The organism is Blastococcus sp. Marseille-P5729 (assembly GCF_900292035.1).
Classification (GTDB): domain Bacteria; phylum Actinomycetota; class Actinomycetes; order Mycobacteriales; family Antricoccaceae; genus Cumulibacter.
Genome location: NZ_OMPO01000003.1, coordinates 281,637 through 339,307, shown reverse-complemented (window position 1 = coordinate 339,307; position 57,671 = coordinate 281,637). Strand labels below are relative to the sequence as shown.

Genomic DNA, 57,671 nt, shown 5'->3' with positions numbered 1-57,671 from the left:
TGTTTACTAAGGTTCTGATCGCTAATCGCGGGGAGATTGCTTGTCGGGTCATCCGCACGCTGCGCGACATGGGGATCGCCAGTGTCGCGGTGTACTCCGACGCGGACGCCGGCGCCAAGCACGTGCAGGACGCCGACGAGTCGGTGCACCTGGGCCCCACGAACGCTCGCGAGTCCTACCTCAACATTCAAAAGGTCATCGACGCCGCCAGAAGCACTGGGGCGCAGGCGATCCACCCGGGCTATGGCTTCCTCGCCGAGAACGCCGAGTTCGCCAAGGCATGTCGGGACGCGGGAATCACCTTCATCGGCCCGTCGCCCGAGGCGATCGAGACGATGGGCGACAAGATCTCCGCGAAGCTCACCGTGCAGAAGGCCGGCGTCCCCGTCGTGCCCGGGCGCACCGAGCCGGGCATGAGCGACGATGCGCTGTACGAGGCTGCGCTCGAGGTCGGCTTCCCCGTGCTGATCAAGCCGTCGGCCGGCGGCGGTGGCAAGGGCATGTACCTGGTCGAGGAGGAGGGCACTCTGCGTTCCTCGGTCGCCTCCGCCCGAAGGGAAGCGGCCTCGTCGTTCGGCGATGACACCCTGTTCCTCGAGCGGTTCGTGAAGGACCCGCGGCACATCGAGGTCCAGGTGCTCGCCGACAGCCACGGCAACACGATTCACCTCGGCGAGCGCGAGTGCTCGCTGCAGCGCCGGCACCAGAAGATCATCGAGGAGGCGCCGTCCGCGCTGCTCGACGAGCAGACCCGCGACCGGATCGGGCAAGCGGCCGTCGACACCGCCGCGGCCGTCGCGTACTCAGGTGCCGGAACGGTCGAGTTCATCGTCAGCAGCGACAAGCCCGACGAGTTCTTCTTCATGGAGATGAACACCCGGCTGCAGGTCGAACACCCGGTGACCGAGATGGTGACCGGCGTCGACCTGGTCGAGCAGCAGATCCTCGTCGCAGCCGGCGAGCAGCTGCAGATCCGGCAGGACGACGTCACGCTCACCGGTCACTCGATCGAGGCCCGTGTCTACGCCGAGAACCCCGACCGGGAGTTCCTGCCCACCGGCGGCACGGTGCTGTTCCTCAAGGAGAGCGAGCAGCTGGATCTCGTCAACGCGGCCGCACTCGACGACGGAAGGTTCGCATTCTCGTCGTTTGCCGACGAGCATGGGTTCGAAGGGCCGGAGCAGACCGTGCGCATCGACTCGGCATTGATCACGGGCCTGCAGGTCGCCACCACGTACGACCCGATGATCGCCAAGGTGATCGTGCACGGCGCGGATCGCGCAGAGGCCCTGGATCGGCTCGATCTCGCCCTCTCCGGTTACACGCTGTTCGGCGTCGTGACGAACGTGAACTTCCTCCGCGCGCTGATGAGCCACCCCAAGGTGCAGACCGGCGATCTCGACACGGGTCTCGTGGGCCGCGAGCTGGACTCGCTGGTCGGCAAGCCGGTCCCGCGCGAGGTCTACCTGGCGATGGCCGCCGCTCTCTTCGCCCGTGAGGCCGAAGGCGCCCTCTTCGACGAGGACCCCTGGAGCTCGGTCAGCGGCTGGCGGTCCGGTCGCGCCCCGGTCCCGATGCACTGGGCCGCGAAGTCGCCGTCCGGTGCCAAGGTCGCCCTCCACGCGCTGCCGACCAACCTCGACGACGACGAGGAGGTGGTCCTCGAGGTCACCGTCGACGACAAGACCAGCACGGTGCGCGCAACCCGCTACCCCGAGTCGATCGAGATCGACGGACGTCGATACGACTATCTCGCCGAGCTCGGCGAGGACGAGGCGTGGGTCTGGGTCGCCGACCACGGGACCTACCTCATACCACGACTGTCCCCGGAGCAGGAGCTCGGCGGCCTCGGCGGCCCCGCCAGCGGCGAGGTTCGCTCGCCGATGCCTGGGACCGTGATCGCCGTCCACACCGAGCCCGGCGCGGAGGTGGCCGAGGGCGAGCCGCTGATCGTCGTCGAAGCCATGAAGATGGAGCACGTGCTCAACGCGCCCGTCGCAGGCACTGTCTCCGACTTCGCCTTCAGCGCCGGCAGCCAGGTCGTCGTCGACCAACTGCTGATGACCGTCGAACCCGCCGAGCAGTAGACCAGGAGCCCCGACTATGGACATGACCCTCACCCCGGAGCAGGAAGAGCTGCGCAGCACCGTACGGCGATTCACCCGCGAGGTGGTGCGCCCGGTCTCCCAGCATCACGACGAGACCAAGACCTTCCCATACGATGTAGTCAAGCAGATGGGCGAGCTGGGGTTGTTCGGGCTGCCCTTCCCTGAGGAGTACGGCGGAATGGGGGGCGACTACTTCACCCTCTGCATCGCGCTCGAGGAGCTCGCGAAGGTCGATCAGAGCGTCGCGATGACCCTCGAGGCGGGCTGCTCGCTGGGCACCATGCCGGTGCACCTGTTCGGCACCGAGGAGCAGAAGCAGGAGTGGCTGCCCCGGCTCACCAGTGGCGAGATCCTGGGCGCCTTCGGCCTCACAGAGCCCGAGGCCGGGTCGGACGCCGGCGGCACCAAGACCACCGCCGTCCTCGAGGACGGCATGTGGCGGATCAACGGCAGCAAGCAGTTCATCACCAACTCCGGCACCGACATCACCGGCCTGGTCACCGTGACAGCGGTCACCGGCGTCCGCGACGGCGGCAAGAAGGAGATCTCCGCGATCATGATCCCCACGCCGACCGAGGGTTTCACCGCCGAGCCGGCGTACAACAAGGTCGGCTGGAACGCCTCAGATACCCACCCGCTGTCGATGGATGACGTGATGGTGCCCGAGGAGAACCTCCTGGGCGAGCGCGGTCGCGGATACGCGCAGTTCCTGCGGATCCTCGACGAGGGGCGCATCGCGATCGCTGCCGTGGCCACCGGAGCCGCCCAGGGCTGCGTCGACGAGAGCGTGCAGTACGCCCGCGAGCGCAAGTCGATGGGGCAGCCGATCGGCAAGTACCAGGCGATCGAGTTCAAGCTCGCCCGCATGGAGGCCCGCGCGTGGACCGCCCGGCAGGCGTACTACGCCGCGGCGGCGAAGATGCTGTCGGGCAAGCCGTTTAAGAAGGAGGCCTCGATCGCGAAGATGATCGCCTCCGAGGCGGCGATGGACAATGCCCGCGACGCCACCCAGATCCACGGCGGCTACGGCTTCATGAACGAGTACGTCGTCGCGCGTCACTACCGCGACTCGAAGATCCTGGAGATCGGCGAGGGCACCACCGAGGTGCAGCTCATGCTGATCGCGCGGCAGCTCGGGCTGTAGTCCGGCTCACGCAACAGTGGGGTTCCTCCGGCTGGGCATCGCTGTCGGACGGTCGGCACGATGGGGTGCTTGATCTAGCCCTCGGCGAGCCGGATCATCGTTTCGCCGGCAACCCGCTGCGTCGTCCACTCGTCCATGCCGACGGCTCCGAGCGAGCGGTAGAAGCCGAGCGCGGGCTCGTTCCAGTCCAGCACCGTCCACTCCAGCCGGGGCAGGCCCTCCGCTACGCATCGCTTGGCCAGCCCCACCAGCAGCGCCCGGCCGAGGCCACTGCCGCGGTGTGCGGGCTGCACGAAGAGGTCCTCCAGCCAGATGCCGTGCCGACCGGTCCAGGTCGAGAAGGTGTAGAACCAGATCGCCATGCCGACGACCTCGCCGTCGATCTCGGCGACGTCGGCGTACACCTTGGGCTCGCCGGTCGGAGGGAAGAGCGCGAGGCGAAAGTCGTCCTCGGTGGCGACCGCCGACTCGGGCTCGCGCTCGTACTCGGCGAGCTCGCGGACCAGACCGATGAGGGCGGGGACGTCGTCGACAGTGGCGGGGCGGATCACCCGGCGGACACTACCGCACCCGCCCACTGGTACGGCAAAAGGCTCGACCCTCGCGGGATCGAGCCTTCTTGCTCATGACGCCGGTTTGACTGGTGCGTCGTGACCGGCAGGAATCGCGGCCTAGCGAGCCGACTGAGGACCGCGTACTAGCGGATCAGCTGATCGCCGCGACGGCTGGCGATCGCGAGAAGCTCCAGGCGGACCGTCTCCGCACTCGAGCCCTGGATCGCGCGGGCGATCTCGCGGCGGCCGCGAGCGGCGGCCCGGTGCTCGTTCCAACGGCGGGCGATGGTGCTCATCTGTACTGCTCCTTACTCACGATTGACTCTTCGATTTTATACCCTGTGCCGGTTTGCGGCTAGTAAATAACGGTGTGAGGCCTAATACTCCGAATATTCTTCGGTCCGGTGACGAGGTGTGTCTGACGTTCGCTGCCTGGGCTCCAGGCTCATCGATGCGCGCACGTAGTGCGCTCAGCTAAGCCGCGGGAGGCCAGTATTCGCATCGAGGGACGTCAATGATGCACCTCTCCCGCTCTCGACGGTCGATCCGCGAGTCGTACCCTGAACAGGCCGGCCGGACGACGACCGGCCCGTCGCCTCCGCGGTCGACGCCAACCACTGAGATCGCAAGTGAGGCGCAGGTGCTCACGTCGTACGCCGAGCTATTTCGCACGCCTGGGACACGCGCGTTCAGCGCAACCGGCTTCATCGCCCGGATGCCGATCAGCCAACTCGGGCTGGCCTCGCTGCTACTGGTGTCGGCCCAGACCGGCAGCTATGGGCTCGCGGGGAAAGTGTCGGCCACGGCCGCGCTGGCCGGAGCGATTGTCATGCCGCAGACCGCTCGCCTGGTGGACCGGTACGGGCAGGCGCGCGTGGCGCGGCCCATCATCCTCGCCGGGGCCGTCGGATGGCTGCTGCTCGCGCTGGCGGTCACCGAGGCCTGGCCCACCTGGACGTGGTTCGTGCTGGCGGCGATCGGCGGCGGGCTCGGGCCGTCGATCGGAGCGATGGTGCGCGCCCGCTGGGTGCACGTGCTGGGCAGCGGGCACCTGCAGCGGCGCGCCTTCAGCTGGGAGTCGGCCGTCGACGAGATCGTGTTCATCGTCGGGCCCCCGCTGGCGACCTTCCTGGCCACCGGCCTGGCGCCGTGGGCGGGAGTCGTCGTCGCCACCGCTCTGCTGATCATCGGCGGCTGGTTGTTCACCGGGCAGACGGGCACCGAGCCGCCCCCAGGTGGCAAGGACGCTCCGCGGTTTCCGTCCCGGCTGCTGCTGACACCGACGTTCGTCGCCGTCGCACTGGTGTTCACCTGTTGTGGCGTGGCCTTCGGCGCAATCGACGTCATCGTGGTCGCGTTCGCGGAAGAAGCCGGCAGCAAGGGGGTGGCAGGCCTGATCCTCGCGGCGTACGCCGCCGGCAGCCTGATCGCGGGGCTGGGCTTCGGGATCATCAGCTTCAAGCGGTCGGTCGGAGCCCAGTTCGTCGTCGCCGCATCAATGTTCGGCCTGCTCGCCCCGCTGCTGCTGCTGGCCAGCAATCTATGGCTCTGCACGATCCTGATCTTCATCGCCGGATTCGCGATCGCGCCGTTGCTGATCTCGGCCACGGTCCTGATCGAGCGGATCGTGCCGCCCGCCGCACTCACCGAGGCACTCACCTGGTCCACGACCTCGCTGATCGGCGGCGTCACGATCGGGGGCGCCGGCGGCGGCTCGCTGGTCGACCGGTACGGGGCACAGCTCAGCTTCTGGCTGCCCGCCGGTGTCGCGATACTCGCGGCGGCGATCGCGATCGTGTCGATCCCGCGACTTCGCTTCCGGTCCGTCCAGCGCACGGCCAGCCGCCTGGCGGCCAGCCTGGTCGACGCCCCCGCCCCCGGCGTCCCCCAAGCCGAACTCCCGTCCTGACCCGGTGCATAGACTGGGCGCGTTCCCACACGGAAGGCAGTCAGCGCATGGCGATGAAGCAGTACGACGATCCCCAGGCGCTGGCGGCTGCGCTGGATCAGACCGACTACATCGCCGATGAGGGTCTGGCGACGGCCGCCTTCCTCGCGCTGCGCATGGGGCGGCCGCTGTTCCTCGAGGGCGACGCCGGCGTGGGCAAGACGGCCCTCGCGCAGGCGCTCGCCGAAGTGCTCGACGCCACGCTCATCCGGCTGCAGTGCTACGAGGGGATCGATGCCTCGCAGGCGCTTTACGACTGGGACTTCGCCCGCCAGATGCTGCACCTGCGGGCCGCCGAGAGCGACCAGTCGGCCGGCCGCGAGCAGATCGAGCACGAGCTCTACGACCGCCGCTTCCTCATCGCCCGGCCTCTGCTGCAGGCGCTCGAGACCAGCCCGGCCGTGCTGCTGATCGACGAGCTCGATCGCGCGGACGACGAGTTCGAGGCCTTCCTGCTGGAGATCCTGGCCGAGTCCTCGGTTACCATCCCCGAGCTCGGCACCATCAAGGCCGAGACGCCGCCGCTGACGGTCATCACCTCCAACCGCACCCGTGAGGTGCACGATGCGCTCAAGCGCCGCTGCCTTTATCACTGGGTCGCGCACCCGGCCTTCGACCGCGAGGTCGAGATCATCCGTCGCCGACTCCCGGAGGTCAGCGAGTCGCTCAGCCGGCAGGTCGCCGGCGCGGTCGGCAAGCTGCGCCAGGCCGAGCTGCTCAAGCCTCCCGGCGTGGCGGAGGCGATCGACTGGGTGCAGGCGTTGCACCTGCTCGGCGTCCGCGAGCTCACCCCAGAGAACGCTGCGACGTCCCTCGGGGCCGTGCTGAAGTACCGCGAGGACTCCGAGCGCGTGATCGCAGGCGACCTCGACAAGCTGCTCGGCGGGTAGTAGTCATGACCGCGGGCTGGATGCTCCACTACGCCGACAAGGAGACGGCGGTCGACCCACGCGGCGTGGATGAGATCCTGCTCGGGTTCGCTCGGATGCTGAGGGTGGCAGGAGTCGACGTCACCCCCGACCGCACCCATTCGATGCTGCAGGCGGTGCACCAGCTCGACGTACTGCGGCAGGACGACGTGTACTGGGCCGGACGGCTCACCCTCTGCGTCAGCCCCGACGACCTGAAGAAGTACGACGCCGGTTTCGCCGCCTACTTCGAAGGCAAGGAAGCGATCAAGAACCGCGGCCTACCGGTCGAGCAGCCTCGCCCGGTCCATATGCCGATCGGCATCGATGCGTCGGAAAGCAGCGAGCGTGAGGACGCGGACGACGACCCGATCCCGGGCCAGGCCACCGACCAGGAAGTGTTGCGACACAAGGACTTCGCCGACCTGAGCGAGTCAGATCGTCAGGCGCTCAAGCAGATGTTCGAGCTGCTCGCCCCGATGACGTCGTCCCGTCGCTCGCGCCGGTTCCGGCACTCACACAGCGGCGTGAGCGACGCACACCGGTCGATTCGCGCTGCCATGCGCACCGGCGGAGAGCTGGCGCACCTCGAGTGGCGCGATCGGCGAGTGCGGCCCCGCAAGCTCGTGATCATCGGCGACATCAGCGGGTCCATGGCACCGTACTCCGACGCCATCCTCCGCTTCTGCCACGCCGCCGTACGACGCAACCCGGTCGCCACGGAGGTCTTTACGCTCGGCACGCGGCTGACCCGGGTGACCCGCGAGCTGCGTCAGCGTGATCCCGACAAGGCGCTGAAGGCAGCAGGGGCGGCGATCCCCGACTGGAGCGGCGGCACCCAGCTCGGCGAGATGCTGCGCGCGTTCCTGGATCGCTGGGGCCAGCGGGGCACGGCCCGTCGCGCTATTGTCGTGATCTTCAGTGATGGCTGGGAACGCGGAGACCCCGAGCTGCTCGGTGAGCAGATGCGTCGCCTGCATCGTCTGGCCCACAAGGTGATCTGGGCGAATCCGCACAAGGGCCACGAGGGCTACCAGCCGTTGACCGGCGGCATCCTGGCCGCTCTGCCGAGCATCGACGAGTTCGTGGCCGGCCATTCCTTCGACTCCTACGAACGACTAGCGAGGTTGATTGCCGATGCGTGAGATCTTGAGCGAGCTGCTCCCTTGGTGGCGCGACGGCAAGGCCGTCGGGATGGGGACGGTCGTCGCGACTTTCCGGTCGGCGCCCAGACCCGCGGGCGCGTCGATGATCGTGGGGCCGGACGACGAGGCCTTCGGCAGCGTCAGCGGCGGTTGCGTCGAGGGCGCGGTCTTCGAAGAAGCCAAGCTGGTCGTCAGCGGTGAGAGCGATCCCGCCTTGCACCGGTATGGCATCAGCGACGACGACGCCTTCTCGGTGGGGCTCACCTGCGGTGGGATCCTCGACGTCTTCGTCGAGGAGATCAGCAAGCGAACCTTCCCCGAACTGGAACAGGTCGCGACCTCGATCGAGGAGCACGAGCCGGTCGCAGTCGTCACCTGCGTCGCCGGCCCAGAGGATCGGCTCGGCAACCGGCTGATCATCTGGAACGACCGCACCGCAGGGAGCCTGGGGCTCACACGGCTCGACGAGGCGGTCACGGACGACGCACGGGGCATGCTCGCTGCAGGGCGCACCGCCACGGTGCACTACGGGCACGACGGCGAACGTCGCGGCGACGACCTGACGCTCTTCGTGTCGTCGTACGCGCCGCCGCGTCGGATGCTGGTCTTCGGCGCGATCGACTTCGCCGCCGCCGTCGCCAAGATCGGCACGTTCCTAGGCCACAAGGTCACCGTCTGCGACGCCCGTCCGGTCTTCGCCACGCCCAAGCGGTTCCCGGATGCACACGAGGTCGTGGTCGAGTGGCCGCACCGGTATCTGCAGTCCGAGGTCGAGGCGGGACGGCTGGACGAGCGCACCATCATCTGCGTGCTGACCCATGACCCGAAGTTCGACGTCCCGCTGCTGCAGGCGGCGCTGCCACTCGATGTCGCCTATATCGGCGCGATGGGGTCGCGTCGCACCCATGAGGACCGACTCGAACGACTCCGCGCGGCCGGCGTTCCGCAGGACCAGATCGACAAGCTCAGCTCTCCCGTCGGCCTGGACCTCGGCGCCCGCACACCCGAGGAGACCGCCGTCTCGATCGCGGCCGAGATCATCGCACTGCAGTGGGGCGGCGACGGCAGGCGGCTCAGCGAGCTCGACGGCCGCATCCACAAGGACGCCGAACGCTAGCCTGGTCGGCGTGCACGACTACACCGAGGTCGACGTCTTCACCGACGAGCTCCTGCTTGGCAACCCGGTCGCCGTCGTCCACGACGCAGAGGACCTCACCGACGAGCAGATGGCCGCCTTCGCCCGCTGGACCAACCTCTCCGAGACCGCCTTCCTGCTGCCGCCCACCACTGATGAGGCCGACTACCGGGTTCGGATCTTCACCCCCGGCGAAGAGCTACCGTTCGCGGGACATCCCACGCTGGGCAGCGCTCGGGCCTGGCTCGCCGCCGGCGGCCGCCCCGCCACCGACGGCCGCGTCGTTCAGGAGTGTGGCCTCGGGCTGATCACGCTGCGCCAGGACGACGATCGTCTCGCGTTCGCCGCCCCGCAGCTGCTGCGCAGCGGACCGGTCGACCCCGATGATCTCCAGCAGATCACCGCTGCGCTACGGATCCCCGTCGATGACGTCCTCGCCGCGTCCTGGTGCGACAACGGCCCAGGATGGGTCGGGCTGCTGTTGGGGGACGCCGACGCCGTCCTCGATCTGCGTCCGGACTGGTCGGCGTTCGCCGACTACAAGATCGGGGTGATCGGCCCGTGCCGCACCGGCGGCACCGCCGACTACGAGGTGCGCGCCTTCTGTCCCCAGTTCGGCATCCTCGAGGACCCGGTCACCGGCAGCCTGAACGCCAGCCTCGCGCAATGGCTGATCGGCGAGGGGCGGGCACCCGAGCGATACGTTGCGCAGCAGGGCACCGCGATGAAGCGGCGCGGCAGGATCCACGTCTCCCGAGACGGCGATGACATCTGGGTCGGCGGCGACTGTGTGATCGGCGTCCGCGGCGAGCTGGACCTGTAGACCCGGACCGGATGCAGGCCACATCGGCGGATTGGACTGAGCGCATACTGGCCCGATGAGCAACTCTGCACCCGCTATCGCGCTGACCATCGCCGGCTCCGAGGCCACCGGCGGCGCCGGCTGCCAGGCCGACCTGAAGACCTTCCAGGCCCGCGGCGTCTTCGGCATGGTCGCCCTCACCTGCATCGTCAGCTTCGATCCCAAGAACGACTGGGGCCACCGGTTCGTGCCGGTCGACCCCGAGGTCATCGCCGACCAGCTCGAAGCCGAGTTCTCCTGCTACACGCCGGATGCGGTGAAGATCGGGATGCTCGGTACGCCCGTCACGATCGAGACCGTGGCGAACGCGCTGCGTCAGTACGAGCCGAAGAACCTGGTGCTCGACCCTGTCCTCATCTGCAAGGGGCAGGAGCCCGGCGCCGCACTGGACACCGACAACGCGCTGAAGGCGCAGATCCTGCCGCTGGCGAAGCTAGTCACCCCCAACCACTTCGAGTCGATGGCGCTCTCGGGCATGAACTCGATCGAGTCCGTCGACGACCTCGTCGCCGCCGCCAAGGCGATCCACGAGAAGTCCGGCGCCGTCGTCCTCGCCAAGGGCGGGGTGCGGCTCGAGGGGCCGGACGCCGTCGACGTCTTCTACGACGGCGCGACCCTCGAGGTACTCAGTGTGCCCAAGGTCGGCGAGCACGCCGTCTCCGGCGCGGGCTGCTCGCTCGCCGCCGCGATCACCGCCGAGCTCGCCAAGGGAGCCAGCCCGCTGGATGCCTGCCGGTCCGCGAAGGACTTCGTGACCCAGGGCATCGAGGCTCGGGTCGGCTCGAACGCGCCCTTCGACGCACTGCGCCAGATCAACTCCTGACACACCAGGATCGCTTCCCGGCCCCCGGCTACTACTCGGGTGGCGGCCACGCGCGAGCGGGGCGCGGGGCGGGGTCGGGCGGCTAACCTGGAAGCATGCCCAACTTCGAGCCGTCCGAACGCGCGATCCGCGACTTCGGCGCGCTGCAGGCGAAGGATGGTCAACAGGCGGTAGTCCAAAGCCCGCGGGTGATGATCGACCCGCTGTCCTCTGTGCGCCGCCCTGGTGACCCGTTCGTGGACGTCTTCTGCGCGGGTCAGGTGTTCTTCGACATTGTCTTCACCGGGCTGGCGGAGATGCCGCGTCTCGGCACCGAGGAGTGGGCGCCGGGGATGGGTTCCAGCCCGGGTGGGATGGCGAACATGGCGGTCGCGATGCGCCGGCTCGGGCTGCGCACCTGGCTGGCTGCTGCCTTCGGGGACGACATGTACGGCGACTACTGCTGGGACACCCTGGGCGGACAGGAGGACATCGACCTGTCGGCATCGCGGCGCTTCGATGGATGGCACTCGCCGGTCACGGTGTCGATGGCGCTGGAGCGCGATCGCACGATGATCACCCACGGGCACCCAGCCCCGCAGGCCCTTGATCAGATGATCGGATCGCCGCCGGCTTCGCGAGCGTGTTTCGCCGCGCTCGAGCTCGAGGAGCAGCGGTGGGTGCGGCATGCCTACGACTCGGGCGCGCTGGTGTTCGCCGACCTCAGCTGGGACACCAGCCAGGCGTGGTCCCAGCAGATGATTGAGCGCCTGCGGGACTGTCACGTGTTCCTGCCCAACGCGGTCGAGGCGATGGTGCTCAGCCGCACGGACTCGCCCGAGCGGGCGGCCGCCGCGCTGGCCGAGCACGTTCCGGTCATCGTCGTCACCCGCGGCCGCAACGGCGCCTACGCGATCGACCAGCGCACGGGCGAGACCGCCGACATCCCCGGCATCCACGTCGACGCGATCGACCCCACCGGTGCCGGTGACGTCTTCGGCGCCGGCTTCATGGTCGGGACGTTGGCCGGCTGGCAGCTCGGCGACCGATTGCGGTTCGCCAATCTCTGCGCGGCGCTGTCAGTCCAGCACTTCGGCGGCTCGCTGGCCGCTCCCGGCTGGGGCGAGATCTCCAGCTGGTACCAGCACAACATCGAGGCCGGCAGCGGCGGTGAGCAGCTCGGCGAGTACGGCTTTCTCGCGGACATTCTGCCCAGCATTGCCCTCGGCCCGGTACGCCGCGCGGGTGCCACAATCGGCCTGCGACGCCGCACCTAACTCCCGCCACGTCGGAGCTCCGGCCGCGGACGTCGTCCGGAGTACTAGCCCAATCCTTCGATCGTCTCCACGCCGAGCAGGCCGGGCAAGGCGGCGACGATTCGGCCGATCAGCGCGTCGCGGTCGATCACCGGATTCTCCAGCCAGCGCGTCGCGAGCTCCTCGGTCATCGCGATCCACGCGTGCGCGCCCAGGCGGGCGGCCGGTTGGGCGAGGACTCCCGTGTCGTCGTCCGAGCGCAGGCTGGACAGCAGCAGATCGACGATCTGCTCACGGGTGCGATCCGCAAGCACCCGCACCCGCTCATGGCCGGACGCCGCGCCGCAGATCACCGACCGGTACATCTCCGGCCGCTCCGCGATGTAGTCGATGTAGACCGACAGCGATCCTCGAAGGCGCTCGGCAGGCGAACCGTCCTCGGCAGTCGGCTGGGCTAGTCGCTCGACGAGGTCGTCCATGACCGCCTCGGTCACCGCGACCTGGTACTCGTGCATCGAGTCGAAGTAGTGGAACAGCAGTCCTCGGGAGATGCCCGCCTGGTCGGCGATGTCGTCAATAGCGAGGTCTTCCAGCCGTCGGTTCGCGAGCATTGCCACACCGATGGCCAGCAGTTGTGCGCGGCGTTCGTGAGATGCCAGCCGGGTACGCCGTACCGTGCCGCTCACGCCGATCCCTCTCGCATAGCTGCCATCGTAGGCAGGCGCCGTCGTCGGCAGCCACCGCCGACCATCGTTATTGACCGGTGTTCAACAGCGAACTAGCCTGCGTCCATGCAGACGCTGCACGGCAAGACCGTCGTCATCACCGGGGCCGGCTCCGGTATCGGCCGCGCATTGGCCATCCAGGCATCCGGCGAAGGCGCCCGACTGGCCATCTCCGACATCGACGCGGACGGATTGGCAGCTACCGCGCGGATGTGCGGATCGGGCGCCGATCTGCACACTGCCCGCCTCGACGTCGCCAACCGTGCGGCGTGGACGCCGTACGCCGCTGAGGTTCTCGAGCGGTTCGGCCACGTCAACGTCATCGTCAACAACGCAGGAGTCGCGCTCTCCAGCAACGTCATCGACATGTCGTACGACGACCTCGAGTGGCTGATGAACATCAACTTCTGGGGCGCCGTCCACGGCACCAAGACCTTCCTGCCGCACCTGGTCGAGAGCGGTGACGGTCACGTGGTCAACATCTCCAGCCTGTTCGGGCTCCTTGCCGTGCCGAGCCAGTCGGCGTACAACGCAGCGAAGTTCGCAGTTCGCGGGTTCACCGAAGCGCTGCGGATGGAGATGCAGGACGCCGGCCACCCCGTCGGGGTCACGTGCGTGCATCCCGGAGGCATCAAGACCTCGATCGCCCGCAGCGGCCGCGGCGACGCGCTGCACGATCCGGCGGAGGTCGCCGCGCACTTCGACGAGAACCTGGCGCGCACGACACCGGAGCGAGCCGCCGAGGTGATCTGGCGGGCGGTGCGCCGCAACAAGGCGCGTGCCCTCGTCGGTACCGATGCGAAGGTGCTCGACCTCGTCGTCCGACTGCTCGGCTCGGGCTACCAGCCAGTCGTCGGCCGGGCCGTGGGGCGAGACAGCGACCAGCAGCCGAAAGTAACGGCACAGCACGACCTCGGCAAGGTGCGCGCGTGACCCGCAGGCTCAACCTGCCCTATCCCGTGGTCCGGCGCATCGTGAAGGTCGTCCAGCGACCAGGTCTCGGTGGGCCGCTGCCGTACCGGGCGCAGCGACGCTACCTGGAGATCGTCGGGGGGAGCTCGCCCGCCGCCCCGAGGGGCACCCGCACCGAGGCGGTCACGATGGGCGGGGTCTCCGGGCTGCGGGTCACGGTCGGCGAACCCGTCCGACAGGCGGCGGTGGTGCACCTGCACGGCGGGGCCTACACCGTCGGCTCACCGCGGGTCTACCGCAACCTTGGCGCGAACCTCGCCGAGATCACCGGCCGCGCCGTGTTCTTGCCGGACTACCGGCTGGCCCCTGAGCACCAGTACCCCGCGGCGCTGGACGACGCCCTCGCCTTCTGTCGCGCGGTCGCCGCCGACCACGGCAGCTACACGCTCAGCGGCGACTCCGCCGGCGGTGGGCTGGCAGCCGCAACCGCGCTGCAGCTGGCCGGCTCGGATGCCGCACCGACTCGGCTCGGGCTCGTCGCACCGTGGGTGGACCTGACCGTCGTACCGGCCGGCAACAGGGCCGACATCGTCGTACGCCCCAAGTGGGGACGCACCAGCGCCGAGAAGTACTGCGGAGACCAGGACCGCTTCGATCCGGGAATCAGTCCCATCTTCGGGGACCTCTCGACGCTTCCGCCTACGCTCGTGCAGGTGGGCCGCGACGAGGTGCTGCGCGAGCAGTGCGAACGGTTCGTCCGCAAGGCTGCGGCAGCTGGGGCCGACGTCACCTATGTCGAGATGCCGCGCCTGTGGCATGTGGCTCACCTGCACGCCGATCTGATCAGCGAGGCTTACGAGGTGCTGGTCGAGCTGAGTCAGTTCCTGGCCTAGTCAGCTCGCGGAGGCAGGCTCCACATCGCGCCGCATCGGGATGTGGGGGATGCCGTCCTCCAGGTACTCCGCGCCGTCCGGGGTGAACCCGAAGCCGCCGTACCATTCCGTCAGGTGGCTCTGGGCACTCAGGACGATCGGTCGGCCGGGGCAGTGCTCGATCGCGGCCGCCATCAGTGTTCCCGCGAGCCCGAGGCCGCGGCTCCCCCGGGCGGCGGCCACCCGCCCGATCCGCCAGACGTCGCCGTCGTCGAGGATGCGCGCGACGGCGACCACCGCGCCGTCGCGCTCGAGCCAGAGGTGCCGCGTCCCTGGTTCGACGTCCCGGCCGTCGAGCTCCGGGTAGGGGCACTCCTGCTCGACGACGAACACATCAACACGCAGCTGGATGATGTCGTGCAGCTGCCGCGGGCTGAGCTGGTCGAGGCTGCGGTCATGGATCTGCAGGGCCACCCGCAGAGTGTATCGCCAGGTGGAAGTACACCAAACCGTCATCTGGCTCCACGCCAACGCCTGGTCGAGCGACCTATGGTTGAAGGCATGACTTCGACTATCCGCCGCACCGTGGCGACCGCAGCCGCCTCCATAGTGCTGCTCGCCGCAGCCGCCTGCTCCAATGAGACCGAGGGCGAGGGCAGCCCCGCCTCCCAGACCAAGACCTCGGCCGCGGAGACCAGCGAGTCCGACGAGAGCGACACCAGCGAGAGCGAGTCGGACGAGAGCGACACCAGCGAGAGCGACGCGCCTGGCGGCTCCGAGGAGGCCACCGACGGCTCGTTCAGCTACGAGCTGCCCCCCGGCTTCGAGGACGCGCAGGGCGAGATCAACGTTCCCGGCGCCATCCTGACCGTTGCCGACCTCGACAGCGACCCCTCGTTCCCGACGAACATCGTGGTCACCTCGGGCACCTCCTCGGGTACCATCGAGCAGGCCGCCGAGGAGGTCCGCAAGGAGATCGAGAGCAAGTTCAGCACAACCACGTCCGCGGACGGCCCCGACGAGTCGATTCTCCCGGACATCGACGGCGAGGAGTACACCACCTGGACGACGGGCGACTACAAGGACGGCGACCAGGATGTCGCCTCGGCGCAGATCGTGACCAAGCACGACGGCACCTTCTACTTCATCACCGTCAACACCCTGCCGAGCAACAAGAGCGATGCCGGCAGCTCCCTGGTGGAACTGGCTAAGACGATCAAGTGGTCGTAGGGGAATGATCGAGGTCGCCCCATGATGACCGCGCGGGGAGCGGAGCCGGCGTATGGCCAGCCGCTCCCGGGCGGTCCACCACCGCGCAAGACCCTCACTCCCGCGCTGATCAGCGCGCTCGTCGCCCTCACGGTGCTGGCGATCGTGACGGTCATCGTCGTCGTCCGCGGCGGCGACGACGGGTCGCAGGAGGCTGGCCCCTCGGGCAGCGGCTCCCCGACGCAGACCAGCGCGTCCGCCTCGAACTCGAACGGTGGCTCGGCCGAGTCCACGGACGGAAGCTTCAGCTACAACCTGCCGCCGGGATACGAGGACGCGACCGGTGACACCGGCACCAGCAACGCGGTCTTGGAGATCTACGACCCGGACAGCCACTCCAGCTTCCCGACGACGATGATCGTCACCCATCAGCAGGTCGGGAACACCTCCCTCGACGACGTCTTCACCGAGACGCGCGATGCGGTGGAGAAGTCGCTCAGCGTCACCACCTCCGAGATGGACGTGAACCTCACCGACATCGACGGGGAGAAGGTCAAGGCCTTCGAGACGAGCGAGTACACCCGGGGCAGCGCCAAGGGCTACAGCCTGCTGATCATCACGATCCACGAGGGCACGGCATACGGCTTCACCCTCAACGCCGAGTCCAGCAACACCGGGGACGGCGGCAACGCCATGCTGGAGCTGGCTAACTCCGTCGTCTGGAATTGACCGACGTGAGCTACCCACAACCCTCCCAGCGGCCGGCAAGGTGCTCACTGCGGCGATGATCGTCGCGCTCCCTGCGCTGCTCGCGCTCGCCGACACAACCTCTCTCGAGAAGCTGGCCGCTTCCGCGACGTGGTCGGCGTAGGCCGTCTCAGCTGCACCTGAACACCCCAGAATCCGCCGCATCTGCCGTGACGGGTGTCCGCCCTTCTCAATGTGTCGGCGACCACATATGCTGCCGGTGTATGCCGCCACGGCGGGAAAGCCAACCGATCAGCACGCAGCCTGGAGGGTGCATGAGCAAGATCAGCGTCACCGTAGACGGAATGAAGAATGAGGACGACGTCGAGCCGCGGATGCTGCTGGTGCACTACCTGCGCGACGTACTGGGCAAGACCGGCACGGTGGTGGGGTGCGACACGAGCAACTGCGGCGCCTGCACCGTGCATCTTGACGGCAAGGCGATCAAGTCCTGCACCATGCTCGCGGTACAGGCAGACGGGCACGAGGTGCTCACCATCGAGGGGCTTGCCGATGGCGGCGAGCTGCACCCGATGCAGCGGGCCTTCCACGAGAAGCACGCGCTGCAGTGCGGCTACTGCACGCCGGGCATGATCATGGCCGCGATCGACCTGCTCAACGAGAACCCGAACCCGGACGAGCAGGAGATCCGAGAAGGCATCGAGGGCAACCTCTGCCGTTGCACCGGCTACCAGAACATCGTCGAGGCGATCAAGCACGCCGCTGGCAACTCCTCGAGCGTAGGAGCGTCCTCATGACGGCTGTCGACGACCGCCCCGCCGCCGAGATCGGCAACGCCCGCGCCCGCCGCGAGGACAAGCACCTGGTCACCGGCCGGACGACGTGGACCGACAACAAGACCGCTACGGGCCTGCTGCACCTCGCGTTCGTGCGCTCACCGATGGCCCACGCGAAGATCACCGGCATCAGCGTCGACGAGGCCAAGGGCATGCCGGGCGTGGTCGACATCATCACCGGCAAGGACGTCGCCGAGGTGCAGGGCGATGTCCCGTGCGCGTGGCCGGTCACCCCCGACATGGTCAACCCGGGCGCGCCGCCGATGGCCGTGAACCAGGTCAACCACGTCGGTGAGGCGGTCGCCGTCGTAGTCGCCCGCACCAAGGCCCAGGCGGTGGACGCCGCCGAGCTCGTCGCGGTCGACTACGACCCGCTGCCGGCCGTCCTCGACATGGAGCAGGCGGTGCAGGACGGTGCCGACCTGGTGCACCCCAACACATCTTCCAACAAGTCGTACACCTGGGTGTTCGACTCGGCCGAGGCCGGCACCGGCGAGAGCACCGCGAAGGCTCAGGAGTCGGCCGAGGTCACGGTCAAGCGTCGCTTCATCCAGCAGCGGCTGATGCCGGCGTTCATGGAGCCGCGCTCGGTCGTCGTCGAGCCGACCGACGGCGGAGTCACCGTCACCTCCGCGACCCAGGTGCCGCACATCCTGCGACTGATGCTCGCGATGACGCTCGGCATCCCCGAGCACAAGGTGCGCGTCATCGCACCGGACGTCGGCGGCGGGTTCGGCGGCAAGCTCCCGGTCACGCCTGAGGAGATGACCGCCGCGGTCGTCGCGATGCGGATCGGTAAGCCGGTGAAGTTCACCGAGACCCGCTCCGAGTCGCTCATGGTCGCCCACCACGGCCGCGACCAGATCCAGGACGTCACGATCACCGCCACCAAGGACGGCAAGGTGACCGGCCTCGAGATCGAGCTGCACGCCGACATGGGCGCCTACCTGCGCCTGGTGGGCCCGGGCGTGCCGATTCTCGGGGCATTCATGTTCCCGGCGATCTACAAGATCCCGGCGTACAAGTTCACCTGCCACGGCGTGTTCACCACCAAGACGCCGACCGACGCCTACCGCGGCGCGGGGCGCCCGGAGGCGACGTACGCCATCGAGCGGATCATGGACGAGCTCGCGGTCGAGCTCGGCATGGACCCGATGGAGCTACGGCAGAAGAACTGGATCAAGCACGAGGAGTTCCCGTTCACCACGGTATGTGGGCTCACCTACGACACCGGCAACTACGAGGCAGCCACCGACCGGGCGCTGCAGCTGTTCGGCTGGGAGGACATGAAGGCCGAGCGTGACAAGCGCCGGGCCGAGAAGTCCACCAAGCAGCTCGGCCTCGGCATCTCGACCTTCACCGAGATGTGCGGACTGGCGCCGTCTCGCGTGCTCGGCTCCCTGGACTACGGCGCCGGCGGCTGGGAGTACGGCTCGATCCGGATGCTGCCCACCGGCAAGGTCGAGGTGATCACCGGGACCTCGCCGCACGGGCAGGGACTGGAGACCGCGTTCGCGCAGATCGTCTCCGATCAGCTGGGCGTGCCGTACGACGACATCGAGGTGCTGCACGGCGACACCGCCTCCAGCCACAAGGGGCTGGACACCTACGGCTCGCGGTCCCTGTCGGTGGGTGGCATCGCCATCGTCAAGGCAGCGGACAAGGTCAAGGAGAAGGCCAAGAAGATCGCCTCGCACCTACTGGAGGCCTCCGCCGACGACCTGGAGTTCGACGGCGGACAGTTCAAGGTCAAGGGCACCGACAAGGGCCTGTCCATCCAGGAGATCGCGCTGGCCGTCTTCGCTGGGCACGACTACCCGGAGGGCGTAGAGCTCGGCCTGGACAGCGACGCGACCTACGATCCGGAGAACTTCTCCTACCCGCACGGCACCCACCTCGCGGCGGTCGAGATCGACACCGAGACCGGTGATGCGCGGCTGGTGAAGTACGCCTGCGTGGACGACGTCGGCAACCTGGTCAACCCGTTGATCGTCGAGGGGCAGGTGCACGGCGGCCTGGCGCAGGGCATCGCGCAGGCGCTCTACGAGGAGGCCATCTTCGATGACGACGGCAACCTCACCACCGGCACCTTCGTCGACTACACCCTGCCGTCGGCGGCCGATCTGCCCTCGTTCCTGACCGACCAGACAATCACCGCTGCGACGTCCAACCCGCTGGGCGTCAAGGGCGTGGGCGAGGCCGGGTGCATCGCGTCGACTCCCGCTGTGATGAATGCCGTCGTCGACGCGCTGCGCCAGTACGGCGTGAACGACCTGCGGATGCCGGCCACGCCCGAGCGGGTGTGGCGCGCCATCCACGGCGATGGCCACACCAAGACCGCGGCCGAAGAGACCACTGCCCACACCGACGGCACCGCCGAGTAATCAAAAGGAGACATCGATGATTCCCGCAAAGTTCGACTACGCTCGGCCATCGTCCGTCGAGGAGGCGGTGCAGGCGCTCGCCGACGGTGGCGACGACCCCAAGGTGATCGCCGGCGGCCAGTCCTTCATCCCGGTGCTGCGCCTCCGGCTCGCGGCGCCATCGACGATCGTCGATATCGGCGCGATCGATGAGCTCAAGCAGGTCACCGAGGACGGCGACAAGATCAAGATCGGCGCCATGGTGACCCACTCGGAGGTGCTCGAGAACGAGCTGGTCGCTCAGCACGTGAAGCTGCTGCAGGAGATCACCGAGACGGTCGCCGACCGCCAGGTGCGTCATCGCGGCACGCTCTGCGGCGCGCTCGCGCACGCGGACCCTGCCGGCGATCTCGGGTCGGCAGCCGTGGCGCTCGAGGCAGAGTTCGAGATCGCCGGCAGCGAGGGACGACGCACCGTCCCGGCGTCCGAGTTCTTCGAGGACTATCTCACCACTGCCATCGGGGAAGGCGAAGTGCTCGTCAGCGTCTCGTTCCCGAAGGTCGGTGACTGGAAGGTCCACTACGAGAAGTTCAACCGGATGGCCCAGGCGTGGGCGACGGTCGGCGTCGCAGTCGCTCTGAAGGTCGACGGTGACACGATCAGCGACGCCCGGGTCGGCCTGACCAACATGGGCTCGACCCCGCTGCGCGCCACCGGCGTCGAGGCCGAGCTGACGGGCAAGCCCGCCACCGAGGAGACCTTCAAGGCCGCTGCCGAGAAGGCCGACGAGGGCACTAGCCCGACCGACGACCTGTCCGCGAAGGCCGACTACCGCAGGCACCTGGCGAAGGTGCTGACCCGGCGCGCGCTGCAGAAGGCGATATCGGCGGGCGAGTCCGACCACGGCAACAAGTAAGAACCGCGTGCGACCCATACGTCCGTCGTCGCCGTCTGCTGCGGCCGCGGCGGACGTATGGTTTGATCCACAGACGACCTAGCGGCCCTCGGTCGCGGCACGACCACCAAAGGAAGTGACATGGAGCTCGAGCACTCATTCAGCATCCCCGTCCCCGTCGAGCAGGCCTGGCCGATACTCCTCGACATCCGTCAGATCGCCCCGTGCATGCCGGGTGCGGCCGTCGACTCGGTGGACGGCGACGACTTCACCGGCAGCGTGAAGGTCAAGCTCGGCCCCATCAACCTCACCTACAAGGGCCAGGCCAAGTTCGTAGAGAAGGACGAGGCCAACCACAAGGCCGTCATCGATGCCCGCGGCCGTGACTCGCGCGGGAATGGCACCGCATCGGCCAAGATCACCGCGACCCTGACCGGTTCGGGTGACACCACCGAGTGCAAGGTCATCACCGATCTCAACATCACCGGCAAGCCCGCTCAGTTCGGTCGCGGCGTGATGGTCGATGTCGGCAACAAGCTGATCGGCCAGTTCGCCGACTGCCTCGCCGGCAAGCTTGGGGCGGACGACGGGCCCACCGCCGGCACGCAGACCGGCTCGGCTGGCAAGAGCGCTGACGCCCAGGCCGCTCCCCAGACCGCCGCCGCGTCGGCCGACAAGGGCAGCGCCGCGTCGGCTGATACGTCTGCGAAGTCCGGGTCAGACTCGGCAGTGTTGCCGGCGGCGTCCGCCAATACCGCCGCGGTCAAGGACGCCCGCCCCGGCACCCAGCCGCAGGACAAGGCGCGCGACGCCGCCGACCAGCAGGCTGCTGCCTCGGCCTCCCCGTCCACTACGCCGTCCGGCACCGACAAGAAGCCCTCCCCGGCACAGTCGCCGGTCGGCGAGCCCGAGCCGATCGACCTGATCGAGCTCGCCGGCGGCACGGTAGCCAAGAAGGTCGCGCCGGCGGCGCTCGGTGCACTGCTGCTCGCGCTGATCGTGTCGTTGATCGTGCGCAAGAAGAACAGCTAGCAGGACGCGAGCTCGGGGCATCCGAGCAGGGGTGAGCATTCCGGGCGGGGCGGGGGTTCGGTGCGGCTGTTACAGCCCGCACCGAGCACCTCCCTCGCCCGGTTCTCGTTCCGAGACCTCACAGCATCCGCCGCCGCGACGTCTACCAAGTATGAGACTGCCGCCCTTCGATCAGGTCGTGCGAAAGTACGGCCCGGCCGTGCTGCGCGTGTGCCGCAGCAGTCTGCCGCGCGCGGACGCCGACGACGCCTGGTCGGCCACCTTCCTGGCCGCCCTGCGCGCCTATCCGCAGCTCGCCCCGACCGCCAGCATCGAAGCCTGGCTGGTCACCATCGCGCACCGTAAGGTGATCGATCTGGTCCGCGCCCGCGAGCGCCGCCCGGCCCCGATGGCCGACCCGCCCGAGCCACATGGCCGCTTCGGCGATGAGCCCCAGGAACCCGACGAGGCGTTATGGGACGCCGTCCGCACGCTGCCTGAGAAGCAACGGCTGTGCGTGGCCTATCGATATGTGGCTGACCTGAGCTACCGCCAGATCGCCGAGATCGTCGGTGGCAGCGAAGCAGCCGCGCGTCGCGCCGCTGCGGACGGCGTCCGCACCCTCCGATACAACTATGACAAGGAGCCCGACCGTGCCTGATCTCCCGCAGCGGCTGGCCGCCGCATCAGCCGACGTCTCTCGGCTGCGCGACGGTCTGGTCGACGCCGCAGTCCTCGACGGCTCCCTGGACGTCGCCTACCGGATCGTCGACTCCCCCCTCGGCTCGCTGCTGCTGGCGCGGACACCCGTCGGCCTGGTGCGCGTGGCGTTCGCGCTCGAAGGCTTTGACACGGTACTGAGCGAGCTGGCGGCAGCGGTGAGCCCCCGCATCCTCGAGGCACCCGGTCAGCTGGAGGCCGAGGCACGCGGCGTCGATCAGTACTTCAGCGGCGAGATGCAGACGATCGACCTGCCGCTGGACCTGCGGCTGATCGACGGATTCCGGCGTGCCGTGATCGAGCACCTGCCCTCGATCGCCTACGGCCGGACGGCGTCGTACGCCGATATCGCCGCAGCCATCGGCCGCCCGAAGGCCGTGCGCGCGGTCGGGTCGGCGTGCGGGCACAACCCGGTCCCGATCGTCGTTCCCTGCCACCGCGTGGTGCGTAGCGACGGCAGCATCGGGCAGTACCTCGGCGGCACCGAAGCCAAGCGAGTCCTGCTCGCCCTCGAGGCGACCTGAGCCCACTCCCCGAGACCAGTCCTTGGGATCGGTCTCAAAACTGCTCCCTGAGACCGTGGTGGTACGCCGGGGCAGACCCTGGTCGGATGTCGTCGGCGCCCTCGGCCAGTAGCCTGGGCCGGTGAGCTCGCCCGTCCCCCGCACTCTGCAGCCGGCCAGCTGGTACGAGCGCAACGTGCTGGTCGCGGACACCCTCATCGCGATCGTCTGCACACTGGTGCTGGGCATTCTCGGGGGCACAACCTTCGGCATCGAGTACGGCCCCGTCGCGCAGCTGGTGCCGGTCGTCATGTGTTTGATCATGGTGATCCGCCGCACCTATCCGCTGGTGTACGTCGGCGGTACCGCTGTCATCGCCGTCCTCGAGATGCTCCTGGTGCCGACGACCTCCGGAGCGCCGAGCGACATCCTCGTGCTCGTCGCCGTGCACGTCGCCGCACGTTACTGCCCGGTGTGGTTCGGCTACAGCGCGCTGGTTCTCGCGCTCGGCGGAGCGGTCTGGGCCGGGATCTACTGGGTGCTTCGCGGGCCCCGCGAGTTCGGCGTCGAGGTCGGGCTGACCGACTTCGCCATCGCGATCGGCGGCATGTGGCTGGTGACCGTGATCAGCTATGCGCTCGGGCGCTCCCAGCGCGCGAAGGCGCGGGCCATCGACGCGCAGATGGCCGGTCTGGACGAACGCAACCGGCTGTTGCAGCACGAGGCCGATCAGCAGCTCCGCCTCGCGACGGAGCAGGAGCGCGGCCGGCTGGCCGCCGAGACGCACGACATCCTCGCGCACTCGCTGGCGATCATCGTCGCGCAGGCGGACGGCGCGGCCATGCTGGTGCAGAAGGACCCCGGGCGCGCGCAGCAGGCGATCGAGCAGATCGGCGAGACCAGCAGGGAGGCGCTCGACGAGATCCGAGCCAAGGTCGCCGCCCTGCGCCGCGGCGAGGACCCCACCAGCGAGCTGGCGCCGGCCAAGACCCTGCACGACCTGCCGGACCTCGTGAGCAATGTCGAGCGAGCCGGACTGCAGGTCGATCTGCACACGGAGGGAGCGCTGGACGCCGTCCCACCCGGCATCTCGCTCTCGGCCTATCGCATCGTCCAGGAGGCGTTGACCAACACCCTCAAGCACGCGGGACCGAAGGCGGTCGCGCACGCGCGCGTGGCACACACCGGCTCGTTGCTTCGTGTCGACGTCGAGGATGACGGCCGCGGGATCACCACCTCCGACGGTGGCGGCAACGGCCTTCGAGGCATGCAGACCCGAGTGGAGCAGTACGCCGGCTCGTTCGAGGCCGGGCCCCGAGTCGGCGGCGGGTTCGCCGTCCGCGCCACCATCCCGCTTCCCGCTACCCCGACCGAGAGGACCTCATGACGATCAGAATCGTGCTCGTCGATGACCAGGCGCTGGTGCGCAGCGGCTTCGCGATGGTGATCAACTCGCAGGACGACATGGAGGTAGTCGGCGAGTGCAGCGACGGCACCGAGGTGCTGGGCCAGCTCGCCGCCACCCCGTGCGATCTGGTGGTGATGGACATCCGGATGCCGCAGCTCGACGGCGTCGCGGCTACCCGGGCGGTGATGGAGCGCTACGGCGACGACGCTCCGAGGATCCTGATATTGACCACCTTCGATACCGATGAGCATCTCGTGTCGGCGCTCCAGGCCGGGGCGAGCGGGTTCCTGCTCAAGGGCGCCCGGCCGGACGAGCTGCTGTCGGGCATCCGGTCGATCGCATCCGGCGAGGCGGTCCTGGCGCCCAGCGCGACCAGGCGACTGCTGCAGCAGTTCTCCCCCGTCGTCCCGTCGGCGCAGGTGGACGACCAGCGGCTGGACTCGCTCACCGAGCGTGAGCGTGAGGTGCTCGCCGAGGTCTGCACGGGCGCGACGAACCCGGAAATCGCAGCATCCCTGCACATGGCCGAGGGCACGGTGAAGACCCACATCGGTCGGCTGCTGCACAAGACCCAGTCACGTGACCGGGTCGGGCTGGTGCTGTTCGCGCACGACGTCGGCCTGCTGTAGCCCCGGCGGATGCGATGGCTTTCACCCGCTCCAGCCCGATGCGGTGGTCCCAGCTGACCGGCTCGTGCCGCGTCCAGGCATCCAGCACCGTGAGGCCATGCTCCAACCTACGTTGCACGAACGACATCCGACAACCCTGTGGACAGCGGCTTCGGCGGCTACCTGGCAGCGCGCTTCTGAATGGCGGCCCACTCGTCACGCAGACCGACGGTGCGGTGGAAGAGCCCCGGCTCGTCGGTATCGTTGGCGAAGTAGCCCAGCCGCTCGAACTGCAGCACCTGACCAGGGTCGGCGTCCGCCACTACGGCCTCGGCGAGCGCCCCGCCCAGCAGCTCCCGCGAGTCGGGATTGAGGTCATCGAGGGGCTCGTCGGTCGCCTCCCCCGGCACGGCGGCGGTGAACAGTCGGTCGTACAGCGCGGCCCGCACCGGCACGGCGTGCGGCACCGACACCCAGTGCATCGTGGACTTGACCTTGCGGCCGTCGGGCGCGGTGCCGCCCTTCGAGTCGGGGTCGTACGTGGCCCGCACCTCGATGACGTTGCCGTCGTCGTCCTTCACGACGTCCGTCGCGGTGATCAGGTAGGCGCCGCGCAGCCGCACCTCCTTGCCCGGCGAGAGCCGGAAGAACTTCGGCGGCGGCACCTCGGCGAAGTCGTCCTGCTCGATGACCAGCTCGCCGGTGAAGGCCACGCGGCGGACGCCGTCGTCCGGGTTCTCGGGGTTGTTGGCGACCTCGAAGTGCTCGACCACCGGGTTGCCTGAGTCGTCCACCGGCCAGTTGTCGAGCACCAGCCGCAACGGGCGCAGCACCACCATGCGGCGCTGCGCGGTGAGGTTCAGCGAACGCCGCACGTACCACTCGAGCAGCTCGATGGACTGCCGCGAGTTGGTGCGCGTGGTGCCGGTCTCGGCGCAGAACTCGCGGATCGCGGACGCCGGGTAACCGCGCCGGCGCAGGCCAGACAAGGTCGGCATCCGGGCGTCGGACCACCCGTCGACCACGCCGTCCTCGACGAGGGTGCGCAGCCGGCGCTTCGAGGTGATCGTGTGGGTGATCTCCAGGCGGGCGAACTCGGTCTGCTGCGGCTTCTCGTACGGCAGCGGCAGCTGCTCGAGGCACCAGTCGTAGAGCGGGCGGTGCGATTCGAACTCCATAGTGCACAGCGAGTGGGTGACGCCCTCGATCGCATCACTCTGCCCATGTGCCCAGTCGTACGTCGGGTAGATGCACCACTCCTCCCCCGTGCGGTGGTGGTGCCCGCGGCGGATCCGGTAGAGCACCGGGTCACGCAGCCACATGTTCTCGGCCTGCATGTCGATCTTCGCGCGCAGGCAGCGCGAGCCGTCAGGGAACTCGCCGCCACGCATCCGACGCAGCAGGTCCAGCGACTCGGACGCCGGCCGGTTGCGATACGGCGACTCGAGGCCGGGCTTGCCGTAGCCGCCGCGCTGCTCGGAGATGGTGTCGCCGTCCTGGTCGTCGACGTATGCCTTGCCCTCGTTGATCAGCAGCTCGGCCCAGGCGTAGAGCTGCTCGAAGTAATCGGAGGTGTAGACGACGTCAACCGGTGCGTAGCCGAGCAGCCATGCGGTGTCGCGAACGATCGCGTCGACGTACTCAGCGTCCTCGGTGTCGGGGTTGGTGTCGTCGAAGCGCAGCTTGCATTGGCCGCCGAAGCGCTCGGCGGTGCCGAAGTTGACCGCGATCGACTTCGCGTGGCCGATATGCAGGTATCCGTTGGGTTCGGGCGGGAACCTGGTCTGGACCCGGCCACCGAAGACGCCGCTGGCGTTGTCCGCGCGGACGATGTCGGAGATGAAGTCGGTGGCTCCCGCCGAGGGGTCGGTCATGCGCGCCAGATTACCAACGCGCCCTCCCCCACCCGGTCGGTAACCTGAACGCATCATGACTACACCTGCTCGTCTTCGCGTTGCGCCCTCTCCCACCGGTGATCCCCATGTCGGGACGGCGTACATGTCGCTGTTCAACCTCGCCTACGCCCGCAAGACCGGCGGTCAGTTCGTGCTGCGCATCGAGGACACCGACCGCCAGCGCTATGTCCCGGAGTCCGAGCAGCAGGTCTTCGACACCCTGCACTGGCTGGAGCTCGACTGGGACGAGGGCCCGGACGTCGGCGGCCCGTACGCGCCGGACCGGCAGAGCGGGCGCCTGGAGACCTACCGGCCGTTCGTCGAGCAGCTGTTGGAGTCCGGCGATGCCTACTACTGCTGGTGCTCGTCCGAGCGGCTGAAGGAGCTGCGCGAGCAGCAGCAGGCGGCCAAGGCGTCGGTGACCGGCTACGACCGGCTCTGCCACGGCAAGACCCGCGAGGAGCGTGCCGCGCTGCCGGGCTTCAGCGAGAACCCGGTCGTCCGCATGCTCGTGCCGGACGACGTCTCACTCGAGTTCGAGGACATCATCCGCGGGCGCGTGTCGGCGCCGCGACCCGACGACCAGGTGATCCTGAAGGCAGACGGCTTCCCGACGTACCACCTCGCCGTGGTCGTCGACGATCACCTCATGGGGATCACGCACGTCGTCCGCGGTGAGGAATGGATCTCCTCGACACCGAAGCACGTGCTGCTCTACCGGATGCTCGGACTGAACCCGCCGGCGCTCGCGCACATGCCGCTGCTGCGCAACACCGACAAGTCGAAGATCTCCAAGCGCAAGAACCCGGCGGCGCGGCTGACCTGGTTCCGCGAGCAGGGCTACCTGCCCGAGGCGCTGCGCACCTTCCTGCAGCTGCTCGCCTACCCGCCGGTCGAGGGCGATACCGAGGTCGCGACCTTCGAGGACTTCGTCGAGGGCTTCGACTGGGCGAAGGTCAACACGGTAGGGCCGATCTTCGACCTGAAGAAGCTCGACTGGCTCAACGGCCACTACATCCGGTCGCTGAGCGCCGAGCAGCTCACGGATCGGATCGTCGAGCACTACGCCTACACGGGTGCATGGACGCCCTCCGCCGAGCAGGTCGAGCTGCTGCTGGGTGCCGCCCCGCTGATCCAGGAGCGTCTCGTGCTGTTGTCGGAGGCACTGCCCAAACTGCAGTTCCTGTTCACGCCGGACGACGAGATCGAGTTCGCGGACGACATATCGAAGGCGCTCAATAACGACTCGCCGGCGGTGCTCGATGCCGCGATCACCGCACTGGAGGACGTCTCGGCCTGGGATTCACCGTCCATCGAGGCGGCGCTGCGCGAGGCAGTCGTCGACGGCCTCGGCATCAAGCCCAAGCTCGCCTTCGGGCCGCTGCGCGTCGGCGTGACCGGCTCGCGAGTGTCGCCGCCGCTGTTCGAGTCCATGGAGCTGCTCGGCCGCGAGTCCACGCTTGCCCGCCTCCGCCGCTTCCGCGAGACGCTCTAACCCGCTGGCCGGTGGGATGCGACGGCAGCACCCGCGATGGCGGCCTTCACACGGACCTGCGGACGTCTCCACTCCGCTCGTTCCTCGCTTCGTTCGACGACCACCATGGAATGCCTCTCCCGGTCGGCGGGTACGCGAAGAGTTGACACGCGCACTCCGCATGATGGAGACACTGTCGCTCACCCGGGCTCGGCAGAAGTTGACTGACGTGTCAGAATCGCGGGCACTGCCGGTTTTCACACTCGGAGGCTCCGATGACTGCCGCCACCCCACCCAGCGAGCTCGACGAGCTCGCCACGACGATCCGGTCGTTCTGCAAGGAGCGACTGCCCGACCCGACGCGGGCCCGCCCCGGTGAGGTGCGGGATGCCGAGGCTGCCCAGGCCGGCTGGCGGGCACTCGTCAGCGAACTCGGTGTCGGCGCCCTGCTGGTCGCCGAGGAGCATGGCGGTGATGGGGCAACGCTCGTCGAGGCCGGGCGTGTCGCCGAAACACTCGGCGAGCACGTGGCCGCCGTCCCCTTCCTGGCCTCCGGGGTGCTAGCCCCGGCACTGCTGAACGCGCTGACCGAAGAATCCGACGACGCCGCCGGTCTGCTGCGGCGCATCGCGGAGGGCGCGATCGCCACGGTCGCATGGGCCGAGGATCAGACCGGCAGCGCGAGCGATGCTCCGCTGTGGGCCTTCGACGCCGATCGGGTCGACGCCCAGCGGCGGTACGTGATCGACGCCGACATCGCGGACGTCGTCCTACTGGTCGGGGCAGGTGGCGAGCAGATCGCCGCCGTCGAGGCCGCCGACCTGACCATCACCCCTCGCGCCTCGTTCGACCTCACGCGGGGCCTGGCCGACGTCACAGCGGCCTCCGCACCTGCCGTCACTCTCGCGCGAGGCGACCGCGGACGCGCGGCGTTCGAGGCGATGCTCACCGCCGGCCGCCTCGCACTCGCGGCCGAGAGCGCCGGCGGCGCGGTGGCCGCGCTGCGCGTTGCCACCGACTACGCCAAGCAGCGCGTGCAGTTCGGCCGCGAGATCGGCAGCTTCCAGGCGATCAAGCACCTGCTGGCGGACGCCTTCGTCAACGCGGAATCGGCCCTGTCGGTCGCCCGCCTGGCGACCGACTCGCAGGTCGCGGACGAGCCGGACGCCGCCGAGCTCGTCGCCACGGCGTCTTTCTACTGCGCGGAGCGGTTCGTCGACGTCGCCGCCACCGGCATCCAGGTGTACGGCGGGATCGGCTTCACCGTCGAGACCACCCCGCACCTCTACCGCCGCCGGGCGGAATCCAACCGGCACCTGCTCGGCGACCCGGCCCGGCTGAAGTCCGACTATGTCGCGCTGCTGGCCAGCGGCGCCCCGAGCATCGAGGAGGCCCGCGCATGAGTATCCGCGACGAAGTACGCCAGTGGCTCGCCGAGACCTGGGAGCCCGGCAGCAGCACGAAGGAGTTCCGCGAGCGCGCGGTCGACTCCGGCTGGTTGGCGCCGACCTGGAGCACGGACTGGTTCGGCCGCGGGCTGTCGGCGGCGGACGCCGAGGTGGTCGGCGAGGAGTTCGCGCGAGTCGGCGCACCCGGCCGCCTCGACCGCGACCACCTGCATGCGCGGGTGATCTACGAGCTTGGCTCGGAGGAGCTCAAGCGCAGCTATCTGCGGGACCTGCTCACCGAATCGATCACCGGCTGCCTGCTGTACTCCGAGCCGGGAGCCGGATCGGACCTCGCGAGCCTGCGCACGAGCGCAGTCCGCGAGGGCGACCAGTGGCGCGTCAACGGCCAGAAGGTCTGGACCTCTGGAGCGCGCGAGGCGACCTACGGCCTGCTCGCCGCCCGCACCAACGTCGACGTCCCGAAGCACCGCGGCATGAGCTTCTTCGTCATCCCGATGAAGCAGGACGGCATCGAGGTCCGTCCCCTGGTGCAGATCACCGGCGACGCGCACTTCAACGAGGTGTTCCTGACCGACGCGTTCGTGGACGACGCCAATCGGCTGGGCGAGGTGGACGCCGGCTGGCTCACCCTGATGACCGCGCTCGGCTACGAGCGACTGGTCATGGGCGCCCGCGGAGTCGGCTCCCGCGCCGACGACCCGCGCTATGTCGGCACCTCGGATGACCTAATCGACCTCGCCGAGCGCCATGACAAGCTCGACGATCCGGCCACCGTGCAGGCTTTGGCCGACATCTATGCCGAGCGCACCGCCGCCCGGCTCAACGCTGCGCGGTACGCCGCCGAAGGCCGCGGGCAGGACGCTGCCGCGATGTCCCTGGGCAAGCTGATGATGTCGCGCATCCTGCACGGCACCGCCGGGCTACGCCGCGACATCATCGGCGCGCCGACGTTGTACGACGACCGCACTGACCCGCCGAGCGACGCCGAGGTGGCGAACTTCTTCACCCTGGATGCCTATTTCACCTCGATCGGCGGCGGCACCGACCAGATCCAGCGCAACATCATCAGCGAGCGGATGCTCGGCCTGCGCAAGGAGGCCGACCAGTCGAAGGACGTGCCCTTCCGCGACGTCCGCCAGTAGTTTCCTGGTTCTGCGGGGCAGTGGAGCACGTCATCGGCGGAGGGGTTGCCGTGAGCAGGAGGGGATTTATCCCCTCTTGCTGAGGAGGATCCCGCTTCGTGACTTCAAGCCCGCTGGAGCGGCCCGCCGGTGCGACCACCGCCGGATGGTGAGACGGCGGCGTGCACGGCGCAAGCGGTCGGCGTAGCGTTGACGGGTACCCCGCGATCGTCCGCGGGCAGCCGATCCACCAGGAGCAGTCCCATGCCCGAGCTTCGCTCACGTACGTCGACCCATGGCCGCCAGATGGCCGGTGCCCGAGCGCTGTGGCGCGCCACCGGCATGCAGGAGGGCGACTTCGGCAAGCCAATCATCGCGATCGCCAACAGCTATACCCAGTTCGTGCCGGGCCACGTGCACCTCAAGGACATGGGCGACCTGGTCGCGGGCGCCATCCGCGAGGCCGGTGGCGTCTCCAAGGAGTTCAACACCATCGCGGTGGATGACGGCATCGCCATGGGCCACGACGGCATGCTCTACTCGCTGCCCTCCCGCGAGCTGATCGCCGACTCGGTCGAGTACATGGTCAACGCGCACACCGCCGACGCCCTCGTGTGCATCAGCAACTGCGACAAGATCACCCCCGGCATGCTGATGGCCGCGCTGCGGCTGAACATCCCGGCAATCTTCGTCTCCGGTGGCCCGATGGAGGCCGGCAAGGCGGTCGTCGTGGACGGCGTCGCCAGCACGCCGACGAACCTGATCACCGCGATCAACGCCTCCGCCGCCGAGGACGTCACCGACGAGGGTCTGACTGCCGTCGAGCGCAGCGCCTGCCCGACGTGCGGCTCGTGCTCGGGCATGTTCACCGCGAACTCGATGAACTGCCTGACCGAGGCGCTGGGACTGTCGCTGCCCGGCAACGGCTCGACGCTGGCCACCCACGCCGCACGCAAGGAGCTCTTCCTGGAGGCCGGCCGCATCATCGTCGACCTGTGCAAGCGGTACTACGACCAGGACGACGAGTCGGTCCTGCCGCGCAGCATCGCCAACGAGAAGGCCTTCCACAACGCCATGGCGCTGGACGTCGCGATGGGCGGGTCGACCAACACTGTGCTGCATATTCTGGCGGCCGCGCTTGAGGGCGAGATCAACTTCACCCTGCCCGACATCGACAAGCTGTCGCGCGCCGTGCCGTGCCTGTCCAAGGTGGCACCCAACCACCCGAGCTACCACATGGAGGACGTCCACCGCGCCGGCGGAATCCCCGCCCTGCTGGGCGAGCTGAACCGCGCCGGGCTGCTCGACACCGGCGTCCACTCGGTGCATTCGCCTGACCTGCAGAGCTGGCTCGACGACTGGGACGTCCGCGGCGGCAAGGCCACCGACAAGGCGATCGAGCTGTTCCACGCGGCTCCGGGCGGCGTCCGCACCACCGAGGCGTTCTCGACGTCCAATCGTTGGGACGCCCTCGACACCGACGCCGCCGAGGGCTGCATCCGCGACCTCGAGCACGCCTACACCGCCGACGGCGGCCTCGCCGTCCTCTACGGCAACCTCGCTGAGGACGGCGCGGTCATCAAGACGGCCGGCATCGACGAGGAGCTGTTCCACTTCGTCGGCACCGCCCTCGTCGTCGACTCGCAGGAGGCCGCGGTCGAGGCGATCCTCAGCAAGAAGGTCCAGCCCGGCCACTGCGTCGTCGTCCGCTACGAAGGCCCCGCCGGTGGGCCGGGCATGCAGGAGATGCTGCACCCGACGTCCTTCATCAAGGGCCTGGGCCTGGGCCGCGAGTGCGCGCTGATCACCGACGGCCGGTTCTCCGGCGGATCGTCGGGGATCAGCGTCGGCCACATCTCGCCCGAGGCCGCCTCCGGCGGCACGATCGGCCTGATCGAGGACGGCGACGAGATCGAGATCGACGTGCACAAGCGACTGATCCGGGTCAACGTCGGCGACGACGTCCTCGCTGAGCGCCGCGCGAAGATGGAGGCCAGCGAGCATCCGTGGCAGCCCGGCGAGCGCGACCGGCAGGTCTCGAAGGCGCTGCAGGCGTACGCCGCGATGGTCACCTCCGGTAGCACCGGCGCCGTCCGCCAGGTCCCGAGCCGCTAGAGCTAGGTAGTCCACCTTCTGCGGGGGAGCGGAGCGCGCTATCCACGTCGTAGCGTGCTCCGCTGCCCCGCAGGTCTTGCGGCGTACGACCAGGGTCGTACGCCGACCATCGAAGTCGTGACTTTCGTCAGATCCGCCGCGTCCGCCGAGAACCTAACGTCGTAAGTGTTCTGAGAAGAGCACACCCACGACAAGGAGCTCAGCATGACAGCCAGCGTCAACCACCCGGCCGCGATGCCGGCCAGCCCGGGAGCCGGACCGACCCTACCGGCGGTGCAGGGCCGAGGCGTCACGAAGATCTTCGGCGAGGGTGAGCGCCAGGTCCGCGCGCTGGACGGCGTTACCGTCGCATTCCCGCGCGGATCGTTCACCGCGATCATGGGCCCGTCCGGTTCGGGCAAGTCGACGCTCATGCACTGCCTCGCCGGCCTCGACGCAGTCACCTCGGGGGAGGTGATGATCGCGGACAAGGCGATCACGGGCAAGGCCGACCGGTTCGTCACGGAGGTACGCCGCGACCATGTCGGGTTCGTCTTCCAGTCGTTCAACCTGCTCCCGACACTCACCGCCGAGCAGAACATCGCACTCCCACTCGAGCTCGCGGGCCGTCACGTCGATGGCCAGCGACTCAACCAGATCGCAAGTGCGCTGGGAATACAGGACCGACTCGATCACCTGCCCGGACAGCTGTCGGGCGGCCAGCAGCAGCGGGTGGCGGTCGCTCGTGCGCTGATCAGTCAGCCCGACGTCCTGTTCGCCGACGAGCCGACCGGCGCGCTCGACAGCCGCTCCGGGCAGCAGCTGCTCAGCATCCTCCGGACCGCTTCCCGCGAGGAGAACCAGACGATCGTGATGGTCACGCACGACCCCATCGCGGCGTCGTACGCCGACGCGGTTCTTCTGCTCAGCGACGGCCGGATCGCCGGGCACATCGACAGGCCGACTGCTGACTCGGTCATCGACGCGATGCGCGGGCTGGGGGTCTGATCGTCATGTCAGTCACCACCAAGGCGGCCTTCGCCGAGCTCAAGCACAAGCCGGGGCGTCTCGCCGCGGTCATGCTGGCGATCATCATCGGCAGCCTCTTCGCCGTGGCGACCACCGTCTTCTCCTCGACCGCGGGGCGCGCCATCGAGGTGGTCGTCGCCGAGTCGATCCAGAATGCAGACGTGGTCGTGGGCAGTGACACCTACGGGATCTACGAGGGCGACGAGGCGCTGCAGACCATCGAGAGCACTGACGGAGTCGAGGCGGTCGCCCCGATCATGAGCAGTCTCTACCAGTTGCCCGGGAGCACTGCGTTGTCCGGCATCCGCCTGACATCGGTCATCGACGACAAGCAGCTCGCATACGAGAAGCTCGCCGAAGGCAGCTTCCCGACCAAGCCGACCGAGATCGCGCTCGACCCGGAGACCGCGAAGGACGCCGGAGCCAAGGTCGGCGACCAGGTCACGCTGCGCTCGATGAACGACCAAGAGGTCAGCTTCACCGTCACCGGGATCACTGACCCGAATCCAACCACCAAGACACTCGCCGGACCGACGTCGTGGGTCACGCTCGAGTACCTGAAGCAGGACGACAACGCCTGGCTCGACAACTACCTGGTTCGTACTGACGGCAATGCCGAGCAGGTCGCGGCTGCGCTGAACAGCAAGCTGCCCGATGGACTTGACGCCAAGACCGGCGTCGAGGCGCGCGAGGCCGTCGTCGATGCAGTCAGTGGCGGCACCGTGGCGATCACCGTGCTGCTGGGAGCGTTCGCCGTGATCGCGTTGGCCGTGGCCGCGATCGTCATCGCCAACACCTTCGCCATCCTGCTCGCTCAGCGCCGCCGCCAGATCGCCCTCCAGCGGCTGGTCGGGGCGACCGCTCAGCAGATGAAGCGCCAGATCCTCCTCGAGGCACTGCTGATCGGCATGGTCGGGACCGTCATCGGAGTTGGGCTGGGAATCCTGGCCGGCTACGTCGGCGCCAGCGCGTTCGGCGCGGCCGCAGGTGGCCTGGCGATCAATCCCGTGACCGTTCTGATCGCCTGCGCAGCAACAATCGCCGCTACCGTGGTGGCCGCCTACTTCCCGATTCGCCGTGCCTGCCAGACCTCCCCGATGGAGGCGCTACGTCCGGTGAGTTCGGAGGTCGGAGGGGCACGGCTGTCGAGGACTCGGATCATCCTGTCGGCGGTCCTGGTCGTCATCGGACTCGCAGTCCTGGCCCTGGGCGCGGTCGGCCATCAGGTTGCGATCGCGACGCTCGGCGGGCTGATCTCGGTGGTCGGCGTGCTGGTGGGTGCTCAGCTCCTCGTCGTGCCCATGGGCAGATTGCTCCGCCCGATCGGATCTGCGCTTGGCACGCCCGGCAAGATCGCCGCCCGGGACGTCACCAGGCATGCCGCTCGAGCCACCAACACGGTCGTCGCCATCATCGTAGGGATCGGCCTGATCTCGATGATCCAGGTCGCCTCTCAGGTCACCCGAGCGAGCGCGCTGGCCGACGCGAAGGACAGCGAGCTGCGGCAGCAAATCGAGGCGATCATCGACATCATGACGAACGTCGCGACCGGCTTGCTGGCCGTCGCCGCGATCATCGCCGTGGTCGGCATCGCGAACACGCTCGCCCTGTCTGTCATCGAGCGCAAGCGCGAGAGCGGGCTGATGCGGGCGCTCGGCGTCCAGAAGGGCCAGCTGCGAGCGATGGTGTCCGTCGAGGCCGTGATCCTGTCGCTCATCGGCGGCCTGGTCGGAATCCTGCTCGGCATCTTCTACGGGATGGTCGCGGCGTACACCGTGATCGGCAGCAATACGCCAATCGTGTGGGATATCCCGTGGGGCCGGCTGGCGATCTTCCTCGGCATCGCGGTGGTCGGCGGCCTGGTGGCCTCCGTACTGCCCGCGTTGCGCTCCGGCCGGGTCAGCCCGGTCGAGGCCCTGGCCACGGCCTAGACCACCCGACGTCCGGTCCAGGGGGCTGGCCGGAGGTCGGGATCCCAGGCCGCTGGGCTCACTCCAGAAGCGGGGTGGGCCCAGCGGCATCCTCCGTTATGACCTGCGGTGCTTCCTGGTGCGCTATCCGCTCGACAGCGCGCCGGGAAGCACCGCAGGTGGCTGGTTCGTAGAATCGGGAGCTGATGAGCTACCACCGTTTCGTCGCGATCGGCGACTCCACCACCGAGGGGCTCGAAGACCCCTACCCGCCCGGCGTCCATGTCTACGAGGAGCACGGGCACTCTCTCAGCCCGAGCCATCTCAATCCGATCGGGTCGTACCGCGGGTGGTCCGACCGGCTCGCGGTCCACCTCGCAAAGGCACAGGACCAGGCGCTCGAGTACGCCAACCTCGCGATCCGCGGCTATCGGCTGCACGAGATCCGCCGCCAGCTCGCGCCGGCTCTCGCGATGCGGCCCGACATCATGACGATCGTCGGCGGGGTGAACGACGCATCGAAGACCTCATGGAACCGGCACGAGGCACGCGGTCATCTCGCCTACATGTTTCGGAAGGCGCGCGAGACCGGCGCCGAGGTGCTCACCTTCACCATGCCGGACCCGGCCGCGATCAACTGGATGGTGCGACCGCTGCGCCGCAACATCCTGCAGCTCAACGACGTCACCCGTGAAGAGGCCGTGCGTTACGGCGTCCGGCTGCTCGACCTGCACCGGTATCCGGTCGCCCTCGATCGTCGTATGTGGTTCGAGGACCGGCTCCACGCCACGTCGTTGGGGCACCGGCTGATCGGGCAGGCGCTCGCCCATATCGCTGGCGTGCCTGGAATCGAGGATCCACTCAACCAGGAGCTTCCGGCGCTTGATCCCGTCCCGTGGCGGGCGCGCCGGCGCGAGGACCACTACTGGCTGCGCGAGTACTTCATCCCGTTCGTACAGCGGCACCGGCGCGGGGAGTCGATGTCGCACGGCGTGACGCCGAAGCGGCCGCTTCCCACGCCGGTATCGCTCGCAGAGATGGACCTGCCCGACTGAGCCGTCGACAACCAGCCCGGCGCTACCCGGGACTCAGGTGGTGGTGGGCTCGCCGAGGGTGAGCATGAGGCGGTTGGCCCAGTTGAAGAAGCCTGCCGAGTGGATCAGGTCCACGATCTCATCCTCCGCCAGCCCTGCGGCGCGGAGCCGCCGCACGTCGCTCTCCCCGAACGCGATCGGCGTCCGGGCAAGCGCCGCAGATGCCGCCGCGATCGCGTTCCAGCGCTCGTCGCCCAGGTCGGCGTCGATTCCCTCCTCCAGCAGACGATCGACGTCCTCCGGGCGCTTGGCGAAGTGCGCCGCGAAGCGGGCGTGCACCGAAGCGCAGAAGACGCAGCCGTTCAGCCGTGAGGTCGCGGCGGCAGCCAGCTCACGCTCGGCTCTCGGCAGCCCACCGTCGGCATGAAAGATGTCGAGGTCGGCCCGGGTGCGCGCCTCCAGAATGTCTGGATCGTCTGCGAGCAGACGAAAGTAGGGATTTCGCGCGCGTGCCGGTTGGACGAGCGACTCGGTCTGTCGCGGGGTCAGCTCTGACTCGGCCGCGGGCTCGATCCATGGCTCCCAGGCGAGCTCGTCGCGGGTGAACCTCTCGGGCTTGCTCATGCTCCCTCTCCTTCTGCTCGCAGCACGCGCAGCCCTTCGACGACCCGCACCTGAAAGCTGACGTAAGCGATGAGCTGCGACCAGGTGACGACAGACCGCCGGCCCCATCCCGCGGCGGTGAGGCGGCTCAACACCTCCGGCCGCGCGTCCCGGGGGTGCAGGACGACGAAGTGGGCGTGCTCGAGCACCGCGGAGAGGCGTTCGCCGAGCTGACGCCGATCGTCGTCCGGGACGACGAACCACTCGCCCGGCTCGTTTTCGTCCTGCAGGCCAGGCTCGCGGTACTCACCCCACGGACCTCGCTGACGAGCGCCGACGGCCAGGCTCCTGATGCGCTCGCGCAACCGCTCATCGACGAGCTCGGCCAGATAGTGAGAGCTCGTCGATCCACCGTGGTCCTGCAGATCAGCGACGAATGCGGCCACCGCGAACCGTTCCACCAAGGGGATCTCGCCAGCGTTGGCCGGCTCGAACAACGCGTCGTATCCGGCCTGGATCTCGTCGCGGCGGACAGGTCTGCTGCGGCGTAGGACGTCGAGGGAGGTGCCGGAGTCGATTCCGGCCAGCCGGTCGATCACGTCGGTCATGCTGCGGCCTCCTCCCGCTGCTGGCCCCACCCCAAAGCCGGCGCGACCTCGGCGGCGAGGAGCTCGATCGACCGCAGGATCTGCGGGTGCGGCGCATCCACCGAGTGCACCTGGAAGGCGACCTCGCTCGCCGCAGCGAGCGCGGAGTCCGCCGCCAGCGACTCCGCGACGTCCGCCGCGGTCCCGACATGGGTGTCGGTGAGGCGGATCAGCTCGTCGAGGGGTGCGTCCGCACTGACCCTCGGAAACGCGCGCGGCGAGCTCGCGACGGCGCTGCGCAACCCGGGTTCGGCCCAGCGAAGCGCCTCCTCGCGCGTGTCCGCGACGAAGGCGGTGCGGGAGGCCATGATGCGCGGCCGGTGTCCCTGGGGAAGGGCCGCTCGGTAGGCGTCGATGATCGGCTGCTGCAGCTCCGCCAGCGGTGCGTCGGGGCGATCATCAGGGCGCGGCTGCGTGCGCGAGAGCATCAGCCCGTCACCGGCGCGGCCGGCCCGCTCGCCGCCGGAGACCGAGAAGGTGGCCTGCCAGATCCGGTCGGGCAGCGACCCGCCAGCCGGGTAGAGCCGGTTCTCGGTGCCGTTGATCGGCTCGCCGCGCCATGCCCCGAGCAGCGTCGAGAGCGCCTCGTCCGACAGCTCGTAGCGATCGGCGAAGTCCTTGCCGAACGCAGGGAAGGACGACGGCGTTCCGCCGGTCGAGACGCCGACGTCGATGCGGCCACCGGTAAGGAGGTCTGCAACAACGAGGTCCTCCGCGGTGCGGACGGCGTCCTCCATCGGCAGGCAGATGACGCCGGTGCCGAGGCGGATGCGCGAGGTGAGCGCTCCGACGTGAGCGAGGAACACCAGCGGTGAGGGAAGGCCGCCCTCGTCGCGGTGGAAGTGGTGCTGCGCAACCCAAGCGGTCGCGAAGCCGTTGCGCTCGGCGTGCTGGATCTGCTCCGCGGCGAGCCGGTAGCGCTCGGCGGGCTCGGCGTCGTCGAGCAGTCGGGTGAAGAATCCGATGGTGGTCACGAGATCGTCTCCTAGAGGGTGCCCGCGCCGGCCAGGTCGCTGCGGCCTGGGATGGCATCGAGCAGCTGTCGTGTGTAGCTGGTGCTGGGGGTGGTGAACACGTCGCGGGTGCTGCCCTGCTCCACGACGCGGCCCTCGCGCATCACGCTGACCGTGTCGCTGATCTGGGCGACCACACCGAGGTCGTGCGAGATGAACAGGTAGGTGAGCCCGAGCTCGCGCTGTAACTCGTCGAGCAACTCGAGCACCTGCGCCTGCACGGTGACGTCGAGTGCGGAGACGGGCTCGTCGAGGACGACGACCTTCGGCCGGAGCACCAGCGCACGGGCGATCGCGACCCTTTGTCGCTGGCCGCCGGACAGTTCGCGAGGTAGCGCGTCGACGACGCTCGCCGGTAGAGCCACGCGGCCAAGCATCTCGGCCACGGCGGCCCGACGCTCGGCGCGGTCGCCGATCCCGAAGTTCACCAGCGGCTCGGCGACGATCTCGCCGACCTTGCGGCGCGGGTTGAGCGACGAGTACGGGTTCTGCAGGACCAGCTGCGCCGACCGGCGCAGCTCGCGTGAGGCCTTACCGCGCAGAAAGTGGCCGTCGTGCCCACGCACGGTAGAGCCCGCGACGATGATCTCCCCCGCCGTGGCCGGGTGGAAGCCGAGGATCGCCCGCACCGCGCTCGTCTTGCCCGATCCCGACTCGCCGACGATGGCGTGCGTCGTGCCGTAGGGCACGGCCAGCGACAGGTCGTCGACTGCACGGAAGCCGTCGAAGTCCTGGACCAGCCCCCGCACCTCGATCGCGGTGCCTGCCTGCTCGCCGGACGGCGCACGCGCAGCTCGTTCGGCGAGCCGCCCGAGCGACCCGTGCAGCGCGGCGGCGCCGGCGACGAGGGCGCGCGTGTACTCGCTCGAGGGATCGGCCACCACCGCGGCGGTCGGCCCCTGCTCGACGACTCGCCCTCCGCGCATCACGACGATCCGGTCGGCGCGCTCGGCGGCTACGCCGAGGTCGTGAGTGACCATGAGCACCGACATCCCGCGCTCCTCGCGCAGCTCATCGATCAGGTCCAGGATGGTGCGTTGCACGGTCACGTCGAGGGCGCTGGTCGGCTCGTCGGCGATGATCAGCTCGGGCTCGAGCGCTATCGCGGAGGCGATCAGCACCCGCTGCTTCATCCCACCGGACAGCTCGTGCGGGTACTGCCGCGCCCGGCGCTCCGGCTCCGGGATCCCGACCTGCTCCAGCAGCTCGATCACTCGCTGCGCGATCGCCGGCTTGCTGCCCCAGCGATGGATCCTCAGCACTTCGGCGATCGAGTCGCCGATCCGCTTGAGTGGGTTGAGCGAGTTGTTGGGATCTTGCGGCACCAGGCCGATCCGGCGTCCGCGGACGTCGCGCAAGGCGCGCTCGCTCAGCCCGGTCAGCTCGGTGTCCCCCAGGGTCACGGTCCCGCTGTCGATGTGCCCGTTGGCGGCGAGCAGCCCGACAACCGCGTGCGCGGTGGTCGACTTCCCCGATCCGGACTCGCCGACCAGGGCCACGACCTCGCCGGGGGCGACCCCGAAGGTGACGTCGTGCACCACAGGGGTGCGCTCGCCGCGCGTGTCGTAGGAGACCGTCAGGCCGTCAATCGTCAGCAGGTCGCTCATCGGTCACCTCCATTGCCCAGCGACCGGCCGATCCGGTTCGCCGCCAGTACGGTCAGCACGATCACCAGGCCCGGGAGGGTCGTGAGCCACCATGCGACTCCGAGGTACGTGCGCCCCTCGGCCAGCAGCAGACCCCACTCTGGCGTCGGCGGGGGCGCACCGTACCCGAGGAAGCCCAGCGTCGAGATGGCGAGGATCGCGGTACCGAACTGCAGGGCCGCCAACGCCAGCACGGCGTTCAGGGAGTTGGGCAGGATGTGCCGCCGCAGCACCGTGAGGAAGGTGCCGCCGGAGCCGAAGGCGGCCTCGACGTAGTCGCTGCGCCGTACACGCACGACCTCCGACCGCGCGACGCGCGCGAAGACCGCGATGCTAGTGACACCAACGGCGATGGCGGCGTTGGTCGTCCCGAACCCCAGAAGGATGATGATGCTCAGCGCGAGCAGCAGCGCAGGAACCGCGAGCAGGACGTCGACGATACGCATCAGTGCGGAGTCGACGAACCGTCCTGCAGACCCTGCGAGAACGCCGATCAGCGTGCCGACAACGAGCCCCACGCCGACGGCGACGAGCGCACTGCCCAGCGAGTGGACCGCGCCGTGGACGACTCGGCTGAACAGGTCGCGGCCAGTCGCGTCGGTGCCGAACCAGTGCTCGGCACTCGGCGCGGTCAGGGCCGCAGAGGCCTGTCCGGCGATGGGGTCATGCGTGGCGAACAACGATGGAACGAACGCGAACGCCACCATGAGTGCGATGTAGACCCATGCGAGAGCGAGACCGGGAGAGCGCAGTGCCCCCCTCCGCCACGAGACGAGCTCGATGCGGCGTCGTTTCACGGGCGCCCAGATGGCCGTCAGGTCGGTCATGCGGTCGCTCCGATCGGTTCGCGAGCATCCGTCGTCCGCGCGCGCCGGCGATCCTTCAGCCGCGGGTCGATCAGCGGCGCGACGAGGTCGACCAGCAGGTTCGCGAGCACGAACACGACCGCGGCGAGCACGACGATCGCCTGCAAGACGGCGACGTCCTGGTTGGCGACCGCCTGCTCGGTGAGCCGGCCGATCCCTGCGCGCCCGAAGACGGTCTCGGTGACGACTGCGCCCGCGATCAGCTCCCCCAGCAGGATTCCGGCGATCGTCAGGGTAGGAAGGAGCGCGTTACGGGCAATATTGCGCCAGAGCACCCACCCCTCGCTCGCGCCCTTCGAGCGCACGACGGCCACGAACGGCTGGCGCTCGATGTCTTCCGCGGAGCGGATCAGCACCTGAGCGATGGGGGCGCTGATCGGCACGGCAAGGGTCAGCACAGGAAGGATCAACCCTTCGATCGGACCCGGCTGGACGACGCGGACCCAGCCCAGCTGGAAGGAGACCACCTGGATCAGCACCATGCCGAGCCAGAACACCGGCACCGACACGAACAGCGATGGCAGAGAGGAGAAGAAGCCCCGCAGCCAGCCGAACCTGGAGCGCATCGCCAGCACCGCGACGCTGAACGCGAGCAGCACCGCCACGACGAACGCCGCCGCGGCCAGCGCGAGCGTCGAGGGCAGTGCCTCGGCGATCAACTGGCGTACGGGCGTTCCCTGGATCGAGTACCCGAGGTCACCCTGCAGGAAGCCGGACGCCGTGTGCGCGAACTGCTGCCACAGCGGGACATCGGCGCCGTACGACTGGCGGATGTCCTCGATCTGCTGCGGCGACAGTCCTAGCTCGGGGTTCTCGAACTTGATCATCACCGCGTCTCCCGGGAGCGCCTGCAGCAGCAGGAACGCTCCTGTGAAGGCGATCGCGATGACCAGCGCGGCCTGCGCCAGCCTGCGCAGCACCGCCGTCCGGCTCATCGAGTGATCCAGGTGTTGGAGAAGTCCGGCCGGCCGACCGACTCGAACTCTACGCCGTGCGTGCTCGCCGCGATGCCGAACACCTGCGGCTCCTCGAACAGCGGGATCACATACGCCTGGTCGATCAAGTACTCCTGGACCTTCTGGTCGGCGGCGATCCGCGCCTTCGGATCGACCGTGGAGGCGACGTCCAGCAGCAGCTTCTCGAGCTCAGGATCGCTGATGCTGCCGTCGGGACCACGGTTGAGCAGCGTGTTGCGGTTGGTCGAGTAATACTGGCTCTTGATCACGTCGAGGTCCGCCCGGCCCACCATCGAGTGGTAGATCTGCACCTGGGTGGGATCCTTGATCGCCTGCGCGTAGGTGCCGGAGTCCGCGCGCAGGATCTGCAGGTCTACTCCGAGGTCCTTCTTCCACTGCTGCGCGATCAGCGTGTCGACGTCGAAGGACCGCGGCTGGGGCTTGGCCTCGTTGACGGTGAACGACAGCTTGACGCCGTCCTTCTCGCGGATCCCGTCCGCGCCGACCTTCCAGCCGGCGTCCTCGAGTAGCTTCACCGCCTGATCGACGTCATACGGCAGCTTGTCCGACAGGTCGACGTATCCGCCGGCCTCCGCGCTCAGCACCGAGGTGGCGAGGGGGTAGTTGTCGGTGAACAGCGTGTCCACGATCTCCTGTCGGTCGGTGCCGATCAGCAGCGCCTTGCGGACGTTGATGTCCGCGAGTGGCCCGGTGGAGAACCGCAGGCTGTAGCTGTTGTTGACACCACGGGTCTGTGGTGCCTCGATGCTGCCGCCAGCGTTGGTGACGAGCTTCTCGTCGGTGGCGTTGATCTGGCGTGCGACGTCCGCCTGCTTCGAGGCGAGCGATCCGACGCGCACCCCGCCCTCGGGCGTCACGGTGTAGGTGACGCTGTCGACGTACGGCCGCTTCGGATTCGCATCGGACTCCGGGCCCCACGCGTAGTCCTCGCGGGCCTTCAGCACGACCTCGCTGCCGAGCTTCTCGCTCTCGACGACGAACGGCCCGGAGCCGATGATCTTCGTGCCGTTGCCGGCCGCGAAGCTCTGGAAGTCGCCATCCAGTGTGGCGGGCGACAGGAGGCCGGAGTTGATGGTCGAGGTCGCCTGCAGGAAGCCCGGCGAGGGTGCGGTGAAGTAGAACTTGACCGTCAGCGGATCAATGACCTCGCTGCGGTCGTAGTTGTTGACGGCCTCCGAGACCTGCAGGCCACGCGCGGGATCGCCCTTACCGAAGAGATCGAAGTTCTTGGCCACGGCGGCGGCGTCCAGCTTGGTGCCGTCGGAGAAGGTGACGTCATCGCGCAGGTGGAAGGTGTACTCGGTGGCCGTGTCGTTGATCTCCCAGTCGGTGGCGATCCACGGCTCGAGCTCGAGGGTCTCCGGGTTCTGGTGGACCAGCCGGTCGGTGATGTTGTTGACGATGCCGCCGTTGGGATAGAAGCCGGCGGACGGAGGGTAGAGGTCGGTGTACGCCTGCGCCTCGAGGTACACCAGATCGCCGCCCTGCTTGGGCGTGCCCCCTCCGTCGTCCTTGCCGTTCGCTGCTCCACCGCAGGCTGCAGCGAGCAGGACGGCGGAGGTGGTGATCAGCGACAGGGCGGTACGGCGGAATGCGGAACGGGAGGACACGGGGGGCCTTTCGAGCTAGACGGATACCCGGGGCCAGGCAGCGGCGCCCGGCGCGGGGTGGGAAGTGAAGTCCGTATTGAGGCCGGCAGGTACGCAGAATGCGGTTACTGCTGGCATGACCCGACCAGTGGAGTGTCGATGGATGCACGCGAGCGTGCCCTACTAGCCATCAACCGAGGAAGTCGGTCGGGGCAGCGTCGGCGATGTGAGCCGACGGCCTCAGCGACCGGGACGACAACGCATGCAAGACATGCGACCGTAGTCGACGTGCCTGCGACGGGTTGCCGTGGAATGCATACCGACGATTAGACCCGCGTTCTGGCGAAGATGCAAATTTCAATCGCCCTTCGAGACCAGCATCACGACCTGCGGCACTTTCGGACTCGCTATCGAGTCCGAAGGTGCCGCGAGTGGGGTGTGCGACGAGGGTGCGCGGCTAGTCGACGGTGATGCCGGCCTCGGCGACGTAATCGGTCAGCTTGTCCCGCCCGAATGCCTCCATCGGGCCGATGGCACCTCGCCTCTCGACCTCGCCGCCGAGCAGCTTCTCGGCCACGAGAGCCATGAAGCGGGCCGTGAAGTCATAGCCGTTGACCCCGGAGACGCGCACCTGCGACAGGACGTCGCCGGCGTCGTTGGAGCCCTCGGCCAGGATCACCGCGTAGGTCTGCGCGCGGGTCTCGGCGTCCGGGCCGCCGGTCGAGCCTGGCAGCTTGGCCTCGGACTCGGCCATCAGCTTGGCCCGGGTCTGCTCGTCGGCGAGCATCGGCTCGAGGGCAGCAGCCTGCGCCTGCACCTTGTCAGGGTCGTTCCACCCCAGATACACATCGACATTCTTCAGCTGCGGGTACACGCGCGGGAGCGAGAATGCCTCCGACGATCCGACGCTGAAGCCGCGGGCGGGGACGCCGTCCTGCACCTCGCCGAAATCGTGCTTGCGTGTCGCGGTGCGCTCCTGCGTCAGCTCACCGTCGAGGTAGGCGTGCGACGGATAGAACATCGCGCCCGCACTGGAAGCCATCGTGCCGCCGGACATGCTGAACTTGGTCGCCTTGCCACCGTTGAAGTAACCGATCTTGACGGAGCTCACTTGATCGCCGCCCTGCTCGACGGCGAGCGCTCCGGCAAGGTTGCCGGGCGCCCAGTCATAGCCGAGCGCGGTCATCATAGTGACACCGTTCTTCTCGGCCAGCGGCCCGTATTTCTCGAATATGTCGCGGATGAAGGCAGCCTCACCGGTCGAGTCGATGTAGTGAGAGCTGTTGCGCACCGCGGCCTCTGCGGCGACGTTGCCCCAGCGCACGAACGGGCCGACCGTGGTGAGCAGGACGTCTCCCGGCTCGAGGACGGCGTCCAGCGCGGCAGGATCGTTGACGTCGGCCACCACAGTGGGCCAGTCCACGTCGAGCCGCTCCTTGAGTTCGGCGAGCTTCTGCTCGCTACGAGCAGCGAGGACGACGCCGCCTGTCCCGCGCTTCTGCAACGCCTCGGCGGTGAGCTCGCCGGTGTACCCGGTCGCTCCGAACAGCACGATCTTGCCCATGGGGTTCCCTTCGTTGAGTCGTCCCGCTACGCATTCGGACCATCTGCGGCTGCGGTGGGTGCAGTAACGCTACGCGCGGATGCGGTGGGTTACATCACGGTAATCGGCGTATAGCGGGGTAAATGCCACCGCAGCGGTTAATGGAGCTTGGTGAGGGCCTTCTTGAGCCCACGAATGCCCTGGCGGATCCGCGCCTCGTTCTCGATCAGTGCGAAGCGGACGTTGCCCTCGCCGCCCGGCCCGAACCCGACGCCCGGCGAGACGGCAACGTGGGCGTCCTTGACCAGCATCGAGGCAAACTCGACCGAGCCCATCTCCTTGTACGGCTCGGGGATCGGCGCCCAGAGGAACATCGTCCCCTTCGGAGCGGCCACCTTCCAGCCGATGTCATTGAGGCCCTTCACCAGCGCGTCGCGGCGCGACTGGTAGATCGGCTGGACCTCGCGCGGGAAGTCGGCCTGTTCCTGCAGGGTCACGGTGGCGGCGATCTGGATCGGCTGGAAGGTGCCGTAGTCGAGATAGGACTTGAGCTTCTGCAGCGCGCCCACGACCTCGCGATTGCCTGCCATGAAGGCCATCCGCCAACCGGCCATCGAAAACGACTTCGTCATCGAGTACAGCTCGACCGCGCACTCCTTCGCGCCGTCCGCCTGCAAGATGGACGGCGGGTCCCAGCCGTCGAAGCCAAGGTCGGCGTAGGCGTTGTCGTGGACGACGACGACCTCGCGCTCCCGGGCGAAGTCGACGACCTTCTGGAAGAACTCGAGGTCGACGGTCGCCGTCGTGGGATTGTGCGGGAAGGACAGCACGATCACCCGCGGCTTGGGCCACGAGTACTCGTAAGCCTCGACGATGTTGCCGAACAGGTCCTCCTCGGTGCCCATCCGGATCTCGCGGACGGCGGCCCCGGCGAACAGCGGGCCCCAGATGTGGATCGGGTAGGACGGCGCCGGCACCAGCGCGGCGTCACCCGGCTGCAGCAGCACCCACATCAGGTGGCTGAAGCCCTCCTTCGCCCCGATGGTGGAGATGACCTCGGTGTCGGGGTCAAGGTGTACGTCGAAGCGCTTCTTGTAGAGGTCCGCGAAGCCCTTGCGGAGGTTCGGTAGCCCTCGCGAGCTCGAGTAACGGTGGTTGCGGGAGTTGTGCGCGGCCTCGGCCAGCTTCTCCACCGCGATCTGGGGGGAGGGCAGGTCTGGGTTTCCGAAGCCGAGGTCGATGATGTCGATCCCGGCTCGGCGCGCTTCGATCTTGAGCGAGTCAATGATCGTGAACACGTACGGCGGCATGCCGGTGATGCGACGAAAATCCATCCCTCGATTCTAAGGGCGGCGCCCGTGTCGCCCACTGGCGGCCAACCGGTGACCTTGACCCTAGCCACGGGCCGCACAGGCCGCAGACGGACGTCGTCGCGTGGGGCACGATAAGGGCATGAAGAGGGTTCAGCTGACGGTGCATGGCCGGGTGCAGGGCGTCTACTACCGCGCCTCGACCGAGCAGCAGGCCCGCGCGCTCGGCGTGACCGGCTGGGTGCGCAACCTGCCCGACGGATCGGTGAAGGCAGAAATCCAGGGTGCGGTGCAGGACGTCGACGCGCTCACCCGATGGGCCCATGACGGCCCGGCCGCAGCACGCGTCGACCGGGTCGACGTGCGAGACATCGACCCGGTCGAGAACGATTCGCGGTTCGAGGTGCGTTGAGCCCAGCGGCTACCAGCTGCCGCCGGCACGCTCGTCGGGGCCACGGCCGTCGTCCCGGCGGCGCTGCCCGGTGAGGCCTTCGAGCTTGTTCAGGGCGCCGTCGATCTGCCCGGCGTACTTGCCCTTGGTGCGCTTGTTGACGAAACTGCCGGCCTTGTCAGCGAAGCCGTTGACCTTGTCGGGGTTGCGCTGTGCGTACTGCTGCGCCTTGCGCAGGATCCCGTCGAGCTTGCCCATCGTTCCTCCTCGAGTGAAGTGCTAGGCGTGTAACTACCCGATCCGGGCGGCTTGTTCCCTCGATCGGCAGCGAATCTCCCTGAACGACGAGAATGGAGCGGTGCACGACACTGAACATCACGAACGGCCTGACCGACGCGCCCGGCTGTTGGCCTGGCGGCGAGACTGGCTCCCGGGCCTGTCGTTCACCGGCACGGTGCTGGCGATCATCGCTTACGCGGCGTCGTTCACACCGTCGCTGCTGCCCCGGCCGTGGCAGCTGCAGGGCGTCATCACCGCGCTGAGCATGCTCAGCGTCTACTGGATCGGCGTCCTGCTCGCCTGGATCGCCCGCGCGGTAGCGCGATGGGCACACCTGGAGTACTCGGTGCGGGACGGCGCCCGCAAGGTTCTCACGACCCTGTGGGTGCTGGCGCTGGCTGCACTGGTCGTCGTGGTCCCGGCGGTCAGCGCGCGCTGGCAGACCCAGAATGCCCGCCGGGTGGGCATGCCGGCGCAGAGCTTCTGGGGCATCGTGGCCAGCGTCGCCACGACCGCCGTGATCCTGCTCCTGCTTTTCGCGCTGTACCGGCTGGTGGTCGGCCTCAACGACTGGCTCGCGGGCCTGGGGTGGCGCCGCCTTCCCCGGCCGGTCGCGAAGATCATGGCGGGGGCGATCATCGTCGTCGTGACGGCGCTGCTGGTCGACCAGCTCGTGCTGCGCCCCGTCGTCCGGCTCGTGCGCGACAACGCGGCATCGACCAACGCGCAAATCCCGCCCGGTGCCTCGGTGCCGAGCTCGCCGCTCCGTTCCGGCTCGGAGGAGTCGGCAGAGTCGTGGGAGTCGCTCGGGGCCGAGGGACGCACGTTCGTCGCAGCCGGCCCGGACGCCGACCTGCTCGAGCAGGTGAACGGCCAGCCGGCACTCGAGCCCATCCGGACCTACGCCGGGCTGGCCGGCGATCGCGAGCTGCCGGACGTGCGCGACGCGGTCGTGGCCGAGATGCACCGCACCGGCGCCTTCGAGCGCGCGGCCATCCTGATCTACACCACCACCGGCACGGGATGGGTGAACGAGTGGGTCGCGTCGTCGTTCGAGTACCTGATGAACGGTGACAGCGCGATCGCCGCGATGCAGTACTCGACGCTGCCCTCACCCATCGCGCTGCTGGCCGACACCAGCAGCCCGCGGGAAGCGGCCACGCTGATGTACGAGGCGGTGCGCGCCGAGATCGACGCGCTGCCGGAGAACGAACGGCCCAAGCTGTACCTGGCGGGCGAGTCGCTCGGGTCGTACGGCGCGAACTCGGCGTTCGAGTCGCCGTCCGACCTGCTCGACTCGGTCGACGGTGCCCTGTGGACCGGAACGCCGGGCTTCACGCCACTGCACCGTCAGCTCACCGAGGACCGCCAAGGCGGCTCGACCGAGATCAACCCCGTCATCGACAACGGGCGGCACTACCGGTTCGCCAGCAACCAGGACGAGCTCACCGCCGACGAGTACGGGCGAGCGCTGGGACCGTGGGAGGAGTCACGCGTGGTCTTCCTGCAGCACCCCGACGACCCGGTCGTGTGGTGGTCGATGGATCTCACGTTCACCCAGCCCGACTGGTTGGCGGAGGCGGGCGCGGACGACGACCGCGAGGTGCTGCTGACCTACTTCCCGTTGGTGACCTTCTGGCAGGTCACCGCCGACATGACGGTCGCCACCGACATCCCGTCCGGTCACGGGCACCAGTACCACGCCGAGGTGGTCCCCGCCTGGGCCGGCGTGCTCGGCCGCGATCCACAGGCGGACTACTCGGCGATCGTCGAGGCCATCGAGGCATCCTTCGAGTAGCGCCGTCGCCGGGCTAGCGTGAGGCGATGCAACGGTTCACGGTGTGCGGCGAGGCACTCATCGACCTCGTGCCTGAGCGCGACGTCGACTCCTTCCACAGCAGCTGGGCGGCGCTGTCCGCCGGCGGTCCGATGAATACCGCGATCGCGCTGGCCAGGCTGGGCAACGATGTGCAGTTCTGCGGCCGGCTGTCGCGGGACCGGTTCGGCCGGCAGCTGCAGCGGCATCTGGCGGGCAACGGCGTCCGGCTGGAGCGGGCGGTGGTGGTCGACGACCCGACCTCGCTGGCCGTCGTCAGTCTCGACGAGCGGGCTCAGGCGAGCTACACCTTCCACTTCGCCGGCACGGCGAACTTCACGTGGCGGCCCGAGGAGCTTGCGCAGACCTCCGCGGAGGACTGGCTGCACCTGGCCTCGCTCGCGCTCGTCGTGCCGCCCGGCGCGGCCGTGCTCGCCGACTGGGCGGCTGCCCATGGCGGCCCGATGTCGATCGACCTGAACGTGCGGCCAGCCGTGATCCCCGACCCACAGGCCTATTGGTCTGCGGCCTCGCGGTGGATCGAGATCGTCGGCGCCCGCGGAGGCGTCCTGAAGGCCTCCGACGAGGACGTCGCCTTCTTGGCCCGCGGCTCCGGAGACCGGGGTGAGGCCATCGACGTGCTCGGCCGGTGGGCGGCAGACGCCGGGTGCTCGCTGGCGGTCGTCACCCTAGGTGCTCAGGGGGCTGCGGCGAGCGCCCCCGACGGCACTCGGCACTCCGTTCCCGGACGCCGGGTCGAGGTGGTCGACACCGTGGGAGCCGGTGACACGTTCATGGCCGGCTTCCTGTCGGCGTACGCCACCGGGGCGGATGTCGACGACGCGCTGCGCCGAGGCGTGGACGCGGCAGCGTTCGTCTGCACCCGTCGAGGAGCTCAGCCGCCCTCCCGCGACGAGCTTCGGTCCTTCGCCGCGGGCTCACGCTCGTGATGGTGCATGGAGCGGCCCTCGGCGATCTCGTACTCGATCTCGGCGCGCTCGGCCACGACGGACGGCGGGTCGTACTCCGCGCCGGGGTCCCGAACCGACGTGAAGGCCTCCTCGTTGGAGAGGCTCGCGCGGTGCGGCGGAAGCATCGTCGCCACGGCCGTGCCGACAGCAGCCCCGATCGCCGAGACGATGAAGATCATCTGGAACGCGTGCGTGGTGGGCACGTCGCTGCCGCCGGTGTGGACGACGTCCGAGGAGAGCATCAGCGCCACCACCGCCGAGGACGACGAGGTGCCGATGCTGCGCAGGAGGGCGTTGAGCCCGTTCGACGACGCGGTCTCGGTCACCGGTACCGAACGCATGATCAGCGTCGGCATGGCGGCGTACGCCAGCGCGATGCCCGAGCCCATGACCGTCGAGCCCACGAGCAGGGCCACGAGAGAGCCGATCCACGGGATCATCACCAAGTAGCCGAGGACGACGAGGCAGCCACCGGTCAGCAGCGTCGTCTTCGCGCCATACCGGTTCGAGATGGCCGCGGACACCGGCGCCAGCAGCACCATGACGATGCCCGAGGGCAGCAGGAACAGCCCGGCCTGCAACGGCGAGAAGCCGTAGCCGGCACCGACCCCCTCGGGCAGGGTGAGCAACTGGGTGACGCCGAGCAGCTGCCCGAACATGCTGAAGCCGATGAGCACCGTCGCCACGTTGGTGAGCATGACCGGACGGCGGGCCATGGTCCGCAGGTCGACCAGCGGCTGTGTGCGGTGCAGCTCGTAGGGAATCCAGATCACGATGAGCACCACCGAGGCGGCGAACAGCCCGATCGTCAGTCCGCTGCCCCAGCCCCACACCGCGCCCTTGGAGATCGGCAGCAGCAACGCCAGTAAGGCGGCCGACAGCAGGATCGAGCCCACATAGTCGACACGGCCCGGCGAGCGAATCGTCGACTCGGAGACCACCAACGGCACGAGCACCAGCAGGATGAAGCCCACCGCCGCGCTCATCAGGAAGACCGCGCTCAGCCCCCACGTGCTGTAGATGAGCCCGCCCACCGGTAGACCGATCGCGCCACCGATGCCGAGGGTGGCGCTCATCAGCGCGACTGCCGCCCCGATGCGGTGGGCCGGCAGCAGATCGCGCATGACACTGATGCCGACCGGGACGATCGCAAAGCTGATCCCCTGAAGGGCGCGCCCGAGGAGGATCACTGCCAGCGAGCCGCCTACCGCGCCGATCAGTGAGCCGACGGTCACCAGGCCCAGGCACAGCAGCAGCATCTTGCGTTTGCCGAACATGTCGGCCAGCCGCGAGACGATCGGCATGGCGACCGCGCTGGTGAGCAGCGTGACGGTGACGATCCACGACACGTTCTCGGTAGTGGTGCCCAGCTCGTCGGGCAGATCGGCGAGCGCGCCGACCATAGACGTCTGCTGCAGCGAGACGGTCAGACCACACAGGCTCAGCACGAGAATGATCGTGCGGACGTTCGTCGTACGACGGAAGCGCGGCAACGCTGAAGTGGTGGGCACCGGTTCTCACTGAGCTCGAAGGATGAGGCGGAAAGATAGTTAGTGTATAGAACTACCTCGCGATCCCGCGGGCCACGCGGTCCTGCGCGACGAGGGCTCGTCCGGGGTGGCCGCCGTGCTGATCGGCGCGGCCTGCTACGCGGGAGTCTTCGACTGGTCGCAGGTTCTCGGCACCGCGTCGGTCATCGCAGCCGTCGTCCTGCTCGAGCTTCGGGGCCGGCGTGCTGCCGTCGTCGCCGCCGATGAGCGCCCCGGTGATGCTCTCTAGTACCCCGGGTTGCCGGGCTGCCGGGTGCTGGTGGGGACACGGAAGCCGTCGGCCACCGTCGCAGCCAGCTCCAGGTAGGCCCGCTCCGTGAGCGGGCTGATCTGCGACATGTCGATGCGGCCGCCGATCACCAGGTGCGGGTCGAACGGGATCTCGATCACCGACCGGCAGCGAGCGCCGAAGTGGTTGCGCAGCACGCCCATGTCGACGGAGTTCGACTTCTCCCGCACCGACGAGATGACCGCGACCGATCCGGCGACGAGATCGCCGTAGCCGTGCGCGACGAGCCAGTCCAGGGTCTTCGCCGCGCGTGACGAGCCGTCGACGCTCGGCGCGCCGACGACGACCAGCGAGTCGGCTTCTTCGAGCGTCCCGCGCATCGCCGAGTGCAGCATGCCGGTGCCGGAATCGGTGAGGATCACGTTGTAGTACTGCGCGAGCAGATCGGTGACGCGCTTGTACTGCTCGGCATCGAAGGCCTCGCTGACCTCTGCGTCCTGATCGGAGGCGAGCACCTGCAGCCGGCTGGCCAGGGACATGTAGCGCGAGATGTCGGTGAACGAGCGGATGCTGTCCAGGTTGTCGAGCATGTCGCGCACCGAGACGTCAGTGACGCCGGTGAGTCGCTCGGCAAGGGTTCCGGCATCCGGGTTGGCATCGAGCGCGACGACCCGGTCTCCGCGGTAGTGGGCGAGGGTCAGCCCGAGGCACGAGGTGGTCGTGGTCTTCCCGATACCGCCCTTGAGGCTGACGACGGCGATCTTATGGCAGCCACGGATGGGCGTGCGGATCCGCTCGATGAGTGCGTTCTTCTCAGCCTGCTCCCGCGAGATTCCCGGGTTGATGCCGCCGAAGGATGCCTTGTAGACCGCGCGCCGCCACCCGCCCTCCGGCGTCTCCGTGCGCTGCTTCACCAGTGCGGCGTCGCTCAGGTCGAGCGGCATGATCGAAGGCGAGGGGGCCTGCTGCCCGCCGAGCTGCGACGGAACACCTCCGTTGTGGCCTTGCTGCGGGACGGCGAACGCGCCGGTCTGCGGGGCCTGGGGCGCGTGGAAGCTACCGGACTCCGCGGACCGGAACGGGTCGGTCTGCGCGGGCGGGGAACCGCCGGGCGCGTGTTGCGCTGTCGCTCCACCGGGTTGTCCCTGATAGGCGCCACCGGGCTGTCCCTGATAGGCGGTCTGCGCGTCGCGGGCCGGCGGGGTCACCGGCCCCGCGGCGGCCGGCGCCTGCGGCGGGAATCCCGGCTGCTGATCGCGCCGCGCCGGCATCGACGGCAGGGTGGCGAACTGCTGGCCGGAACCCTGATGAGCCGGGGCGCCCTCCCATGCCTGGCGCAGCGGTGTCGACCCGGCGACCGCGGTCCACGGGTCCGAGCCGCCGTCCGGTGCTTTCAGCGGGGCCGGCTCGGCGGGCATGCGGGGCTCGGCCGACTCGGCGGGCTTGCTGGACTCGGCGGGCTCGGCAGGCCTGGTGGGCTCGGACGGTTCGGCGGGGTCGCCGTTCTCGGGCAGGGCGTGGCGCCCGCCGTGCGGCTCGGCCGGTTCCTGCGCCATGGTTGTCTCCGCGACCCGGCCCGAGTCGACACGAACCTGCTCCGGCGGCGCCGGAGGGTGCTGCTCGGGCTGGAGCCGCGGGATCTCGTAGCCGGGCTGCTGCAGCTGCTCGGCGTCCGCGCGCTCTGCTGGACGCGGAGCCCACGGGTCCTCGATGCGGGGGATGGGCATCGGCTCGCGCGGCCCCTGGACGATCGGCATCCCCGGATCCTCGCTGCGGGGCGCGGCGGTAGGCATCGGGGCCGGCGGAGGTGGCGTGTGCGGCGCCCACTGGCTGACCGGCTCGTCCGACGGGGGCGCGGGGGCCGGAGTGTCGTCCACGTGCGCCCACGGGTCGGCCGGGGTGGTGCTCTGGCGGTCCGCGAACGCTGGGGGCAGCTGGTCCGGGGCGGGAGCGGCAAACGGATCAGGCGCCTGCGGTGGCGCGCCACGGTCGATCGCGCCGGGCTGCGGACCGTCGAGCCAGGGATCGGGCGGCAACGAAGCACCGCTGATCGAGTGGAAGTCGTCGTCCTTGCTCGCGCGGATCTCCGCCAGCCACAGCTCGTCGTCGGTGTCGTCCTTCTTCTTGCCCACAGAGCCGTCCTTCGTTTCGGGTCCAGTTCGGCTGCGCTCCGGACACACTAACGCGGGTCCGTAGGGACCAGCGGTTGTTAGACAAACCGTGACCATTGGTTTGCCTGCCGTTGACCGGGGATGAGCCAGGCTCGACTGCTAGGCACCCGACGACGCATGCGCGCTGAGCGATCTGTCTCGGGCACCGGGGAGCGAACCGGCCGCTCGCTTCGTCCGAGACGAGCAGGCACCCTCTCCGGGGGCGTTCCACATGGCAGGATGTCAGGTGGCGTGTTGGCCCCGCGAACCGTGGATCCGGGCGCCGTCGCGTCACGAAGAACAGGTGTAGGGGTGATAATGCGCGTACTCGCGATCGACTTCGGTACCTCGAACACGGTCGCCGCCGTGTCGGTCGATGGTGCTGCGCCACGCCTGCTCACGATCGACGGCAGCCCGCTCGTCCCCAGCTCGATCTACCTGGCCGAGGACGGCACCATCGCGGTCGGTCGCGACGCCGACCGGCAGGCCCGCATCGATCCGAGCCGCTACGAACCCAACCCGAAGCGGCGGATCGACGACGGGGAGATGCTGCTCGGCAGCGACGTCATCCCTGTGCGGCAGGCGATCGCCGCCGTCCTGAAGCGGGTCCTGCAGGAGTTCCAGCTGCAGTTCGACGGCGCCAAACCGGACGTCGTCCGGCTCACTCATCCCGCGCGCTGGCGCAAGACCCGTCGCGACGTCCTGGTCGCGGCCTGCCGCGAGGCCGGGCTGTCGGACGATCCGATCCTCGTCCCCGAACCGGTCGGCGCCGCCACCCACTTCGTCACCCAGGGCGGGCACAACATGCAGCCCGGTCAGGCCCTGGCGGTGTACGACCTCGGCGGTGGCACGTTCGACGTCGCCATCGTGCAGAAGACCGATAACGGCTTCGAGGTCACCGCCGAGGCCGGGCTGCCCGACCTCGGCGGTCTGGACTTCGACCACGCCATCCTCGAGCACGTCGGCAAGAGCCAAGAGACAGTGAATCCGGAGGAGTGGGCACGCCTCAACCGCCCCACCGATACCGCGAGCCGGCGGGCGCAGCGCGCCCTCGCCGTCGACATCAAGGAAGGCAAGGAAGCGTTGTCGCGGCACCCGCACACCGACATCGCCTTCCCGGCGCCGTTCCACGACGTGCACATCACGCGCAGCGAGTTCGAGGAGCTGATCCGCCCCAACCTCGCCCGCTCGGTCGAGCTGCTCTCGACCACCATCAGCGATGCGAACCTGACGGCCGACAAGCTCGCCGGCGTGTACCTGGTCGGTGGGTCCTCGCGCGTGCCGCTGGTGGCGCGACTGATCCAGGAGGGCCTCGGAGTCACTCCGGCGACCCTCGACCAGCCCGAGGCGACGGTCGCCAGCGGCGCCCTCTACCTGAACGTGGGCAACCAGCGCGGCGCCCGCCCGGACCAGAACGCCACCCCCGTCATCCCGCAGCTCGGTGCTCCGCAAAGCCCGCCCCGAGGGCCGGCGGGCAATCAGCCCGGCCGCCCGGGAATGCCCGGCCCCCGGCCGGTTCCCGGCCCGGGCGGCTCGGGAATGGGTGACGCCACCCGCCGGGTGACTCCGGGCGAGCTGCCGCAGATCCGTACCGTCCGCCCGCAAGCGCCGACCGGCAACATTCGCCGGATCCCGCAGCCGGGTCAGCTGGGCCCGCAGCGTTCGCCGGGCGGTGGGGCGCATCCGGCCGCGCGCCCGATGAGCGGGCCGATGGCGGCCCCGTCGACCGGGCCCACCCTGCGGCCATCGCCGACGACCGGCCCGCAGCAGCGCCCCGCGCCCAGGTCACCAGCCAGCGGGCCGATATCGCAGCCGAATAACCCGCGGCCGTCCACCGGCGCGCAGCAGCGTCCGCCGACCGGCTCGATCTCTCGACCCGCGACCGGCCCGATCGCCCGCCCCGCGCAGCCAGCCGCCCAACCGGCGCGCCCGCCTGCCCCGCCGCACAGCAGCCCGCCGGCGAGCCAACCGCAGCAGACCAACTGGCAGCCGCTGATCTGGGCCGCGATCGGCGTGACCGCGGTGATCCTGCTGATCATCCTGTTCACGAACCTCTGACCCGCGAACCGGTACCGGGGCCGCATACACCGACCGGAAAGGAGCCACCCGATGACCAGCCCGCAGCGGCGACGCATGTCCGCGCTCGTCGTCGAGATGGCTCGCTCGCTCGTGCAGCAGGTGCCGCCGGAGACCGCGAACCAGATCCGCGGCATCCTCGGCCGTCTCGAAGGCCCATTGCAGCTCGCCGTCGCCGGTCGCATCAAATCGGGCAAGTCCACCGTGGTGAACGCGCTGATCGGCCGGCGGGTGTCGGCGACCGACGTCCGCGAGTGCACCCGGATGGTGACCCGCTTCCAGTACGGCACGGTCGATCGCGTCGAGGTGCGCAAGGTCGACGGCAGCGTGCTGACGATCCCGTACGACGGCGACGGCGTCATCCCCGCGGATCTGGGCTGCGCGCCCGAGGAGGTCGCGGTCGTGGATGCCTACCTCACCTACGACGCGCTGCGGCAGGTGACGATCATCGACACTCCGGGGCTGGCCTCGCTCCACGAGCAGAGTGCCGGGCGCACCGAGGAGATGCTCGGCGGCGGCACCGGCGAGGTCGATGAGCGGTCCCAGCAGGCCGTGTCGTCCGCGGAGGCGGTCCTCTACGTCATCACCCAGTCCATCCGAGCCGACGACGCCGACGCGCTGAGCGCCTTCCGCCGCACCTCAGGCGGCCATACCAGCAGCCCGATCAACGCGCTCGCGATCCTCAACAAGGCCGACCAGGTTCAGGCCGACGACCCGATGGCGGCCGCTGCCGAGCTGGCCGCCGAGCACTCGCACACGCTGCGGCACGCCGTCTCGCAGGTGCTGCCCCTCGTGGGGCTGATGGCCGAGTCGGCGCTCACGGGCAACTTCACCGAGGCCGATGCCCAGACGCTGCGCGAGATCGCGGCACTCGACGAGGCCAGTCGCGACGTCCTGTTCATGTCGACCGACTTCTTCGTACGGCCCGAGATCCCGGTCGACGTCGATGCCCGCGAACGGCTGTTGACCCGGCTCGACCGGTACGGCGCACGCAAGGCCGTCGATGCGATCCTCGCCGATCCGCAGATCACCACCGGCGCCCTACGCCAGCTGCTTGAGGCGCAGTCCGGTTTTCCCGATCTGCACCGGATCATCGACGGCGTGTTCAGCGTGCGGGCCGACGACATCAAGTCCGCGGTTGCGCTGACCTCGCTCGACGAGCTGGCCGCGAAGTCCCCTCCACAGATCCGTGACACGATCTACGACTTCCTCGAGGAGCTCTACCAGCACCCCGAAGCGCAGCAGCTTCGCCTGCTGGAAGCCGCCACTCTCGTGACCAGCGGCAAGGTCGAGCTACCCGACGACATGTTCGACGAGGTCCGGCAGCTCGTCACCGGATCCGGTCCGGACGACATGCTGGGCAGGCACGGTGCGCCACTGCCCGACCTCGTCCAGGCCGCCTTCGACGCCGCCGGCA

At 68.9% G+C, this 57,671-nt stretch carries 51 protein-coding genes (2 of these 51 cut by a window edge); 34 read left to right on the top strand and 17 right to left on the bottom strand.

Annotated features, from left to right (window positions below; genetic code table 11):
* Together DAA40_RS14470 and DAA40_RS14465 are read left to right on the top strand one after the other, a co-directional pair.
* Nucleotides 1-2,087, top strand: partial view of an acetyl/propionyl/methylcrotonyl-CoA carboxylase subunit alpha gene (locus tag DAA40_RS14470; protein WP_106850438.1) — the 3' portion only. The gene continues 7 nt to the left of window position 1, outside the view; the window shows 2,087 of its 2,094 coding nt (coding positions 8-2,094); its start codon lies beyond the left edge, outside the window; the stop codon is at nt 2,085-2,087.
* A gap of 16 nt (nt 2,088-2,103) precedes the next feature.
* Nucleotides 2,104-3,252: an acyl-CoA dehydrogenase family protein gene (locus DAA40_RS14465; RefSeq protein WP_106850437.1), complete on the top strand. Its 1,149-nt coding sequence runs from the start codon at nt 2,104-2,106 to the stop codon at nt 3,250-3,252.
* Nucleotides 3,253-3,326: 74 nt separating this feature from the next.
* On the opposite strand, the gene DAA40_RS14460 is transcribed toward DAA40_RS14465, so the two are convergent.
* Both DAA40_RS14460 and DAA40_RS16525 read right to left on the bottom strand, forming a co-directional pair.
* Entirely contained in the window at nt 3,327-3,803 is a 477-nt protein-coding gene (locus DAA40_RS14460; protein WP_106850436.1) for a GNAT family N-acetyltransferase, read from the bottom strand.
* Nucleotides 3,804-3,949: 146 nt separating this feature from the next.
* On the bottom strand, nt 3,950-4,102 hold the full coding sequence (locus DAA40_RS16525) for a hypothetical protein (RefSeq protein WP_199849807.1): 153 nt from the start codon (nt 4,100-4,102) through the stop codon (nt 3,950-3,952).
* A 218-nt stretch (nt 4,103-4,320) separates the two neighbouring features.
* On the opposite strand from DAA40_RS16525, the gene DAA40_RS14455 reads away from it, so the two are divergent.
* From DAA40_RS14455 to DAA40_RS14425, 7 genes are all read left to right on the top strand, one after another.
* Nucleotides 4,321-5,715 carry an MFS transporter gene (locus DAA40_RS14455; protein ID WP_106850435.1) on the top strand — a complete coding sequence of 465 codons (1,395 nt, stop codon included), beginning with the start codon at nt 4,321-4,323 and terminating at the stop codon, nt 5,713-5,715.
* Nucleotides 5,716-5,762: 47 nt separating this feature from the next.
* Nucleotides 5,763-6,644, top strand: a complete 882-nt coding sequence (locus tag DAA40_RS14450) for a MoxR family ATPase (protein ID WP_106850434.1) — start codon at nt 5,763-5,765, stop codon at nt 6,642-6,644.
* 5 nt (nt 6,645-6,649) lie between these two features.
* On the top strand, nt 6,650-7,807 hold the full coding sequence (locus tag DAA40_RS14445; protein WP_234356397.1) for a VWA domain-containing protein: 1,158 nt from the start codon (nt 6,650-6,652) through the stop codon (nt 7,805-7,807).
* Entirely contained in the window at nt 7,800-8,924 is a 1,125-nt protein-coding gene (locus DAA40_RS14440; RefSeq protein WP_106850433.1) for an XdhC/CoxI family protein, read from the top strand. The genes DAA40_RS14445 and DAA40_RS14440 overlap by 8 nt, the downstream gene beginning before the upstream one ends.
* A 10-nt stretch (nt 8,925-8,934) precedes the next feature.
* Nucleotides 8,935-9,765 carry a PhzF family phenazine biosynthesis protein gene (locus DAA40_RS14435; protein ID WP_106850432.1) on the top strand — a complete coding sequence of 277 codons (831 nt, stop codon included), beginning with the start codon at nt 8,935-8,937 and terminating at the stop codon, nt 9,763-9,765.
* 55 nt (nt 9,766-9,820) lie between these two features.
* Nucleotides 9,821-10,627: a bifunctional hydroxymethylpyrimidine kinase/phosphomethylpyrimidine kinase gene (gene thiD / locus DAA40_RS14430; RefSeq protein ID WP_106850431.1), complete on the top strand. Its 807-nt coding sequence runs from the start codon at nt 9,821-9,823 to the stop codon at nt 10,625-10,627.
* Nucleotides 10,628-10,722: 95 nt separating this feature from the next.
* Entirely contained in the window at nt 10,723-11,883 is a 1,161-nt protein-coding gene (locus DAA40_RS14425) for a carbohydrate kinase family protein (protein ID WP_234356396.1), read from the top strand.
* 44 nt (nt 11,884-11,927) lie between these two features.
* Here DAA40_RS14425 and DAA40_RS14420 read toward each other — a convergent pair whose 3' ends face one another.
* Nucleotides 11,928-12,548, bottom strand: a complete 621-nt coding sequence (locus DAA40_RS14420; RefSeq protein WP_158716459.1) for a TetR/AcrR family transcriptional regulator — start codon at nt 12,546-12,548, stop codon at nt 11,928-11,930.
* A gap of 105 nt (nt 12,549-12,653) precedes the next feature.
* On the opposite strand from DAA40_RS14420, the gene DAA40_RS14415 reads away from it, so the two are divergent.
* Nucleotides 12,654-13,520 (top strand): SDR family oxidoreductase, encoded by an 867-nt coding sequence (locus tag DAA40_RS14415; protein ID WP_106850429.1) that lies wholly within the window; start codon nt 12,654-12,656, stop codon nt 13,518-13,520.
* On the top strand, nt 13,517-14,392 hold the full coding sequence (locus tag DAA40_RS14410) for an alpha/beta hydrolase fold domain-containing protein (protein ID WP_106850428.1): 876 nt from the start codon (nt 13,517-13,519) through the stop codon (nt 14,390-14,392). The genes DAA40_RS14415 and DAA40_RS14410 overlap by 4 nt, the downstream gene beginning before the upstream one ends.
* Here the strand turns inward: DAA40_RS14410 and DAA40_RS14405 are convergent, their stop codons facing one another.
* Nucleotides 14,393-14,845: a GNAT family N-acetyltransferase gene (locus DAA40_RS14405; RefSeq protein WP_234356395.1), complete on the bottom strand. Its 453-nt coding sequence runs from the start codon at nt 14,843-14,845 to the stop codon at nt 14,393-14,395. It abuts the gene before it with no gap.
* Nucleotides 14,846-14,932: 87 nt separating this feature from the next.
* On the opposite strand from DAA40_RS14405, the gene DAA40_RS14400 reads away from it, so the two are divergent.
* From DAA40_RS14400 to DAA40_RS14355, 10 genes are all read left to right on the top strand, one after another.
* A complete protein-coding gene (locus DAA40_RS14400) occupies nt 14,933-15,601 on the top strand; it encodes a hypothetical protein (RefSeq protein WP_106850426.1) in 669 nt (222 codons plus the stop codon).
* 21 nt (nt 15,602-15,622) lie between these two features.
* Nucleotides 15,623-16,309 (top strand): hypothetical protein, encoded by a 687-nt coding sequence (locus DAA40_RS14395; RefSeq protein ID WP_106850425.1) that lies wholly within the window; start codon nt 15,623-15,625, stop codon nt 16,307-16,309.
* Between the two features lie 293 nt (nt 16,310-16,602).
* Nucleotides 16,603-17,085 carry a (2Fe-2S)-binding protein gene (locus DAA40_RS14390; RefSeq protein WP_106850424.1) on the top strand — a complete coding sequence of 161 codons (483 nt, stop codon included), beginning with the start codon at nt 16,603-16,605 and terminating at the stop codon, nt 17,083-17,085.
* Nucleotides 17,082-19,508, top strand: a complete 2,427-nt coding sequence (locus DAA40_RS14385; protein WP_106850423.1) for a xanthine dehydrogenase family protein molybdopterin-binding subunit — start codon at nt 17,082-17,084, stop codon at nt 19,506-19,508. Before DAA40_RS14390 ends, DAA40_RS14385 begins: the two co-directional genes overlap by 4 nt.
* A 16-nt stretch (nt 19,509-19,524) precedes the next feature.
* Nucleotides 19,525-20,403, top strand: a complete 879-nt coding sequence (locus DAA40_RS14380) for a xanthine dehydrogenase family protein subunit M (protein WP_106850422.1) — start codon at nt 19,525-19,527, stop codon at nt 20,401-20,403.
* A gap of 120 nt (nt 20,404-20,523) precedes the next feature.
* The gene (locus DAA40_RS14375; RefSeq protein ID WP_106850421.1) at nt 20,524-21,414 is read left to right on the top strand and encodes an SRPBCC family protein; all 891 of its coding nucleotides are present in this window, start codon (nt 20,524-20,526) and stop codon (nt 21,412-21,414) included.
* A gap of 151 nt (nt 21,415-21,565) precedes the next feature.
* Nucleotides 21,566-22,054 (top strand): RNA polymerase sigma factor, encoded by a 489-nt coding sequence (locus tag DAA40_RS14370; protein WP_106850420.1) that lies wholly within the window; start codon nt 21,566-21,568, stop codon nt 22,052-22,054.
* Nucleotides 22,047-22,637, top strand: a complete 591-nt coding sequence (locus tag DAA40_RS14365; protein WP_199849806.1) for a methylated-DNA--[protein]-cysteine S-methyltransferase — start codon at nt 22,047-22,049, stop codon at nt 22,635-22,637. The genes DAA40_RS14370 and DAA40_RS14365 overlap by 8 nt, the downstream gene beginning before the upstream one ends.
* 121 nt (nt 22,638-22,758) lie before the next feature.
* Nucleotides 22,759-24,003: a sensor histidine kinase gene (locus tag DAA40_RS14360; protein ID WP_106850418.1), complete on the top strand. Its 1,245-nt coding sequence runs from the start codon at nt 22,759-22,761 to the stop codon at nt 24,001-24,003.
* Nucleotides 24,000-24,653: a response regulator transcription factor gene (locus DAA40_RS14355; RefSeq protein ID WP_106850417.1), complete on the top strand. Its 654-nt coding sequence runs from the start codon at nt 24,000-24,002 to the stop codon at nt 24,651-24,653. Before DAA40_RS14360 ends, DAA40_RS14355 begins: the two co-directional genes overlap by 4 nt.
* 158 nt (nt 24,654-24,811) lie before the next feature.
* Here DAA40_RS14355 and DAA40_RS14350 read toward each other — a convergent pair whose 3' ends face one another.
* Nucleotides 24,812-26,506, bottom strand: coding sequence for a glutamine--tRNA ligase/YqeY domain fusion protein (locus tag DAA40_RS14350; RefSeq protein ID WP_199849805.1), 1,695 nt, complete (start codon nt 26,504-26,506; stop codon nt 24,812-24,814).
* Between the two features lie 55 nt (nt 26,507-26,561).
* On the opposite strand from DAA40_RS14350, the gene gltX reads away from it, so the two are divergent.
* From gltX to DAA40_RS14315, 7 genes are all read left to right on the top strand, one after another.
* The gene (gltX, locus tag DAA40_RS14345) at nt 26,562-28,022 is read left to right on the top strand and encodes a glutamate--tRNA ligase (RefSeq protein ID WP_106850416.1); all 1,461 of its coding nucleotides are present in this window, start codon (nt 26,562-26,564) and stop codon (nt 28,020-28,022) included.
* A 254-nt stretch (nt 28,023-28,276) separates the two neighbouring features.
* On the top strand, nt 28,277-29,404 hold the full coding sequence (locus DAA40_RS14340; protein ID WP_106850415.1) for an acyl-CoA dehydrogenase family protein: 1,128 nt from the start codon (nt 28,277-28,279) through the stop codon (nt 29,402-29,404).
* Complete coding sequence (locus DAA40_RS14335; RefSeq protein WP_106850414.1) at nt 29,401-30,552, top strand: acyl-CoA dehydrogenase family protein; 1,152 nt, start codon at nt 29,401-29,403, stop codon at nt 30,550-30,552. Before DAA40_RS14340 ends, DAA40_RS14335 begins: the two co-directional genes overlap by 4 nt.
* Nucleotides 30,553-30,795: 243 nt before the next feature.
* Entirely contained in the window at nt 30,796-32,646 is a 1,851-nt protein-coding gene (gene ilvD / locus DAA40_RS14330; RefSeq protein WP_106850413.1) for a dihydroxy-acid dehydratase, read from the top strand.
* A gap of 204 nt (nt 32,647-32,850) precedes the next feature.
* Entirely contained in the window at nt 32,851-33,633 is a 783-nt protein-coding gene (locus DAA40_RS14325; protein ID WP_234356394.1) for an ABC transporter ATP-binding protein, read from the top strand.
* 5 nt (nt 33,634-33,638) lie between these two features.
* Nucleotides 33,639-35,585, top strand: coding sequence for an FtsX-like permease family protein (locus DAA40_RS14320; protein ID WP_106850412.1), 1,947 nt, complete (start codon nt 33,639-33,641; stop codon nt 35,583-35,585).
* A 185-nt stretch (nt 35,586-35,770) separates the two neighbouring features.
* Nucleotides 35,771-36,619 (top strand): SGNH/GDSL hydrolase family protein, encoded by an 849-nt coding sequence (locus DAA40_RS14315; protein WP_106850411.1) that lies wholly within the window; start codon nt 35,771-35,773, stop codon nt 36,617-36,619.
* Nucleotides 36,620-36,652: 33 nt separating this feature from the next.
* On the opposite strand, the gene DAA40_RS14310 is transcribed toward DAA40_RS14315, so the two are convergent.
* The 9 genes from DAA40_RS14310 to DAA40_RS14270 form a co-directional block, all read right to left on the bottom strand.
* On the bottom strand, nt 36,653-37,222 hold the full coding sequence (locus DAA40_RS14310; protein WP_106850410.1) for an alkylhydroperoxidase domain protein: 570 nt from the start codon (nt 37,220-37,222) through the stop codon (nt 36,653-36,655).
* Complete coding sequence (locus DAA40_RS14305) at nt 37,219-37,809, bottom strand: CMD domain protein (RefSeq protein WP_106850409.1); 591 nt, start codon at nt 37,807-37,809, stop codon at nt 37,219-37,221. Before DAA40_RS14305 ends, DAA40_RS14310 begins: the two co-directional genes overlap by 4 nt.
* Complete coding sequence (locus tag DAA40_RS14300) at nt 37,806-38,822, bottom strand: putative FMN-dependent luciferase-like monooxygenase (RefSeq protein WP_106850408.1); 1,017 nt, start codon at nt 38,820-38,822, stop codon at nt 37,806-37,808. Before DAA40_RS14300 ends, DAA40_RS14305 begins: the two co-directional genes overlap by 4 nt.
* An 11-nt stretch (nt 38,823-38,833) precedes the next feature.
* Nucleotides 38,834-40,468 (bottom strand): ABC transporter ATP-binding protein, encoded by a 1,635-nt coding sequence (locus DAA40_RS14295; protein ID WP_106850407.1) that lies wholly within the window; start codon nt 40,466-40,468, stop codon nt 38,834-38,836.
* Nucleotides 40,465-41,334, bottom strand: a complete 870-nt coding sequence (locus tag DAA40_RS14290) for an ABC transporter permease (RefSeq protein WP_106850406.1) — start codon at nt 41,332-41,334, stop codon at nt 40,465-40,467. The genes DAA40_RS14295 and DAA40_RS14290 overlap by 4 nt, the downstream gene beginning before the upstream one ends.
* The gene (locus DAA40_RS14285; protein WP_106850405.1) at nt 41,331-42,308 is read right to left on the bottom strand and encodes an ABC transporter permease; all 978 of its coding nucleotides are present in this window, start codon (nt 42,306-42,308) and stop codon (nt 41,331-41,333) included. The genes DAA40_RS14290 and DAA40_RS14285 overlap by 4 nt, the downstream gene beginning before the upstream one ends.
* Nucleotides 42,305-43,960 carry a TIGR04028 family ABC transporter substrate-binding protein gene (locus DAA40_RS14280; protein ID WP_106850404.1) on the bottom strand — a complete coding sequence of 552 codons (1,656 nt, stop codon included), beginning with the start codon at nt 43,958-43,960 and terminating at the stop codon, nt 42,305-42,307. Before DAA40_RS14280 ends, DAA40_RS14285 begins: the two co-directional genes overlap by 4 nt.
* Nucleotides 43,961-44,396: 436 nt before the next feature.
* A complete protein-coding gene (locus DAA40_RS14275; protein ID WP_106850403.1) occupies nt 44,397-45,503 on the bottom strand; it encodes a trans-acting enoyl reductase family protein in 1,107 nt (368 codons plus the stop codon).
* A 137-nt stretch (nt 45,504-45,640) separates the two neighbouring features.
* Nucleotides 45,641-46,816, bottom strand: coding sequence for an aminotransferase class I/II-fold pyridoxal phosphate-dependent enzyme (locus DAA40_RS14270; protein ID WP_106850402.1), 1,176 nt, complete (start codon nt 46,814-46,816; stop codon nt 45,641-45,643).
* Between the two features lie 118 nt (nt 46,817-46,934).
* Between DAA40_RS14270 and DAA40_RS14265 the strand changes: the two genes are divergently transcribed.
* Entirely contained in the window at nt 46,935-47,204 is a 270-nt protein-coding gene (locus tag DAA40_RS14265; RefSeq protein WP_106850401.1) for an acylphosphatase, read from the top strand.
* 9 nt (nt 47,205-47,213) lie between these two features.
* On the opposite strand, the gene DAA40_RS14260 is transcribed toward DAA40_RS14265, so the two are convergent.
* A complete protein-coding gene (locus DAA40_RS14260) occupies nt 47,214-47,441 on the bottom strand; it encodes an antitoxin (protein ID WP_106850400.1) in 228 nt (75 codons plus the stop codon).
* A 100-nt stretch (nt 47,442-47,541) separates the two neighbouring features.
* On the opposite strand from DAA40_RS14260, the gene DAA40_RS14255 reads away from it, so the two are divergent.
* Nucleotides 47,542-49,260, top strand: a complete 1,719-nt coding sequence (locus DAA40_RS14255) for an alpha/beta-hydrolase family protein (protein ID WP_106850399.1) — start codon at nt 47,542-47,544, stop codon at nt 49,258-49,260.
* 26 nt (nt 49,261-49,286) lie between these two features.
* On the top strand, nt 49,287-50,228 hold the full coding sequence (locus DAA40_RS14250) for a carbohydrate kinase family protein (protein WP_106850398.1): 942 nt from the start codon (nt 49,287-49,289) through the stop codon (nt 50,226-50,228).
* Here the strand turns inward: DAA40_RS14250 and DAA40_RS14245 are convergent.
* Nucleotides 50,174-51,760 (bottom strand): MFS transporter, encoded by a 1,587-nt coding sequence (locus DAA40_RS14245; protein ID WP_106850397.1) that lies wholly within the window; start codon nt 51,758-51,760, stop codon nt 50,174-50,176. The genes DAA40_RS14250 and DAA40_RS14245 overlap by 55 nt on opposite strands.
* 106 nt (nt 51,761-51,866) lie before the next feature.
* Here DAA40_RS14245 and DAA40_RS16275 point away from each other — a divergent pair, with 106 nt between their 5' ends.
* A complete protein-coding gene (locus tag DAA40_RS16275; protein ID WP_158716458.1) occupies nt 51,867-52,028 on the top strand; it encodes a hypothetical protein in 162 nt (53 codons plus the stop codon).
* Here DAA40_RS16275 and DAA40_RS14240 read toward each other — a convergent pair.
* Nucleotides 52,025-54,160 (bottom strand): MinD/ParA family protein, encoded by a 2,136-nt coding sequence (locus DAA40_RS14240; RefSeq protein ID WP_106850396.1) that lies wholly within the window; start codon nt 54,158-54,160, stop codon nt 52,025-52,027. The genes DAA40_RS16275 and DAA40_RS14240 overlap by 4 nt on opposite strands.
* Before the next feature lie 336 nt (nt 54,161-54,496).
* Between DAA40_RS14240 and DAA40_RS14235 the strand changes: the two genes are divergently transcribed.
* Entirely contained in the window at nt 54,497-56,236 is a 1,740-nt protein-coding gene (locus DAA40_RS14235; protein WP_234356417.1) for an Hsp70 family protein, read from the top strand.
* Between the two features lie 51 nt (nt 56,237-56,287).
* Nucleotides 56,288-57,671, top strand: the 5' portion of a protein-coding gene (locus DAA40_RS14230) for a dynamin family protein (RefSeq protein ID WP_106850394.1). It continues 128 nt past the right edge of the window; 1,384 of the gene's 1,512 nt are visible here — the first part of the coding sequence; the start codon lies at nt 56,288-56,290; its stop codon lies off the right edge, out of view.

Excerpts from the sequence above, each read along its gene's own strand:
- DAA40_RS14375 (WP_106850421.1), top strand. The coding sequence starts at position 20,524 with ATGGAGCTCGAGCACTCATTCAGCATCCCCGTCCCCGTCGAGCAGGCC.
- DAA40_RS14415 (WP_106850429.1), top strand. The coding sequence starts at position 12,654 with ATGCAGACGCTGCACGGCAAGACCGTCGTCATCACCGGGGCCGGCTCC.
- DAA40_RS14350 (WP_199849805.1), bottom strand. The coding sequence starts at position 26,506 with ATGACCGACCCCTCGGCGGGAGCCACCGACTTCATCTCCGACATCGTC.
- DAA40_RS14310 (WP_106850410.1), bottom strand. The coding sequence starts at position 37,222 with ATGAGCAAGCCCGAGAGGTTCACCCGCGACGAGCTCGCCTGGGAGCCA.
- DAA40_RS14450 (WP_106850434.1), top strand. The coding sequence starts at position 5,763 with ATGGCGATGAAGCAGTACGACGATCCCCAGGCGCTGGCGGCTGCGCTG.
- DAA40_RS14440 (WP_106850433.1), top strand. The coding sequence starts at position 7,800 with ATGCGTGAGATCTTGAGCGAGCTGCTCCCTTGGTGGCGCGACGGCAAG.
- DAA40_RS14400 (WP_106850426.1), top strand. The coding sequence starts at position 14,933 with ATGACTTCGACTATCCGCCGCACCGTGGCGACCGCAGCCGCCTCCATA.
- DAA40_RS14425 (WP_234356396.1), top strand. The coding sequence starts at position 10,723 with ATGCCCAACTTCGAGCCGTCCGAACGCGCGATCCGCGACTTCGGCGCG.
- DAA40_RS14250 (WP_106850398.1), top strand. The coding sequence starts at position 49,287 with ATGCAACGGTTCACGGTGTGCGGCGAGGCACTCATCGACCTCGTGCCT.
- DAA40_RS14275 (WP_106850403.1), bottom strand. The coding sequence starts at position 45,503 with ATGGGCAAGATCGTGCTGTTCGGAGCGACCGGGTACACCGGCGAGCTC.
- DAA40_RS16525 (WP_199849807.1), bottom strand. The coding sequence starts at position 4,102 with ATGAGCACCATCGCCCGCCGTTGGAACGAGCACCGGGCCGCCGCTCGC.
- DAA40_RS14445 (WP_234356397.1), top strand. The coding sequence starts at position 6,650 with ATGACCGCGGGCTGGATGCTCCACTACGCCGACAAGGAGACGGCGGTC.
- DAA40_RS14455 (WP_106850435.1), top strand. The coding sequence starts at position 4,321 with ATGATGCACCTCTCCCGCTCTCGACGGTCGATCCGCGAGTCGTACCCT.
- DAA40_RS14325 (WP_234356394.1), top strand. The coding sequence starts at position 32,851 with ATGACAGCCAGCGTCAACCACCCGGCCGCGATGCCGGCCAGCCCGGGA.
- DAA40_RS14395 (WP_106850425.1), top strand. The coding sequence starts at position 15,623 with ATGATGACCGCGCGGGGAGCGGAGCCGGCGTATGGCCAGCCGCTCCCG.
- DAA40_RS14385 (WP_106850423.1), top strand. The coding sequence starts at position 17,082 with ATGACGGCTGTCGACGACCGCCCCGCCGCCGAGATCGGCAACGCCCGC.
- thiD (WP_106850431.1), top strand. The coding sequence starts at position 9,821 with ATGAGCAACTCTGCACCCGCTATCGCGCTGACCATCGCCGGCTCCGAG.
- DAA40_RS14355 (WP_106850417.1), top strand. The coding sequence starts at position 24,000 with ATGACGATCAGAATCGTGCTCGTCGATGACCAGGCGCTGGTGCGCAGC.
- DAA40_RS14320 (WP_106850412.1), top strand. The coding sequence starts at position 33,639 with ATGTCAGTCACCACCAAGGCGGCCTTCGCCGAGCTCAAGCACAAGCCG.
- DAA40_RS14305 (WP_106850409.1), bottom strand. The coding sequence starts at position 37,809 with ATGACCGACGTGATCGACCGGCTGGCCGGAATCGACTCCGGCACCTCC.
- DAA40_RS14260 (WP_106850400.1), bottom strand. The coding sequence starts at position 47,441 with ATGGGCAAGCTCGACGGGATCCTGCGCAAGGCGCAGCAGTACGCACAG.
- gltX (WP_106850416.1), top strand. The coding sequence starts at position 26,562 with ATGACTACACCTGCTCGTCTTCGCGTTGCGCCCTCTCCCACCGGTGAT.
- DAA40_RS14285 (WP_106850405.1), bottom strand. The coding sequence starts at position 42,308 with ATGAGCCGGACGGCGGTGCTGCGCAGGCTGGCGCAGGCCGCGCTGGTC.
- DAA40_RS14340 (WP_106850415.1), top strand. The coding sequence starts at position 28,277 with ATGACTGCCGCCACCCCACCCAGCGAGCTCGACGAGCTCGCCACGACG.
- DAA40_RS14315 (WP_106850411.1), top strand. The coding sequence starts at position 35,771 with ATGAGCTACCACCGTTTCGTCGCGATCGGCGACTCCACCACCGAGGGG.
- DAA40_RS14380 (WP_106850422.1), top strand. The coding sequence starts at position 19,525 with ATGATTCCCGCAAAGTTCGACTACGCTCGGCCATCGTCCGTCGAGGAG.
- ilvD (WP_106850413.1), top strand. The coding sequence starts at position 30,796 with ATGCCCGAGCTTCGCTCACGTACGTCGACCCATGGCCGCCAGATGGCC.
- DAA40_RS14235 (WP_234356417.1), top strand. The coding sequence starts at position 54,497 with ATGCGCGTACTCGCGATCGACTTCGGTACCTCGAACACGGTCGCCGCC.
- DAA40_RS14370 (WP_106850420.1), top strand. The coding sequence starts at position 21,566 with ATGAGACTGCCGCCCTTCGATCAGGTCGTGCGAAAGTACGGCCCGGCC.
- DAA40_RS14290 (WP_106850406.1), bottom strand. The coding sequence starts at position 41,334 with ATGACCGACCTGACGGCCATCTGGGCGCCCGTGAAACGACGCCGCATC.
- DAA40_RS14335 (WP_106850414.1), top strand. The coding sequence starts at position 29,401 with ATGAGTATCCGCGACGAAGTACGCCAGTGGCTCGCCGAGACCTGGGAG.
- DAA40_RS14295 (WP_106850407.1), bottom strand. The coding sequence starts at position 40,468 with ATGAGCGACCTGCTGACGATTGACGGCCTGACGGTCTCCTACGACACG.
- DAA40_RS14270 (WP_106850402.1), bottom strand. The coding sequence starts at position 46,816 with ATGGATTTTCGTCGCATCACCGGCATGCCGCCGTACGTGTTCACGATC.
- DAA40_RS14465 (WP_106850437.1), top strand. The coding sequence starts at position 2,104 with ATGGACATGACCCTCACCCCGGAGCAGGAAGAGCTGCGCAGCACCGTA.
- DAA40_RS14390 (WP_106850424.1), top strand. The coding sequence starts at position 16,603 with ATGAGCAAGATCAGCGTCACCGTAGACGGAATGAAGAATGAGGACGAC.
- DAA40_RS14265 (WP_106850401.1), top strand. The coding sequence starts at position 46,935 with ATGAAGAGGGTTCAGCTGACGGTGCATGGCCGGGTGCAGGGCGTCTAC.